Source organism: Acidobacteriota bacterium (assembly GCA_033549365.1).
Lineage (GTDB): Bacteria > Acidobacteriota > Aminicenantia > Aminicenantales > Saccharicenantaceae > JAWSUF01.
In genome coordinates this window covers 1-55,000 of the sequence record JAWSUF010000008.1, presented here as the reverse complement: position 1 = coordinate 55,000, position 55,000 = coordinate 1, and the positions used below count along the sequence as shown (strand labels likewise).

The 55,000-nt window shown below is 59.4% G+C and carries 54 protein-coding genes (1 of these 54 cut by a window edge); 25 read left to right on the top strand and 29 right to left on the bottom strand.

Features of this window, described 5'->3' with window-relative positions; all coding sequences use genetic code 11:
* Both SCM96_11620 and SCM96_11615 read left to right on the top strand, forming a co-directional pair.
* Positions 1–1,286: the 3' portion of a hypothetical protein gene (locus SCM96_11620; protein ID MDW7761270.1), read on the top strand. 313 nt of this gene lie to the left of the window's left edge; the window shows 1,286 of its 1,599 coding nt (coding positions 314–1,599); the start codon falls outside the window, past its left edge; its stop codon occupies positions 1,284–1,286.
* On the top strand, positions 1,283–1,708 hold the full coding sequence (locus SCM96_11615) for a GspH/FimT family pseudopilin (protein ID MDW7761269.1): 426 nt from the start codon (positions 1,283–1,285) through the stop codon (positions 1,706–1,708). The genes SCM96_11620 and SCM96_11615 overlap by 4 nt, the downstream gene beginning before the upstream one ends.
* A 217-nt stretch (positions 1,709–1,925) precedes the next feature.
* Here SCM96_11615 and SCM96_11610 read toward each other — a convergent pair whose 3' ends face one another.
* Together SCM96_11610 and SCM96_11605 are read right to left on the bottom strand one after the other, a co-directional pair.
* On the bottom strand, positions 1,926–2,168 hold the full coding sequence (locus tag SCM96_11610) for a hypothetical protein (GenBank protein MDW7761268.1): 243 nt from the start codon (positions 2,166–2,168) through the stop codon (positions 1,926–1,928).
* A 343-nt stretch (positions 2,169–2,511) separates the two neighbouring features.
* Positions 2,512–3,021: a ferritin family protein gene (locus SCM96_11605; protein MDW7761267.1), complete on the bottom strand. Its 510-nt coding sequence runs from the start codon at positions 3,019–3,021 to the stop codon at positions 2,512–2,514.
* 153 nt (positions 3,022–3,174) lie between these two features.
* Between SCM96_11605 and SCM96_11600 the strand changes: the two genes are divergently transcribed.
* Positions 3,175–4,200 (top strand): peptidylprolyl isomerase, encoded by a 1,026-nt coding sequence (locus tag SCM96_11600; GenBank protein MDW7761266.1) that lies wholly within the window; start codon positions 3,175–3,177, stop codon positions 4,198–4,200.
* Between the two features lie 21 nt (positions 4,201–4,221).
* On the opposite strand, the gene SCM96_11595 is transcribed toward SCM96_11600, so the two are convergent.
* Positions 4,222–6,000: an amidohydrolase gene (locus SCM96_11595; GenBank protein MDW7761265.1), complete on the bottom strand. Its 1,779-nt coding sequence runs from the start codon at positions 5,998–6,000 to the stop codon at positions 4,222–4,224.
* Between the two features lie 256 nt (positions 6,001–6,256).
* On the opposite strand from SCM96_11595, the gene SCM96_11590 reads away from it, so the two are divergent.
* Both SCM96_11590 and SCM96_11585 read left to right on the top strand, forming a co-directional pair.
* Positions 6,257–8,653 (top strand): prolyl oligopeptidase family serine peptidase, encoded by a 2,397-nt coding sequence (locus SCM96_11590; protein MDW7761264.1) that lies wholly within the window; start codon positions 6,257–6,259, stop codon positions 8,651–8,653.
* Positions 8,654–8,809: 156 nt separating this feature from the next.
* Positions 8,810–9,364 (top strand): GyrI-like domain-containing protein, encoded by a 555-nt coding sequence (locus tag SCM96_11585; GenBank protein ID MDW7761263.1) that lies wholly within the window; start codon positions 8,810–8,812, stop codon positions 9,362–9,364.
* Positions 9,365–9,367: 3 nt separating this feature from the next.
* Here the strand turns inward: SCM96_11585 and SCM96_11580 are convergent, their stop codons facing one another.
* The gene (locus tag SCM96_11580) at positions 9,368–10,378 is read right to left on the bottom strand and encodes a histidine kinase dimerization/phosphoacceptor domain -containing protein (protein MDW7761262.1); all 1,011 of its coding nucleotides are present in this window, start codon (positions 10,376–10,378) and stop codon (positions 9,368–9,370) included.
* A 127-nt stretch (positions 10,379–10,505) separates the two neighbouring features.
* Here SCM96_11580 and ndk point away from each other — a divergent pair, with 127 nt between their 5' ends.
* From ndk to SCM96_11560, 4 genes are all read left to right on the top strand, one after another.
* A complete protein-coding gene (ndk, locus tag SCM96_11575; GenBank protein MDW7761261.1) occupies positions 10,506–10,904 on the top strand; it encodes a nucleoside-diphosphate kinase in 399 nt (132 codons plus the stop codon).
* A 120-nt stretch (positions 10,905–11,024) separates the two neighbouring features.
* The gene (locus SCM96_11570; GenBank protein MDW7761260.1) at positions 11,025–11,312 is read left to right on the top strand and encodes a hypothetical protein; all 288 of its coding nucleotides are present in this window, start codon (positions 11,025–11,027) and stop codon (positions 11,310–11,312) included.
* A 144-nt stretch (positions 11,313–11,456) separates the two neighbouring features.
* Entirely contained in the window at positions 11,457–14,468 is a 3,012-nt protein-coding gene (locus SCM96_11565) for a CHAT domain-containing protein (protein MDW7761259.1), read from the top strand.
* Positions 14,465–15,457 carry a tRNA-dihydrouridine synthase gene (locus tag SCM96_11560; GenBank protein MDW7761258.1) on the top strand — a complete coding sequence of 331 codons (993 nt, stop codon included), beginning with the start codon at positions 14,465–14,467 and terminating at the stop codon, positions 15,455–15,457. Before SCM96_11565 ends, SCM96_11560 begins: the two co-directional genes overlap by 4 nt.
* A 13-nt stretch (positions 15,458–15,470) precedes the next feature.
* On the opposite strand, the gene SCM96_11555 is transcribed toward SCM96_11560, so the two are convergent.
* From SCM96_11555 to SCM96_11530, 6 genes are all read right to left on the bottom strand, one after another.
* Entirely contained in the window at positions 15,471–16,877 is a 1,407-nt protein-coding gene (locus tag SCM96_11555) for a glycosyltransferase (protein ID MDW7761257.1), read from the bottom strand.
* Between the two features lie 121 nt (positions 16,878–16,998).
* Entirely contained in the window at positions 16,999–17,754 is a 756-nt protein-coding gene (locus SCM96_11550) for an outer membrane lipoprotein-sorting protein (GenBank protein MDW7761256.1), read from the bottom strand.
* An 11-nt stretch (positions 17,755–17,765) separates the two neighbouring features.
* Entirely contained in the window at positions 17,766–19,040 is a 1,275-nt protein-coding gene (locus tag SCM96_11545; protein MDW7761255.1) for an FtsX-like permease family protein, read from the bottom strand.
* Positions 19,037–20,212 (bottom strand): FtsX-like permease family protein, encoded by a 1,176-nt coding sequence (locus SCM96_11540; protein ID MDW7761254.1) that lies wholly within the window; start codon positions 20,210–20,212, stop codon positions 19,037–19,039. Before SCM96_11540 ends, SCM96_11545 begins: the two co-directional genes overlap by 4 nt.
* A gap of 11 nt (positions 20,213–20,223) precedes the next feature.
* Positions 20,224–20,925: an ABC transporter ATP-binding protein gene (locus SCM96_11535; protein MDW7761253.1), complete on the bottom strand. Its 702-nt coding sequence runs from the start codon at positions 20,923–20,925 to the stop codon at positions 20,224–20,226.
* Between the two features lie 93 nt (positions 20,926–21,018).
* The gene (locus SCM96_11530) at positions 21,019–22,194 is read right to left on the bottom strand and encodes a hypothetical protein (protein ID MDW7761252.1); all 1,176 of its coding nucleotides are present in this window, start codon (positions 22,192–22,194) and stop codon (positions 21,019–21,021) included.
* Between the two features lie 197 nt (positions 22,195–22,391).
* Between SCM96_11530 and SCM96_11525 the strand changes: the two genes are divergently transcribed.
* The gene (locus SCM96_11525) at positions 22,392–23,009 is read left to right on the top strand and encodes a class I SAM-dependent methyltransferase (GenBank protein ID MDW7761251.1); all 618 of its coding nucleotides are present in this window, start codon (positions 22,392–22,394) and stop codon (positions 23,007–23,009) included.
* A gap of 71 nt (positions 23,010–23,080) precedes the next feature.
* On the opposite strand, the gene SCM96_11520 is transcribed toward SCM96_11525, so the two are convergent.
* On the bottom strand, positions 23,081–24,535 hold the full coding sequence (locus SCM96_11520; GenBank protein MDW7761250.1) for a M20/M25/M40 family metallo-hydrolase: 1,455 nt from the start codon (positions 24,533–24,535) through the stop codon (positions 23,081–23,083).
* Between the two features lie 147 nt (positions 24,536–24,682).
* On the opposite strand from SCM96_11520, the gene SCM96_11515 reads away from it, so the two are divergent.
* The 3 genes from SCM96_11515 to SCM96_11505 are packed head-to-tail and all read left to right on the top strand — an operon-like array spanning position 24,683 to position 27,995.
* Positions 24,683–25,633 (top strand): ABC transporter ATP-binding protein, encoded by a 951-nt coding sequence (locus SCM96_11515; protein MDW7761249.1) that lies wholly within the window; start codon positions 24,683–24,685, stop codon positions 25,631–25,633.
* A complete protein-coding gene (locus SCM96_11510; protein ID MDW7761248.1) occupies positions 25,630–26,877 on the top strand; it encodes an ABC transporter permease in 1,248 nt (415 codons plus the stop codon). Before SCM96_11515 ends, SCM96_11510 begins: the two co-directional genes overlap by 4 nt.
* A complete protein-coding gene (locus SCM96_11505; protein MDW7761247.1) occupies positions 26,874–27,995 on the top strand; it encodes an ABC transporter permease in 1,122 nt (373 codons plus the stop codon). Before SCM96_11510 ends, SCM96_11505 begins: the two co-directional genes overlap by 4 nt.
* A gap of 15 nt (positions 27,996–28,010) precedes the next feature.
* Here the strand turns inward: SCM96_11505 and SCM96_11500 are convergent, their stop codons facing one another.
* From SCM96_11500 to SCM96_11490, 3 genes are all read right to left on the bottom strand, one after another.
* Complete coding sequence (locus SCM96_11500; protein ID MDW7761246.1) at positions 28,011–30,035, bottom strand: serine hydrolase domain-containing protein; 2,025 nt, start codon at positions 30,033–30,035, stop codon at positions 28,011–28,013.
* A 117-nt stretch (positions 30,036–30,152) separates the two neighbouring features.
* Complete coding sequence (locus SCM96_11495) at positions 30,153–30,887, bottom strand: class I SAM-dependent methyltransferase (protein ID MDW7761245.1); 735 nt, start codon at positions 30,885–30,887, stop codon at positions 30,153–30,155.
* A complete protein-coding gene (locus SCM96_11490) occupies positions 30,806–32,773 on the bottom strand; it encodes a tetratricopeptide repeat protein (GenBank protein ID MDW7761244.1) in 1,968 nt (655 codons plus the stop codon). The genes SCM96_11495 and SCM96_11490 overlap by 82 nt, the downstream gene beginning before the upstream one ends.
* Before the next feature lie 144 nt (positions 32,774–32,917).
* On the opposite strand from SCM96_11490, the gene SCM96_11485 reads away from it, so the two are divergent.
* The gene (locus SCM96_11485; protein ID MDW7761243.1) at positions 32,918–33,910 is read left to right on the top strand and encodes a 6-bladed beta-propeller; all 993 of its coding nucleotides are present in this window, start codon (positions 32,918–32,920) and stop codon (positions 33,908–33,910) included.
* 26 nt (positions 33,911–33,936) lie between these two features.
* Positions 33,937–35,364 (top strand): sialidase family protein, encoded by a 1,428-nt coding sequence (locus SCM96_11480; GenBank protein MDW7761242.1) that lies wholly within the window; start codon positions 33,937–33,939, stop codon positions 35,362–35,364.
* A gap of 25 nt (positions 35,365–35,389) precedes the next feature.
* Here the strand turns inward: SCM96_11480 and SCM96_11475 are convergent, their stop codons facing one another.
* The 3 genes from SCM96_11475 to SCM96_11465 all read right to left on the bottom strand — a co-directional run bounded on the left by SCM96_11475 (position 35,390) and on the right by SCM96_11465 (position 37,248).
* On the bottom strand, positions 35,390–36,280 hold the full coding sequence (locus tag SCM96_11475) for a sulfite exporter TauE/SafE family protein (GenBank protein ID MDW7761241.1): 891 nt from the start codon (positions 36,278–36,280) through the stop codon (positions 35,390–35,392).
* A gap of 13 nt (positions 36,281–36,293) precedes the next feature.
* On the bottom strand, positions 36,294–36,755 hold the full coding sequence (locus SCM96_11470; protein ID MDW7761240.1) for an Rrf2 family transcriptional regulator: 462 nt from the start codon (positions 36,753–36,755) through the stop codon (positions 36,294–36,296).
* 67 nt (positions 36,756–36,822) lie between these two features.
* Complete coding sequence (locus SCM96_11465; protein MDW7761239.1) at positions 36,823–37,248, bottom strand: YbaN family protein; 426 nt, start codon at positions 37,246–37,248, stop codon at positions 36,823–36,825.
* Between the two features lie 278 nt (positions 37,249–37,526).
* On the opposite strand from SCM96_11465, the gene SCM96_11460 reads away from it, so the two are divergent.
* The 3 genes from SCM96_11460 to SCM96_11450 are packed head-to-tail and all read left to right on the top strand — an operon-like array spanning position 37,527 to position 42,060.
* Positions 37,527–40,586 carry a glycoside hydrolase family 127 protein gene (locus tag SCM96_11460; protein ID MDW7761238.1) on the top strand — a complete coding sequence of 1,020 codons (3,060 nt, stop codon included), beginning with the start codon at positions 37,527–37,529 and terminating at the stop codon, positions 40,584–40,586.
* A gap of 46 nt (positions 40,587–40,632) precedes the next feature.
* A complete protein-coding gene (locus tag SCM96_11455; protein MDW7761237.1) occupies positions 40,633–41,253 on the top strand; it encodes a hypothetical protein in 621 nt (206 codons plus the stop codon).
* Positions 41,254–42,060, top strand: a complete 807-nt coding sequence (locus tag SCM96_11450) for a nucleotidyl transferase AbiEii/AbiGii toxin family protein (GenBank protein MDW7761236.1) — start codon at positions 41,254–41,256, stop codon at positions 42,058–42,060.
* A gap of 10 nt (positions 42,061–42,070) precedes the next feature.
* On the opposite strand, the gene SCM96_11445 is transcribed toward SCM96_11450, so the two are convergent.
* Together SCM96_11445 and SCM96_11440 are read right to left on the bottom strand one after the other, a co-directional pair.
* The gene (locus SCM96_11445) at positions 42,071–42,328 is read right to left on the bottom strand and encodes a type II toxin-antitoxin system RelE/ParE family toxin (protein ID MDW7761235.1); all 258 of its coding nucleotides are present in this window, start codon (positions 42,326–42,328) and stop codon (positions 42,071–42,073) included.
* 18 nt (positions 42,329–42,346) lie between these two features.
* Entirely contained in the window at positions 42,347–42,574 is a 228-nt protein-coding gene (locus tag SCM96_11440) for a hypothetical protein (protein ID MDW7761234.1), read from the bottom strand.
* A gap of 337 nt (positions 42,575–42,911) precedes the next feature.
* Here SCM96_11440 and SCM96_11435 point away from each other — a divergent pair, with 337 nt between their 5' ends.
* Both SCM96_11435 and katG read left to right on the top strand, forming a co-directional pair.
* Positions 42,912–43,382: a transcriptional repressor gene (locus SCM96_11435; protein MDW7761233.1), complete on the top strand. Its 471-nt coding sequence runs from the start codon at positions 42,912–42,914 to the stop codon at positions 43,380–43,382.
* 17 nt (positions 43,383–43,399) lie between these two features.
* Positions 43,400–45,595: a catalase/peroxidase HPI gene (gene katG, locus SCM96_11430; GenBank protein MDW7761232.1), complete on the top strand. Its 2,196-nt coding sequence runs from the start codon at positions 43,400–43,402 to the stop codon at positions 45,593–45,595.
* Positions 45,596–45,613: 18 nt separating this feature from the next.
* Here katG and SCM96_11425 read toward each other — a convergent pair whose 3' ends face one another.
* Positions 45,614–46,747 (bottom strand): hypothetical protein, encoded by a 1,134-nt coding sequence (locus SCM96_11425; GenBank protein MDW7761231.1) that lies wholly within the window; start codon positions 46,745–46,747, stop codon positions 45,614–45,616.
* A gap of 179 nt (positions 46,748–46,926) precedes the next feature.
* On the opposite strand from SCM96_11425, the gene SCM96_11420 reads away from it, so the two are divergent.
* Both SCM96_11420 and SCM96_11415 read left to right on the top strand, forming a co-directional pair.
* Positions 46,927–47,184 carry a hypothetical protein gene (locus SCM96_11420; GenBank protein MDW7761230.1) on the top strand — a complete coding sequence of 86 codons (258 nt, stop codon included), beginning with the start codon at positions 46,927–46,929 and terminating at the stop codon, positions 47,182–47,184.
* Positions 47,181–47,495, top strand: coding sequence for a type II toxin-antitoxin system PemK/MazF family toxin (locus SCM96_11415; protein MDW7761229.1), 315 nt, complete (start codon positions 47,181–47,183; stop codon positions 47,493–47,495). The genes SCM96_11420 and SCM96_11415 overlap by 4 nt, the downstream gene beginning before the upstream one ends.
* Positions 47,496–47,693: 198 nt before the next feature.
* Here the strand turns inward: SCM96_11415 and SCM96_11410 are convergent, their stop codons facing one another.
* The gene (locus SCM96_11410) at positions 47,694–48,092 is read right to left on the bottom strand and encodes a type II toxin-antitoxin system VapC family toxin (protein ID MDW7761228.1); all 399 of its coding nucleotides are present in this window, start codon (positions 48,090–48,092) and stop codon (positions 47,694–47,696) included.
* 3 nt (positions 48,093–48,095) lie between these two features.
* On the bottom strand, positions 48,096–48,323 hold the full coding sequence (vapB, locus tag SCM96_11405; protein ID MDW7761227.1) for a type II toxin-antitoxin system VapB family antitoxin: 228 nt from the start codon (positions 48,321–48,323) through the stop codon (positions 48,096–48,098).
* 275 nt (positions 48,324–48,598) lie between these two features.
* On the opposite strand from vapB, the gene SCM96_11400 reads away from it, so the two are divergent.
* On the top strand, positions 48,599–48,859 hold the full coding sequence (locus SCM96_11400; GenBank protein ID MDW7761226.1) for a CopG family transcriptional regulator: 261 nt from the start codon (positions 48,599–48,601) through the stop codon (positions 48,857–48,859).
* A gap of 49 nt (positions 48,860–48,908) precedes the next feature.
* Here the strand turns inward: SCM96_11400 and SCM96_11395 are convergent, their stop codons facing one another.
* Positions 48,909–50,261: an MATE family efflux transporter gene (locus SCM96_11395; protein ID MDW7761225.1), complete on the bottom strand. Its 1,353-nt coding sequence runs from the start codon at positions 50,259–50,261 to the stop codon at positions 48,909–48,911.
* 45 nt (positions 50,262–50,306) lie between these two features.
* The gene (locus SCM96_11390; GenBank protein MDW7761224.1) at positions 50,307–51,638 is read right to left on the bottom strand and encodes a M1 family aminopeptidase; all 1,332 of its coding nucleotides are present in this window, start codon (positions 51,636–51,638) and stop codon (positions 50,307–50,309) included.
* A gap of 150 nt (positions 51,639–51,788) precedes the next feature.
* Here SCM96_11390 and SCM96_11385 point away from each other — a divergent pair, with 150 nt between their 5' ends.
* Positions 51,789–52,112, top strand: a complete 324-nt coding sequence (locus tag SCM96_11385; GenBank protein ID MDW7761223.1) for a hypothetical protein — start codon at positions 51,789–51,791, stop codon at positions 52,110–52,112.
* 85 nt (positions 52,113–52,197) lie between these two features.
* Here the strand turns inward: SCM96_11385 and SCM96_11380 are convergent, their stop codons facing one another.
* The 3 genes from SCM96_11380 to SCM96_11370 all read right to left on the bottom strand — a co-directional run bounded on the left by SCM96_11380 (position 52,198) and on the right by SCM96_11370 (position 52,921).
* Positions 52,198–52,467: a type II toxin-antitoxin system RelE/ParE family toxin gene (locus SCM96_11380; GenBank protein ID MDW7761222.1), complete on the bottom strand. Its 270-nt coding sequence runs from the start codon at positions 52,465–52,467 to the stop codon at positions 52,198–52,200.
* Positions 52,451–52,675, bottom strand: a complete 225-nt coding sequence (locus SCM96_11375; protein MDW7761221.1) for a DUF6290 family protein — start codon at positions 52,673–52,675, stop codon at positions 52,451–52,453. The genes SCM96_11380 and SCM96_11375 overlap by 17 nt, the downstream gene beginning before the upstream one ends.
* Before the next feature lie 102 nt (positions 52,676–52,777).
* Positions 52,778–52,921 (bottom strand): hypothetical protein, encoded by a 144-nt coding sequence (locus tag SCM96_11370; protein ID MDW7761220.1) that lies wholly within the window; start codon positions 52,919–52,921, stop codon positions 52,778–52,780.
* Between SCM96_11370 and SCM96_11365 the strand changes: the two genes are divergently transcribed.
* Positions 52,902–53,189: a hypothetical protein gene (locus SCM96_11365; GenBank protein ID MDW7761219.1), complete on the top strand. Its 288-nt coding sequence runs from the start codon at positions 52,902–52,904 to the stop codon at positions 53,187–53,189. The genes SCM96_11370 and SCM96_11365 overlap by 20 nt on opposite strands.
* A 76-nt stretch (positions 53,190–53,265) precedes the next feature.
* Here SCM96_11365 and SCM96_11360 read toward each other — a convergent pair whose 3' ends face one another.
* Positions 53,266–54,285, bottom strand: a complete 1,020-nt coding sequence (locus SCM96_11360) for a 6-bladed beta-propeller (GenBank protein MDW7761218.1) — start codon at positions 54,283–54,285, stop codon at positions 53,266–53,268.
* Between the two features lie 224 nt (positions 54,286–54,509).
* Positions 54,510–55,000 (bottom strand): IS630 family transposase (locus tag SCM96_11355; GenBank protein MDW7761217.1); only part of this gene is annotated, 491 nt, incomplete at its 5' end.

Sequence of the window (55,000 nt, the reverse complement as noted above, 5' to 3'; positions counted from 1 at the left end):
CCGGCCGGCCGGTGGCACCCGAACGTCTGACCGGACTCGTTTTTCCTTCGGTTTTCCGGGAGACATGGAATAATCTGCATTGGGAAAGCCGCATCGCCTGTCATGTCACCCGCAGCGAAGACCGCGGAGGGTTCATCCTCGCGTTGCATGAGGCCCTGTTCGAGGGCCGCGGCGGAACCGGGGACACCCGGACGAAACGCACCTCGCGGGTCACCGCCGAATTGGCCGTCCGGGCCGGCCGCATTCCCCTCTCCGATCTTCCATTCTTTCTCAACCGGCCGCCCGGCGGCACCGGAGGCGAGGATCCGCTTGAACGCCTTCATGTCACGGTTCTCCCGCCGGCCTCCGGTCCGGCCCGGGCCTTTTTTCTCGAAACCGGGGAGCCCGTCATCCCTTCCTTTCCGGCCGCCCTTCTCGAAAGCGTCTTTAAAGCCCGGATCTTCAGGCCCCAGGATCTCTCTCCGGCCTTTCTCCGGCCGTTTCTGGGACTCGAATCCTCGCCCGAACCCATTCCCGACGGCGTCTACCTCATCCGGGACGACCTGGGTCTCGGCGGCGTGTTCGTCCAGGGCGACCTGGAGAGCATGATCCTGGCCGTCGACGGAGAAGATCAGCTCATCGCCTTCCGTTCGGACGATTCGGAATGGCGGCTCCGTTTCGAACCGGTCGCCGGAAAGACGACTTTTTCAGGGCCCGCCGGTGAGGACGTCTTCGACCTTGTCCCGAGGGGCATGATCATCTGCAACGGAAAAATCGGCGGCCTTTCCGGAGGTTGTCTCGATGCCTCGGGAGGACTCGTTCCGGCGCTCGATGCGACCGTTCCGGCCGTTCGATCGGGCCTCCATCTGACCATCGTCGCCTCGGACGAAATCAGGCTTTCCGGCCACCTCACGCTTTCCGGAGTCGAAATCCGGGACGGCCTCCCTTATTATAAGGAGCCTCCCGGACGTCTCGTCATTTACGCCGCGGGACAGGATTTTCTCAGCGGAGAGGATCGAACGGGAGGGATCGTCCTTGACGCCGAGCCGTCTGAAACCGTCCACATTCATGCCTCGCTCGCCGCGGGAGGAGCCGGGTTTACCATCCGGGGACAGGATCAAAAACTGGAAATCTTCGGCGGACTTCAGGCGGCGGATCTTGCTTCCGGATCGGGCGCCGTGAAAATCGTGCCGGACGAACGGCCTGACGAACCCGGCGGCGATGCGGAAGCATGGCCCCGCTCCGCCGTCCCTCTACTCTCCCTGTCCCGGTTCCGGATTCTTCTCTGGGAGGATCTCGCGCCATGAAGAGAGCCGGTTATTCCCTGATCGAGATCCTGGCCGTTCTCGCGGTTGCGGCGTTTTTCCTGACAACCGCCGCCATATCCCTGAGCGGACTTCAGGATAAAATTCATCTCCACCGGGCGGTCTGGGAGGTCGGATCGCGCCTTAATTACGCCCGGTACAAAGCCCTGGCGGAAGGCTGTCCCATTCGGGTTCGTTTTTCATCCGGAGGATATGCCGTAGAAGTGTACGATCCGGATCGGGAAGTCTGGCGGCCGGACAGGCACGGCGTCCTTGACCGTGTCGCCGTGGCTGCGAACAATACACCGATGTTCCATCCCTCGGGCGCCGTGTCCCACATGGCGACGATCCGTCTGGAGAACGGACGGGGACGTTACCGCATCACCGTGGCCATTACCGGACGGATCAAGGTCGCCGTATTGTAAAGGCGGAAAAAGGCTGATAATATCATGGCGAGTCGACAACATGAAAGGCGCAATCCAAACCGCGAACAGGCCGAGGACTCAAGATCCCTCTTTGCCCGGGAACGCAACCCATTTCAACAAAATCGCCAAAAAATATGAGAAGGCATTTGACAACTGGGAGGCGGTCCATCGCCAATTCAAGGAGTACGTCAGCCCGCTGATAGAAGGACGGAAGATTTTAGATGTCGGCAACGGCGGATACTTTCACTATGATATCCATGACGCCGCGCAGGTTCAGGTTTTGGATATCTCCCCGGTGATGCTCGAACGGATTCAAGTCCCCAACATCATCAAAATCGTCGGCGACGCCCGAGACCTGTCCCCCATTGACGATCACTCTGTCGATATCATCCTCTATTCTCTTTGTATCCATCACATCCAAGGTAGAAATCTGAAAGAATCCAAAATGTTCCTCGATCAAATCATTTCCGCGGCCAAACAGAAGCTCACACCCGGCGGCCGTCTTCTGGTGGTCGAACCCTGTTTTTCGGGCTTCGTGTTTGTTCTCGAATCCCTGCTTTTCCCTTTGATCCGGAGGGTTCTTGCACTCAGAGACATTCCCATGATCTTTTTCTTCTCACCCTCGCACCTGCGCAAAACTATCGAGGCCCATTTTCGAAATGTGACCATGACCGAGTTCACTTATGAGGGGTGGGTTGATCCCTTGGGCGGCTCTTTCCCGGGATTAATCAAAATCCCAGCCTTTCTTAGTCCGGGACAAATCATTATGTTTGATGCCACAGCAACATAATGATGAAAAGCCCTCATCCCGCTTCGAGATTGAATTCCGCGAAATCGAACCAGAATCCCGAACCGGACACCGAATCCAGTTCGGCCTGAACGATGGCTTTGTGGCCCTCTTCGATCTGGACAAAACGCTCGAAGAGATCGCGTCCCTCGGCGGGGAGTTCGGCGACCATTCTTTTATAGAAATCGCTCGTTTCCACTTCCACCTGGAGAGCCCGCTTGAGGAGCTGGATTTCGTTTTCCCTGGATTGAACGGCGACCTTGGTCTTCAGGTTCTTGATTCCCTCGGCGATGGCCGCCCGGGACGGCACGACACTCTCCACGGGCCCCGGCGTGACGCGTCCCGTGCTCTCCCATTCCCTGCGCTTGGATTCGAGATAGGCGACGTGCTGCTTTTCCTCTTCGGCCAGGGTTTTGAAGACCTTCCGTCCCGTGGGGTCCTGAGACGCGGTCATGGCTTCCTCATAGACACCGACAACCCGGTTTTCGTATTGGAGCGCCGTCCGGATGGCTTCATCAATGGTCATGGTGTTCTCCTTTTCCGAAATCTCCCATTACTTTACCATGTTTTCCGCCATCTCCAAATCCCGGCGGCGGCGGAAATTTTCTTTTGAATTTTTTCTCGGGCTGTGGTCTACTACATGGCGGACCGCTCGCCATTGCGGGCCAAAGGAGACATCATGAAAAAATCGGCTCTGGCTGTTTTCGTCATCGCCGCGGTCATCTCGAGCTGCGGCGCCAAGTCGGAAGACGTCCGCCTCGTCAAGGGGACGCCGGCCTACGATCTGGCCAAGGATCTGGCCGCCCTGGTTCCCGCTCTCGATCCCGAAAAGGACACCGTCCTCGTCACGGCCGAAAAGTTCACCGTGACGGCCGGGGAAGTCGTTCAGTCCTTCTTCGACCAGGCCGGGGAACGGGCTCAGCAGCTCAAAAGCATCGACGCCGAACGGCTCAAAACCATTGTGTTTCAGAACGCCGTCCAAATCGGGGAGAGAAAGCTCCTTCTCGAAGCCGCGGGCGCCGCGTCCGCTACCGTGACCGACGAGGAGTTCTCCGAATCCCTGTCCCGCCAATATGACCAGGCCGGCGGCGAGGAGTCCTTTCTCCAAATGCTGACGTCGAACGGCCTCAACGTCGAGACGATCAAGAAAACGATGCGGGAAAACATGGTCATCCAAAAATATCTCGAGACCGTCGTCGAGGCCGAAAGCACGGTCGAAGAGGCGGAAATCCTCGAGGCCTACAACGCGGACATGACGGCATCCGTCCGCCACATCCTGCTTCTGACTCAGGGCAAGAGCGACGAGGACAAGGCCGAAGCCCTCAAGAACATGGAGGGCATCCTGGAAAGGGCCCGCGCCGGCGAGGACTTCGCCGCGCTGGCCGCCGAGTTCTCGGAAGATCCCGGATCGAAAGATAACGGCGGCCTCTACGAAAATTTCGGCCGCGGCCGGATGGTCAAACCGTTCGAGGACGCCGCCTTTTCCGTCCCCGTGGGCGGGATCAGCGATATCGTCGAGACGACCTACGGTTACCACATTCTGAAGGTCGAAGGCCGCGAAAAAGAAACCCGGCCTTTCGACGAGATCCGGGACGAGCTCGAAGATCAAATCCGGCAGAGAAAAGAGCAGGCCGCTTTCGACGCGCTCATCCAGCATCTCAAGGATGAGGCCGGGTTCACGACAAAAACCCTCGACCGGCCCTGAGGCAACACAAAAAGGGCCGGCTTAGTCGCGGGAGAAAACGACGCGGCCGTCAACGATCGTGTGCGTCACCTCGGCTTTGAGGATGTCCGCCGCGGGGATTTCGAGCAGGTTCCGGTCGAACACGGTGACATCGGCGTATTTCCCGGCCTTGATCGATCCCCGGACATCATCCTCGAATGTGGCATAGGCGTTGTTGATGGTATAGGCCCGGAGGGCTTCCTCCACCGTGATTCTCTGCTCGGGGAACCAACCGCCTTCGGGCGCTCCGGTGAGCGTCTGCCGCGTCACGGCGGCATAGATCAGATACTTGGGGTGCACGTGGTAGAGGGCCGCGCTCGTTCCGGGCCAGTCCGAACCGAAACTCAGGACGGCGCCGTTGTCGATAAGCGACCGGAAGGCATAGGCGCCCTTGCAGCGCTCATGGCCGATCCTCTCCTCCATCCAGCGCATGTCATCCGAGATGTGGTAGGGATTGACCTCGGCAATCACGCCGAGTTCCTTGAAGCGGGGAAAATCCTGCGGCCGGATGACCTGGGCGTGAATGACGCGGAATCCCGTGAGATCGATCCCCTCGTCCTTCAACCGCTCGTAGAAATCCAGCATTTCGGCCACGCCCCGGTCGCCGATGGCGTGGACGTTGGGGACGAAACCGGCGTCCAGACCGGCCTTGACCAGCCCGTACATTTTTTCCATGTTGCCGGCGCGGAGCTGGGGATCGTCCGAAGTGTGCGGGCGCCAGTGGCCGAAGTTGTCGGGCTGGTCGTCATAGGGCTCGAAAAACAGCGCGCCGTGCGTCCCCATGATGCCGTCGATATAGCCCTTGAGCGCGCCGTAGCGGAGCATGGAACTCGGTTGGCGGGTTTTGGGGTGAAGGCCCATGGTGAAGCCCTCGGCGCCCAAGGCGGCTCCGCGGGACAGATCCGGCCGCAGCCAGACCCGGACCGTGAGTTCGCCGTTGTCTTCCAGTTCGATGAAACGTTCGGTCTGGTCCGGCGTCGCGATGTCGTGGATCTCGACGATGCCCGCCTCGCGGAGGGCCTGGAGCGCCGCCCGGTTTTCCTCGAGCAGGCGGGCCTTGGATTTCGGAGCCCGCGCCTTGGTCACGCGGTCGAAGGCCGGAGAGGGCCGGAAAATGACGCCCGTCGGCTTGCCGTCGGGTCCGATCTCCATGCCGGCCGGGCGGGCGTTTTCGAGACCGGCCGCGGCCAGGGCGGCGCTGTTGGCCAGCCATTCCTTGTAATCGAAGCGGCAGAGAAAAGCGGGCTTGTCGGGTGTGAGGTCGTCTATCATGCGGCGGTGGGGACGCCAGGGTTCCCGCCGGTCAGCGGCGTCCGCGCCCGTGTCGCCGAGAGCCCATTGCTCGTAGGCGCCCCAGAGGCCGCCGGTGATCCATTCTCCCGCGTCCAGAGAGCGGGCCACGCGACCAATTTCCGCCCGGAGGCCGTCTTCGTCGGCGACCGTCATGAGATTGGCGTCGTTGATCAGGGCGCCGGCGTTATTGAAGTGGACGTGGCCGTCGATGATGCCCGGGACGGCCCAGCCTCCCTTGAGATCGAGGATCTCCGTTTCTGGACCGGAATAGCGCTTCGCTTCGCGATCGCTCTGCAGAACGGCCAGAATCAATCCGTTTTTGATCGCCAGGCCGGCACCCCGCGGAATATCGGACTCGGCCGTCCAGACGTCTCCGTTGATCAGCACGAGGTCGGCAGTCTCGGCCCGCTTGCAGGCGCCCGAGGCAAAGACAAGAGCCAAACCGATGAATCCCAGAATGACAATACCGGCGTTTTTATGGATGGACATCCGCTCCCTCCCGATCAGGATTTCACTGTCAGATTATAGATCCCGCCCGCTCAACCTGTCAACTTTCTATCCTGCTTTGGCTGCTGGATTTATCTGATAATAAACAATTTAGATTTTTTTCGGCCGAAAAAACGGCCTTTTAGGCTCTAATTCGAGTATTATCAATAACTTCCAGCAGCCAAAGCAGAATGGGTTGCGATCCCGCTTAAATGTTTTATAAAATAGAGAAAGATCCGCTCTGACAAGGAGGCCCTCCATGAAAAGACACATCCTGACCGTCGCCCTCGTCATTCTCTGCGCCTTTGCGCTCTCCGCACAGGAGCCCTACAAGATGCCGCCCCAGGATGTCGTCGACATCCTCGAAGCCCCTCCCCCGGCCCGCGTCTCGCTGAGTCCGGCCGGAGACCGCATGCTCCTCATCGAATACGAAACCATGCCCGGACTCGCCGATCTGGCCCGGCCTATCCTCCAACTGGCCGGCATGCGCATCACGCCCCACAACAACAGCCGCCAGACCCTGACCTTCAACACGGCCATGACCGTCAAAACCATCAGGGACGGATCGGTTCGCAAGATCGAGATCACCTCCGGAGCCCGCTTCGGCGTGCCGTCCTGGTCCCCGGACGGAAAGCGGATCGCCTTCGCCGTCTATACGGATTCCGGCGCCGAGCTCTGGACAGCCGACGTCGCGACGGGCATCGCCAAACGACTGACCGGCCCGGTCCTCAACATGGTCCTCAGCCCGGGCCTCTCCTGGATGCCCGGCGGCGCTTCGCTCCTCGTCGGTCTCATCCCCGAAAACCGCGGTCCGGCCCCCGTTCCCCCGGCCGTCCCCGACGGCCCCAACATCCAGGAGTCCAAGAAAGGCGTTTTGGCCAAGGCGGCCACCTTCCAGGACCTCCTGAGAACGCCCTTCGACGAGATTCTCTTCGACTATTACGCGACATCTCAACTGGCCGCCGTCGACGTTTCAACCGGAGATATCCGGCCCATCAGCGAACCCGGCATTTTCCCCTCGGCCGATCCCTCGCCCGACGGAAAATATCTTCTCCTTTATCGCGTCAAAAAACCCTATTCCCGAAGTCTGCCCTGGTCGGGTTTCGCCCGTTCCTACGATATCTGGGACACCACGGGCCGCATCGTCAAGATCATCGCCGATTTGCCACCGGCCGAAAATGTTCCCATTAACGGCGTCCCCACCGGGCCGCGCGCCGTATCCTGGCGTCCGCTGAAACCCGCCTCCGTTTATTGGACGGAAGCTCTCGATGACGGGGATCTGGAAAAGGACGTCCCCCACCGCGACAGAGTCATGGTCCTCGACGCTCCGTTTGAAGCCGGTCTCCGCGAAGTCATCCGGCTCAGCCAGCGCTATGCGGGAATCACATGGCTGCAGACCCCCGGCCGGTGCCTCGTCACGGAAATGGAATGGCGCAAAAGCTGGAGGACGACCTGGCTTGCCGACATCGACACCCCCGGCGCCGAGCCCCGAAAACTCTTCGACCTCAATTTCCGCGACGCCTACAACAACCCGGGTTTCCCGGTCACGACGACCACCCCGGCCGGCATGCGGGTCGTTCTCGAAGACAAAGGCTGGATCTATCTGGACGGACAGGGCGCCTCTCCCAAGGGCGATTTCCCCTTTCTTGACGGAATGAACCTGAAAACCGGGGAAAAGAAACGGCTGTTTCAATCGGCGGACGGCACCTACCAGTCCTTCGTCGGTTTCCATGGCGGCGACCGCAACTCGATTCTGATCACCCACGAAACTCCGACCGAACCTCCGAATCATTATCTTCTGGATCTGAAGTCCAAAAAGAAACGCGCCCTGACGCAATTCCAGGATCCCGCACCCCAGCTCACCGGCATCAAGAAACAACTTGTCAAATACCAGCGGGAAGACGGCCTCGAACTCTCCGGGACGCTCTACCTGCCGCCCGACTACAAAGAGGGCGAACGCCGTCCGGCCGTCGTCTGGGCCTATCCCCTGGAATACACATCGGCCGACACGGCCGGCCAGGTCCGGGGCTCCCCCAACCGGTTCACGTATTTCCGGGGCACCTCCCAGCTCTTCTTCGTCACCCAGGGCTATGTCGTCCTCGACAACGCCCAGATGCCCCTCGTCGGCGACCCGAAAACCGTGAACGACACCTTTGTGCCGCAGCTTGTCATGAACGCCAAGGCGGCGGTCGATGTTCTGGACAAACTGGGCGTCGCCGATCCCAAGCGGGTGGGAGTCGGAGGCCACAGCTACGGGGCCTTCATGACGGCCAACCTCCTGGCCCACAGCGATGTCTTTGCGGCCGGAATTGCCCGCAGCGGCGCCTACAACCGCACCCTGACGCCGTTCGGCTTTCAGAGCGAGCGGCGGACGTTCTGGGAAGCCCCCGAAACCTATCTCAACATGTCGCCGTTCATGCACGCACCCAAGATCAACGAACCGATCCTTCTTATCCACGGGGAAGTCGACAACAACTCCGGGACGTTCCCCATTCAGTCGGAGCGGCTTTTCCAGGCCCTGAAGGGCTTCGGGGCGGAGACGCGTCTGGTCATGCTCCCCTATGAAAGCCACGGCTATGCAGCCAGGGAATCCGTCTTCCATGTCCTCGCGGAAATGTTCGATTGGTTCGACACCCACGTGAAAAACAGGCGATGAAAACGGTCTTTTCCACAACTCTTGTGAATATCCCTGTGGAAATGCGGCCGTCCGCGCGAGCTATCTATTTGGAAGACGTAGGGGTTGTGGTAGTTTGCACATTATTTGTGCAACCGGGAGATCCGGTTGGAAGAATCTGACGACAAGGAGGACGCCATGAAACACAGCGTCCGGCGACGTTTTATCGGAACGGCGGTTCTGGTCGCGGCGGTTCTCTGGGCAGCCGGCGGGGCGGCCACGCCTCAGCGGATCGACGTGACCGTCAGAGAGGTCGAACCTTTCTCTTATGTCTGCATGCCCGTCCGCGGCGACTATGCGGCGATTTCCGATGCCATGGAGGAACTGATCCTGAACATGCAGACCCAGAGCGTTTTTCCCCGAGGCCCCCTGATCGCCGTCTTCTACAATGTCCCCGAGGAAACGACCATCGATGCCCTCGAGTGGGAAGTCGGGTTCCCGGTCACGGAACAGGCCTTCGTCCAGCTTCCACTCGTCAGGAAAGAGTGGATTTTCACGACCGTGGCCGCGGGCGTTCATGTCGGGCCCCTCGACGGGACGGGAAAGACCGTCGCCGCCATGCTCGATTGGATCGAGGACAACGGCTATGTCCAGAACGGGCCCATCCTCCAGCAGTATATGGAGGAGGGCGATCCGATCCGCATGGAAAGCACGGGATTCCGGGCGGAAATCTGGATTCCATGCCGGAAATAACCCTTACCTGAAAGTGATCGTGAAGACCGTCCCCCGGGAACGGTCCACGGCGGCGGTGCCGTCCAGTTGGCTGACCAGGTCGGAGACGATTTGAAGGCCGATCGTGGCCGGCCGCCGGATGTCGATTTCGGGCGGCAATCCCACGCCGTCGTCGCCGATGACGAGGCGCCGGCAGCCGTCCGCATTCCGGCTCAGGGAAAGCCGAATCGAGCCGCCGTTCCCGTTGGGAAACGCATGCTTCAGGGAATTGGTGACGATTTCGTTGACGATCAGTCCGCAGGGGATGGCCTGTTGGATGTCGAGATCCGCATCTTCCATGTCGACGGTTCCGGATATTCCGGAGGCCGCAGCCTCCGTCAGCGATAAAAGCCGATCGACCAATTCCCGGGAATACTCGCTGAAATCGATCCTGGACAGGTTTCCGGACCGGTACAACTTGTCGTGGATCAGGGCCATCGAGCGGATGCGTTGCTGGCTGGCCTGAAACACGTCCTGAAGCGCCTTGTCGGGAATTCTCCAGGACTGAAGCCGCAGGAGGCTCGATATGACCTGCATGTTGTTCTTGACCCGATGGTGGATTTCTCTCATCATAACGTCTTTTTCCTGAAGAGCTCTTCGGAGTTCCGCGTGCATGGAAAAGAGCTTGAAGGCCGTGTCCAGAACGGACGGCAGGGCGGGATCGCCGGCTCCCTTCTGCAAGCATCCGTAATGGGGAACGGTTGAGACGGTTTTCCAATCCTTCGGATCGCAGCGCGCCGATCGAAAAATGATGGGGACGGATCGGACGGCCAGGATATCCCGGACCGCCCGGATCGCCGCCTCCTCGCCTTCGCCGTCCAGGTCCATGACGACGAGATCGATCTCCCCGTCGTGATTGAATTGCCTGACGGCCCGCCGCAGGCCGGATACGGCGATCACGCGGTAACCGAAAGGCTGCAGTCTTTCCGCCAGCTTTAGAGCCTGATCCCCGTCGCTTTCAACGAGAAAAACACAGCGCTGCGCCTGACGTGTCATAACTCCCATATCAACCCGAAACATATGATATTCGGGGCGGGTTCCGATGTCAAGTGTTTCCGGCGTCGATTTGACTCGCCGCCGGGAATCGGGTATACCGGAGAAAACACGCGAGGAGACACAGATGCTGGAAAAAACACTGGGCATCATCAAGCCCGACGCAGTGAGGAAAAAGGTGGTCGGCCGGATTCTCCAGAGAATCGAGGACGAAGGGTTCCGGATTGCCGGCATGAGACTCGTCCGCCTGACCAAAGAGGAAGCCGAAGAGTTCTATGCCGTCCACAAGGACAAGCCGTTTTTCGGAAGCGTAACGGACTTCATGTCCTCCGGGGACGTCGTCGTCCTCCTGCTGGAAAAAGAGAATGCCATCGCCGACTGGCGGAAGATCATGGGGGCGACCGATCCGGCCCTTGCGGAGCCGGGAACCCTGCGTCGGGAATTCGGGTTTTCCATCGAGAGAAACGCCGTTCATGGATCGGACAGCCGCACGACCGCCGAATTCGAGACCGGCTACTTTTTTATTTAGCCCGGGAACGCTTGACATTAAAACAAGTGTGGCATAAATTGCAGTCAATGCCTTGGATGAGATTCTGTTTCTGTGGAGGTCTCTGTCCGGGGCGATTTCAAGTCCTTTAAGGAGGCCGTCATGAGGAACAAAACCATCGTCAAAGCCGTGGCCCTTTTCGTCTGTCTGGCGTTCATCGGGCTGTCGGTTCCCGGGCTTCTCGCCGCGGACAAGAAAGCCGCCAAGATCGATGCCCGGTCATTCCTTCAGAAGCCGTTCATGATGCTGGCTTCGATTTTTCCGGGCCTGATCCCGATCTTCGACATCAACCCGGATAAAACCCAGGCGCCTTCCGACAATTTCGGAAAGGGAGCCATCGTCAAGCCGACCGGCGAAATCAGACCCGGCAAACCGAGCGGAGAGGATTGATCCCGAATTTCCAGACATCACTTACAGGCCGTTTCAAACCAAACCGAAGGCTGGATTTCCACAGCCATCGGTTTCTAAAATTCACAGATCCCGCATACTTTCTGTGTGTCATGCGTTATAATACAGGCTTTAGACCTGTATAAAATGCCGAAACCACGTTTTCAACAAGCGGCTGTTCTCATTTACCTGGCCTGGTTGTTTCCGTTCACTGCCGTGGCCGCCGCGCCGCGGCCGGATAATTCCGACTCCGGCCTTCTCTCCCGGGTTCAACATGCGGAATCCATGAAATCCGGGGGTTTCTATCAGGAGGCCATTTCCGCCTTCAAAGAAGTCATTGAGCTCGCCCGCCGCCCCGGGAATAAGGATGTCGCCTGGAGCGCCCGCTTCTCTCTTGGTTTTCTCTACTGGAACATCGGCCAAATCGATGACTCCGAGACGCTCTTTCAGGCGGCCTTTGAAGCGGCGGCGGATTCCATGCGATCCGATGCCTTCGAGATATCCCGCGACGCCCTGATGACAGTCCGGACTTACCAGCAAGCCCGAACCGATTACAACCGGGATGATTTGGCTGCGGCCCGGACAGGTTTCAAGGAAGGCATTCGCATGGCCGAAGCCCTGAATTTCCCCGAATTCCAGGTCAAGTTTCTCCGGCAGCTCGGCATGGTGTCCTGGGCCGAAAGCCGATATCCCGAATTCCATGATTTGAACCAACGGGCTCTCGCCGTCGCCAGGGCGCTCAATCACAACCTGGAGATCAGCCGATGCCTCAACAACATCGGTCTCTATTTCTGGAAGATCGACGAATACGAACAAGCGCTGGCCGCCTACGAAGAGTCGCTTCGCCTGGCCCAGGATACATCGAACATGCGGACCGAAGCCGACGGCCTTCACAACATCAGCATGATATACATCGAATTGGGCTATTTCGACAGGGCCATCGATTACGCGACGCGGTCCCTGGAACTGGAGATCGCCCTGGGCAATACCGGCAACCTGGCCATCGAATACAGCAATATCGGAACCATATACAGGCGGCTCTCGCAATGGACCGAAAACCCCGACGATTCCGATAAAGCGCTGGCTTACTTCGCGAAGGGGCTGGACTTCGCCAGGGCTTCCGGATCCCAAATCCAGGAAACCATTCTCCTCAACAATATCGCGACAGTGCTCTCCGACCTGAAGAAATTCGGCGAGGCCAAAGCCCGCCTTCTCGAGGCTCTGGCCATTGCCGAAGAGCTCCGGGATAGGGAGAATCTGGGGACAATCCACACCAACCTGGGCATCGTTCACTATCACCTCGGTCGCCTGGAGGAGTCCACGCGCTTCTACCAGAAGGCCATCGACATCGCTCTCGAATTTCAGTCCGGGAAAATCCTCTGGGAGGCTTACCTTGAGCTGGGCAACGCTCTGGCCGGACAAGACAAATTCGAGGAGGCCGCCGAAAACTACCGCCGCTCAATCGCCGTCATCGAGGATATCCGCTCGTCTATCAACATCGAGGAACATAAAGCCGGGTTCATCGGCACGGACAAGAGACTCGACGCCTATCACCGCCTCATCGCCCTGCTGGCCCGCCTTCACAACACCCATCCGAACGGAACCCACGCCGGCGAAGCTTTCCAGATCCTGGAAAGGGCAAAAGCACGGGCTTTTCTCGACAGCCTGGAAGTCTCCGACGTGACCCTCAGCCACGGGCCCAGCATTCAGCAGGCCAACCGCGAGAAGGAGCTGGCCCGGGAGATCTCAGCCGTCTACACGGCGATGTTGGCACCTGAACTATCCTGGGAGCACAGCCAACAGCTCATCAACCGCCTGGATGAACTCGAGGACGATCTCAAGGCCTTAATGCGGGAAATTCGGGAGCAAAACCCGGCCTATGCCGACCTCAAGTATCCCAAGACCCTGACGATCAAGGAGGCCCGAAGATTTCTGCCTCGCCGGAACACCGTCTACCTGTCCTTTTCCATCGGGCGGGAGGAATCCTGGGCCTTCGCCCTCGGCCCGTCCTCCCTGAAAATCTATCCCCTGCCGTCACGCCAGGTCCTCCAGAATCTCGTCTTTGAGCATCGGAAAGCCGTTTCCGACAGGGATAACCGGGATTTTTCAGCCGGCGCCCGATTGTACCGGGAGCTTGTCGAACCCGGTCTCCCGGCCGGAGTCGCGAACATCGTCGTCGTCCCTGACGATGTGCTTCACCTCCTGCCCTTCGAAACCCTGCGGACGGGCGACAATCCAGAGGCCTGGCTGATCGAAAAAGCCGCCGTTTCCTACGTTCCGTCTCTCTCCGTCCTCCACCAAATTCGGGAACGCCGGCGGGCGAACAGCCGCTTCAACAAGGACCTCCTGGCCGTCGGCGACCCGGATTACGGGGAAAACTCCGAAGTCGAAGACTCCGATATCCTCGATGACGCCAGAGCCATCCTGCCCTTCCCTTCCTCCTTCGCCCGCCTGCGCTACAGCCGCCGGGAAACGGAGCGGATTTCGGCCCTGTTCAGGCCGGACCGAACGGACACCGTCCTGGGCCCGGACGCCACGGAAAGCGCCGTCAAATCCGCCCCCCTCTCCGAATACCGGATCATCCATTTCGCCGCCCACGGCGTCATCGACGACAAGAAGCCGGGCCGCTCCTCCATCATTCTGACCATCAACGACGACGCCTCTGAAGACGGATTTCTTCAAATGCGGGAGATCTTCAACCTGAGAATGAACGCCGAGCTGGTCGTTCTTTCGGCCTGCAAGACCGGTCTGGGCCGATTCATCCGGGGCGAAGGCATCGAGGGACTGGCCCGGGCCTTTTTCTATTCCGGCGCATCTTCCGTGGTCATGAGTCTCTGGGCGGTCAACGACGAAGCGACCTCTCTGCTCATGGAGCGTTTTTACCTCCACCTCCGGTCGTCGCGCACCCTGGCCGGTGCCTTGAGAACGGCCAAACTGGAGATGATCCGGTCCGAGACCGCCAATCATCCCTACTACTGGGCGGGATTCATCCTCACCGGCAAATCCGACACCACGCCTTTTGCAAACCCCTGGCGCCTCTCCGCCGTCATCCTGGTTTCTCTTCTCGCAGGCGTTATTGCACTCGTCGTCCTGGGAAAACGCGCCCGACGGCACACACTCCGGACCGTACCGCATCGCCCCTCCGCCCCCCACACATGAACGTCCCTCTGAGACCTCTCCGCATCGGCCGGATTCTGATCGACTTCCCCGTCATCCTGGCATCTTTGGCCGGATACAGCGATCTCGCCTATCGGACGATCTGTCGATCCTGTTCCGCACCCTACGCCGCGACCGAGGCCCTCCTCGACCGCTTCCTCATCGCCGACGGCAAACTGCGCCGCAGAAACCTGATGACGGATGCCGGCGACCGGCCCGTCGCCGCACAACTCATGGGCATCGATCCCGAAGTCATGGCCGCCGCGGCGGCCGTTGTAACCGACACCGGGTTCGACGTCGTCGACCTCAACTTCGCCTGCCCCGTGCGCAAGGTGACGGGCCGGGGTCGCGGCGGTGCCTTCATGAACCGCCCGGAGCAGGCCTTGGCCGTCATCCGCGAGGTCGTTCGGGCCGTCCCGAAAAACCCCGTGACGGTCAAGCTGCGCCGTTCCTTCCTCGAGGACGACACCGAGTCCTCCGCCTTCTGGACAATCGCCCGGGGTGCCTTCGACGCCGGCGTCGCGGCCGTCTGTGTTCACGCCCGGTCGGTCGAAGCCAAGTATCGCGGCCGGGCCGACTGGAGCTTTCTGGCCCGTGTCAAAAGCGCATTTCCCGACGGCACTGTGATCGGCTCGGGAGACGTCCATACGGCGGCCGACGCCCTGGACATGATCCGGCAAACAGGTGTCGACGGCGTCGCCTGCGCCCGTGGTTCGATTGGCAATCCCTGGATCTTCCGCCAGGCCCGGGACCTTGCGGCCGGGTTTGAGCCCCACACGCCCTCCCTCACCGAACAGCGCACCCTCATCGAGCGCCATTATGCCCTTCTGATCGACCACTACGGCCCGGAGTTCGCTCTGCGCCGCATCCGCAATCTCGGCATCCGCTATTCCCGGCTCCATCCCGATTCGGTCCGGCTTCGGGATGCCGTGATCGCCGTCCGGACGGAGTCCGACCGCTTGCGGGTGATGGAGACGTTTTACGGCGTTTGAAGGCGGCGCGGCGTCAGCGGGTCATCCAGGATTGATCCCGGATGGTCAGCGCGGCCACCGGGACGATCCACCACAGCATGAAAGCCGTCATCAGGGCATAGGGAATCCCGTAAAGAAAGGCGACGCTCCTCTGCGTCCTCAGGTAATAGAGCGACAGGAGGAAGGCGGCGACGACCAGGAAGGCCATATGCCGGACGATGAACAGAGGGCTGATATAGAACGAATAGACAATGAGCGCCAGCGAGAAAAGATGGAAGGGATGGAGAATATTGAGAAAGATGAAGTCGAGAACAGGCAGAACGCGGTTCTTTTTCCGGTAAGGAAGGAACATGAAGCGGGCGAAAACCACGGATTCCCGGAGGTAGCTTCTCGTCCAGCGCAGATACATCCGGTTCATTTCGCCGACCCGGGTCGGAACCCGGGTATAGACCAGGGCGTTCGACTGATAGCGAACCATATGGCCGGACCTCAGGACCAGCGTCGTCAGGGCCCGGTCTTCGCCGTGGCGGCAGGGGGCATTGAGGAAGCGCTGATTGAGCCACTCGTGGATAAAGGACATGAGGAGCGTCCGGCGGTAGGCCGTGAGCGCTCCGGGACAGCAGAAGACGGCGCCGTAGACGCTCTGATAGGCACGCCCGAAATCGAAGGAGATCGCATAGCGGATGGCCAGCATCCGGGTCAGAAGATTTTCCTTTTCGTTGAGCACGGCCACCCGCCCGGCCACGCAGCCGGTCTCGGGCTCTCGGATGAGAGGCAGAACGATGTTGCGGAGAGCGCTCCGGCCGATCTTGCTGTCCGTATCCATGGTGAGCACGATCCCGCCCGTTGACTTCTTGAGACCGGAATAAAAGGCCTTGCGCTTGCCGAGATTCTTTTTGAAATCAATGACGGTCAACCGCTTCCCGTATTTCTCCCGGGCCCGCAGCATGTGGCTCAGGGTGCCGTCGGTCGAGCCGTCGTTGATGCAGACGACTTCGATTTTGCCGGCCGGGTAGTCGGATTCGAAGATCGAATCGATGGATCGCGAGATGAGTTTCTCCTCGTTGAGGGCCGGCATGATGACGGACACCGTGGGCCAGTCGATCTTTTCGCCGGGCGCCGCGGTCATGGGCCGATAACGCACCCAGATGATCGTCCGGAAGATGATTCCCGAAAAAATGATCAGGGCCGAAACGATGAGAGGATAGGTGGCCAGGCGGAGAAGTGTCGTGGACCGGAGGAACTCGGCCCAAAACTGAAAGATTTCGATTTTGACGGCCATGAAGATGATCCCAGCGCTGGCCAGCAGAATGAGAAAGACGGCCAGGGGATCGCTTGTGACCTTGAGGAAAGGCAGATCGATGGTCAGCTTTTTCCGGGACCGCGATAAAGACGCCTCCCCGGTATACTCATTCAAAGAATCGACTCCTGCCTGTTTCATGATGTGAACCGATGATCCCGATTTTTTTGAACTTCTTTTTTCCTGCGGGGATTAAGTTTATTAAACCCGGCTCTCGATGTCAACACCCCCCGCTGAACCCCTCCGCTTTGGCTGCCGGAAGTTACCTCAGCGAGGCTTTGCTGAAAATATGATCCGGGATATCCTGGTCGAACTTGATGTCGGTCATCCGAAACTCGGTGCCGTCGCCCTGTTTCAGCATATCCTTGAAAAGCACGACGGTCGGAAACCAGCGCCCCTCGATCTTTTTGACCTCGGAGAATTCCGTGCGTTTCAGCAATTGTCCGCTCTTGGCGAAAAGCTCCTCCCGCAAAGGCGCATAGCGCTCGGCGTCGATCCAGATCCGGCGCACGTCATAGGCGACATCGGCGACTCGGGCCTTGAGGTGCAGCACATGGGCCGCGCGGCCATCGACGGTTTCCTCTCCGACAAGTTCGGCGTCATAGACGTCGGTGAGCTTGCGGTCCTCCATCATGTCTTCGTATGAAAGATCAGAGCCCATGACGGACTGGCGGAGCATATGGCCGGAGATCTGGATGATGCGATCGGTGGACGGTGAGTAGATCCAGAGCCGGTCCTCCAGCTTCAGCATCTTGGTTCCGGCCTCGCGGGGAGGCGAGAGATACTCGGTGAACGACTGCCGATCCCCCACGGAATAAGTGCGCATGGTCATCGTGCGGCTCCCCCGCCGCCCGTGAACGGTCATGCTCGACTCCACGATGCGGTTCTCGGAAAACATGTTGCGGTCGACGCGCTCCAGGATGGCGTCGGCGTCAAGCCCTCCGCCCGCCTGGGCAAACGCCGCGGCGGCCATCGCCGTCAACCCCAATAATAAAAGATATGTTTTTACCTTATTCATGTCACCACCCGTCACGTCTCCAGCTCCTTGAAGAGCCGCGCCGTCTGCCTCTTGAAGATTCCGATGCCCGAAAGCGCCGTCCCGATCACGGTTGCGGCCAACCCGGGAATGAAGCCGATATAATAGGACACCGGCGTAATGCGGGTGCGGATGACGGTGGGGAACATCAGGGATGCCCCTTCCATCAGCCCCTCGATGTTGATGCCGTATTTCTGGATGACGCCCGCGATGAAAAGCCCCAGGGCCGTTCCGATCACAGAGCCGGCGATCCCGATGAAGACGGACTCGACGATCATGGCGCCGTAAACGTGTCCCTTTTCCTCTCCCATGGCCAGGCGGACGCCCACCTCGCCGTACCTGCGCAGCCCGCCCAGGAGACCGGCGTTCCACAAGACGAGACCCATGACTCCGACGAACACCAGCGAGATATAGTTCGCCCAGACGTCGGCGAATTGAACGTAGGTTCCCAAAGTGCCCTGGCCGCTCAAGGACTTCATCACCGGCGCGAATTCGTCGGAATCCCCGGCATAAGCCGCATTGAATACATCCGCCGTCTTTCGGGCTTCGGCATCATCGTAAAAACTTCCGGGAAGAAACCCGAGGATTTCGCCGGCGGCGTCGGCCATGTTCAGGGCCAGCCGGGCATCCTCGATGTCCAGAATGATCGTTCCCCGGTCCATGATCTCGACACCGAACGACAGCGTTCCGGCAACCTCGAAATTACGCATCGCCAAGCCGCCGCCCATGTCGGATGCAATGAGGGTGAAGGAATCACCGGGCTCAATGTTCAGTCTCCGGGAAAAAACCTCACTCAGGAGCGCCTGACCCCGAACCTCCGGCAGACTTCCCCTGACGACGGCGCGCCCGAGATCGAGCCGCTCGATTTCACGGGAATCTCCCGACAGAAGGTCCAGGCCGAGTCCCATGGCCGGCCCCTGGGCTCGGGTTTCCCCCTGTTCGTCGGGCACGTCGACCAGCCCGGCGAACCGAATGCGCGGAGCCCAAACCATGCCCGGGAATTTTTCCGCAAGCTCTTCCTTCAGGGCGGCCGTTCCGACCAGGGCCAGGTCGTTGGGGATCAGGTCGGCCTCCTCGGCGTAAGCCCGGGTCATGACCTTCACGTGACCGTAGGAGAACTTGGCGTTCAACTCGATGGAATCCCCCATGAAGCCTTTGATATAGGCATGCATCGCCACCGTCAACATGACTCCGGCGGTCACCACGATGACCGGCAGGAGGCTGCGGCTTCTGTCGCGGATGAGCCCTTTAATCAGGAACCTGATCATTGGAGCTTCCCTCTCAGGGCGTCCGTGGGATTCATCTTGGCGATCTTTCGCGAAGGCAGGTAGCTGACAACGGCCGTGGTCACGGTCACCAGGAGCGTCGTCGACACCACAAGGCCGGCCGTGTAGACGGGATAGAGGGTCTGTGCGATCGACATGCCGAATTCGCTCACATCCATGGGCATGGTCCAGCCGACCTTGGCCTGCCATGCAAGGAAGGGAAGTCCGTAGAGCGCGGCGACGAATGCCGCCAGCACGGAGTGCATGGCGCCTTCCACGGTGAACAACCCGACCACTTCGCCGCGCGTATAACCCAGGGCAATATACGTGCCGATCTCCTTCTGGCGCCGGAATATGGAAAACACCTGAGTGTCGAAAACGGCCAGCATGGCCAGCAGCAGCAACATGGCATAGAAAATCGACTGCCCGACGGACTTGGCCCGGATCATGTCATCGACCTGGCGGGTGAGTTCCGTCCAGGTTTTCAGGGTCCAGCTCGGGATTTCAGGCCGGGGCGCCTCTCTGTCGCGGAAGGTGAGAATCGTCGCCCGCTTTTCGAGACCGGTCATCCGGCGCAGGCGTTCAAGCGGAACATAGATCTGCCCGGCCTCGGCCGACGGCACATTGGAGGAGAAGATGGCCATGATATCGATTTCCGCGGCATCGAAGGTCCCTTGAGCATCGCGCCAGCGGACGGTGACGCGGTCGCCTACGTCGAGACGGGCGCTCTCGGCCGTGGCCATGCCGATAAAGGCGGGGACGGCATCCGTCGGCGATTCGAGGCTGTCCGTCGGCAGCTTCCAGATGGTCTGACCCGGGTTGATGCCTTTGATCATAATCGAGAGCATGCGGCCCTGAGGGAAAATATGTCCCGGCACGACCAGGACGGGCTCCATGCCGCCGGCCTGAATTTCCTCCTCGAATTCGGCGGGAACGGGAGCGTGGCTGATGTCGAGCGTCAGCGGATCGTAGGGATCGTAGGTTTCCTGCCAGTACTGCCCGCCGCCGATCTCATAGTGCGTCATGTCCATCTTGGCCTGGTGGTCCCACCCGACCAGGATGCCCTTGACCCAGATGATCGACACGAAGGCCAAGGACAGGATGAAGACATTGAGCCATGTGCGCAGCCCGGCGCCGATCAGGTTGCGAAAGGCCAGTTTGAATGCGAGTTTCACGGCGCCTCTCCCTAGTCCTTCCGGACGATTTCGTCCTTGTCGACCCGGCCGTCGAACAGATGGATCTTGCGGCGCAGGTAGCCGATGACCTTATCGTCGTGCGTGGCAAACAGGAGAGTCGTTTGGAGTTCCCTATTGAGGGTTTCCATGGTTTTCAGGATATTGTGCGAGTTGGCCGCGTCCAGGTTGGCCGTCGGTTCGTCGGCCAGCACCAACGCGGGCCGCTTGACCATGGCCCGGGCGATGGCCACCCGCTGGCTCTCGCCCCCCGAGAGTTGGGGCGGCTTGGACTTCACCTTGTCCGTGAGCCCCACCCATTCCAGGGCATCCATGACCATCTTCCGGCGTTCAGAACCGTTGAGCTTCAGGAGAAGCAGAGGGAATTCCACGTTTTCGAAGACCGTGTGTACCTGCAGCAGGTTGTAGCTCTGGAAGATGAATCCGATGCTCTCCTTGCGGAGCCGGGCGGCTTCTCTTGGATTGAGGTCGCCGACCGATTGACCCAGTACGGTCACTTGCCCCTCGGTCGGGACATCGAGCGAGCCGACGATATTAAGCAGGGTTGTCTTGCCGGATCCGCTGGGACCGATCAGGCCGGCAAACTCGCCCTTGCCGAAATCGAGGTCGATGTCCCGGAGAGCCGTAAATTCCCCCTTTCCCATGGGAAAGCGTTTGACGAGGCCGCGGATTTGAATGATGGGCATGTGTTCCATATTAATTAATACGCATGCGTAAGTCAAAAGTTGACGGATCCCCCCGAGCCCGAAAAGCGGAAGCCTGAGACAGGACGAGGGCGCGGGGCGCGGTCAATGGTTGAGCACGACCATGACCTGGAACCCTTTCCCGGCAAACATCCGGGCACCTTCCGACTGCTGGGGCAGTTGAAAGACCTTTGGATTCCAGAAGGCCATGATGTAAAAAGCAACGCGGTCGCGCTGCCGCTTCCAGTTGACGAACGCATAGGTATTTCCATGGGTCCAGTCGCGATAGACAATCCCACCGAGACTGTCGAGAATGCTCAGGGGATAGGACAGGGATACGGCGGAAAAATGAGTCATGTTGCCGAACGCAAAAGGCTCCCGGTCTTGGGAAAACAGCAATTGCTCGCCTATCGCGTGTAGGCCGTTACCCAGTCCGAAAGTATAGTCCAGGCCCAGGTTCCAAATCTGCTGGTTGGCGAATTGTCCAACCTCTCCCCGCTTATTGATCCAAGCCCCTTCGAGCCATAGCCCCACCCCGACATCAACCTTGACGTCGAAGCCGTAGCGGTTTTCGGGCATCCGGAGCGGCTCGGATCCCGAAAAACCAAGGGATGACAGATCGGCCGTTCGGCGGTGGAAGGACAGCGCCGCCTCGCCGCGCGGCACGGGGACCTGGGCCCGCCCGCCGAACTCCGGCGTCCTCGCGGCCGACCCGCCGATCTCCCAAGTTTTCGGCCCTTCGTTCCCGTAAAGCCCCCACAGCCAGATATTGGCGTTGTTGAGGAAGGTGTATCGGCCCAGCAATCCCCAGACGCCGTCGGTGAGCTGCAGCGGATCGCGGGGGTCGACCTGGTCGAACCACATGAGCGGCCGGAGCATGGCGGCCGATCCGAAATTGATCTTCTGCAGGCCCAGCCGCAACTCCAGTTGGGGCGTTGCGAAGCGCGCCCAGGCCCGATAGGGTTTGACGCCGCCGTCCGTATCCCACGTATTGAAAGCCTTCGCGCCGCCGCTTCCGTAAACATTGGCCGAAAGCTCGAAATCGATCTGACGGCTTTTCTCCGAAATCGCCCGGAAATTGATCTGGGGAATGTAGCGCGCCCCCAGCCACAAGGGAAAATCATTCCCGGGATTGACGTTGGTCCAGGCCGAGGCCTGCCCCCGGAAGGTCAAGGCCGTCCCGGCCTGCAGCGCGCCGGCAAACAGCATCAGGCTTACGCTTAGCCAGGCCCGACCCATTTCCAGGGCCACAAGATTTCGACAACATCTCGTTTTCGACATTTCTGATTTTTTGTATATCACAGGGTTTCAAAGGTATCAAATGCAGCGGCCCAACGCCCGTCGGAGGAGGCGGAACACATTCCGAATTTCCCCTTCATCATGGCACGCGATGGATAGCCGCAGGTATTCCGACGCCCCGTCGCAGGCGGCCGGCCGTTCTTGACTCCGTCCGGACCGCCGCCTATGATGGTCGCGGCATGAACTGTCCGCTCTGCAAACACCCCGGAAAACTTTTTTTCAGAAACGATTTCTTTGCCTGTGACGGCTGCTCGGGCCTCTATAGAAACAAAACGTTCTATCCGACTCCGGAAGAGGAGCGGAAAAGATACGAAGAGCACAACAACGATGTCCATGACGAAAATTTCCGGAAATTCGTCTCCCCCGTCACCCGGCATGTGCTCGCCCATTTCCGGCCCGATCATCGCGGCCTCGATTTCGGCTCGGGAACCGGGCCCGTGGTCTCCGAGGTCCTCAAAGGGAAGGGCTATGACATCCGCCAATACGACCCGTTTTTCGCCGACGACCCGGCGCTTCTCAGGGAAAACTATGACTACATCGTGTGCTGTGAAGTCATGGAGCATTTTCACGATCCGGACGCGGAATTCCGGATGTTGCACAGGCTTCTGAAGTCAACCGGTCATTTGATCTGCATGACGCATTTGTATGGCGAGCGGATCGAATTCAAGCGCTGGTATTACAAAGAGGACAAGACCCACGTTTTCATCTATCACCGCGATACGATCCGGCACATCGCCGGGAATTATGCGTTCAAGGATTATTCCATCGACGACAGACTGATCGTCTTTCAAAAATAGAAAAAACCCGGACGCGCTGACAGCCAGGCGGCGGAGCCGGTTTTCCAGACGGGGCCGCACGGGGCGAGAGATCAGCGGTCGGCGAAGAGATAGGCCGCGCGCAGGGTCAACCGGGCGAGGTCGGCCATGATTTCGGGGTTGACCCGGTAAATCGAGTCGCCGGGGCGATGGTAATCGGGAAAAGGCCCGTTGGTCATGAAGTAAACGCAGGGCACACCCTTGTTGAAGAAAGCCGTGACATCGCCGCCGCGAACGCCCGGTGGCGTCATCGGCCGGGTTGCGGCCATCAAGGCCGAGGATTCATCTGCCTTGAGAAGGGCCTCTTTCAACCCCGCCGGTTCGACTGAGACGGATGCGAAGGCTCGGTCGCCCGCCCCGACCATGTCGTAGTTGAACATGGCCGCCATCTTTTCAAACTGCGGCGGCAGGTTGTCGGCGAAATAGTCGGATCCCTGCATGCCTTTCTCCTCCCCGCCGAACAGCACGACCAGGATTGAGCGTTTGGGCCGGATTGACGGATCGGCCAGAGCTTTGGCAACGCCCATCAGCACCGCGCTGCCGCTGGCGTTGTCGTTGGCCGCCGGGCAGAAGAAGCCCATGTGCTCGCCCACGCCGTCGAAATGTCCCCCCAGAATGACGACCTCGCGGCGCAGCCGTGGATCCCGGCCCTCGATCCAGCCGACGATATTATAAGATTCGGCAGCGGGATCAAAATGGGTTTTCACCCGGTACTTGAGACGGGCCTGGACGGGGAAACTGATCGGACGCCGATAAGTCTGGAGATCGCGTCGAATCCGGGCGCTGGTGATGCCCTGTTCTTTGAAAAGCTGATCAGCGAAGTCTTCGCTGATCATCATCGGGGTGAAGCCGGGCGTAAAATCCCCATTGGGATGGATGCTGACTTCGGGATAAATATAAACCAAACCCACAGCCCCTTTGTCCTTGGCCACTTTCATGCGGGTGCGGTGCTCGTCATGATACTGGAAGCGGGGATCCCGGGTGGGCGTACCCCGGAAACACATGGCGAATTTGCCGCGCACATCGACGCCCGCGAAATCGTCGTAACCCAGCTCGGGGGCGCTGATACCCCAGCCGACGAAGACGAGATCGGACGTCGTTTCTCCGCTGTCACTGAAAACCAGGGGCAAGAAATCCTTCATCGCTTCCGCGGTCAAAACCGCGGTGACGCTTTCCTTGTCTCCCTCGGACTTCCAAACCTCGGCTTCGAGAGCAGCCGATTCGACGACCGACAAGGGCGAGGGAAAAGATTGAAGATATCCCTGTTTTTCATCGATTGGACGCAATCCCCAGGATTCGAACTTTGCCGCCGCCCATCGGGCGGCTTTGTCATATCCGGGATGACCGCTCAGGCGGCCGCCGAACTCCTTACCGGTCAACACTTTGACCCAATCGTATAACTCGATGGCGGAAATCCGGGTTTCGGCTTTGCTCCAGGCCGGCGCCGCGACGGCAAACGAAACGGCTGAGGCGGAGATGAGAATCCAGGCCGCAAGATGTTTCTTCATGAACGTCTCCTTGTTCTCCTTATATGGCTTTGTCATGTTTTTGATTATAAACCATCCGCCTTGTTATCCCAACTGAACGGAATCCTTTGGAATTATAAAGCCGTTCGGGTGATTCTCAAGAGTCGATTTTTCTGGTAGGATCGGGCGATGGAAAAACCAACCCTCGATATCCGGAAACTCGGCAAGTCCTACGGCGAAACCGTCGCCCTCGACAATTTCAGCCTGACCGTCGACGGAGGTGAAGTGCTGGGTCTTCTCGGCCCCAACGGCGCCGGGAAAACCACGCTCATTTCCATCCTGTCCGGAACCCTCGGCGGCTTCAGCGGCACGGTGCTTTTCCAGGGCCGCGATCTCTTCTCCGACCGCCGCCTGAAGAACCGGATCGGCATCGTCCCCCAGGACATGGCCTTTTACGCGGAACTCAGCGCCCGCGACAACCTGCTCTTCTGGGGCGGTCTCTATGACATCCCCCGCCCGCGCCTCAAGCGCCGCATCGAGGAGCTTCTGGAGCTCGTCGAATTGAAGGAGCGCAGCCGGGAGCCCGTCAAGCGCTTTTCAGGGGGCATGAAGAGACGCCTGAATACGGCCATCGGCCTGATTCACGAACCCGAGCTTCTGCTCCTCGACGAACCCACCGTCGGCATCGACGTCCAGGCCAAGGTCGGCATCCTGGAGATCATCCGCCGGGCCGGAGAGGCCGGAACGGCCGTGATTTTCACCACGCATCAGTTGGCCGAAGTCGAGGACACCTGCTCGCGGATCGCCATCATGGACCGCGGCGCAGTCCTGGCCCAGGGCAGCCTGGCCGAGCTCGTCCGCATCGTCGGAGAGCGGGAACTCGTCGATGTCAGCGGCGAATTCACGGCCGACGCCTTTTCGCGCGCCCTGAGCAACTCGCCGGCCCTGGCCCAAGACGGCGTCGAGCTTCTTTCCGTCGCCGACAACCTGGCCCACCTGTCTTTCGCCGCCACCGACAAGATCCCCCTTCTGCTTGAGGTTCTCTTCGAAAACGGCATCCGGGTCGCCGATCTGAAGATCAAGTCGCCCAACCTGGAAAGCGTCTTTCTGAAACTCACCGGCCGGAGCCTGCGCGAGTGAAGCGGACGCTCCTGATCATCGTCAACGACCTTAAGCGAAGGCTGAAGTCTCCCCTCTCCGTGATCGTCCTTCTGGCCGTTCCGGTGGTCATGACCGCTCTCATCGGCTCGATCTTCGCTCCCCGGGAGGGCGAGAGCATCCTGCCGCGGATCAAGATCCTGGCGGTCGACAACGACAAGACTCCGGTCTCTAAGATCCTTCTGGCCGCCTTCGACAACTCGAATCTGAAGGACATGTTCCAGGTCACTCTGGTGACCGGAGACGAAGGCGAAAAGCTGATGTCCGACGGCAAGGCCTCCGCCCTGCTGGTCATCCCGGAGGGATTCGGCGCCAGGCTCCTGAAAGCCGAAGAGGTGGAGCTCGATCTCATCAAAAATCCCTCCGAACAGTTCCTGCCCGAAGTCGTCGAGGAGTTCCTGCGCACTCTGGCCGTCATCGTCTCCGGATTCGTCCAGGTCTTCGAAACGGAACTGAAGGCGATCGACGCCCTGCTGGCCGCCGACCTCAAGGACATCTCGATCACCGAGGTGACGCCTTATCTGGAGGCCGGAAAAGCGAAGATCGAAGCCCTGGCCGCCTACCTCGACCCCCTCCTTCTGGAGTTGAAGACCGAACAGGAGAAGGCCGCGGATGCCGAAACGACAGCCGGGCCGGATCTCAACGTCTTCGCCTACATCATGCCCGGGATGGCCATCCTCTTCCTTCTTTTCATCGTTGAAATTTTCATGCGCGACCTCCTGGCCGAACGGGAAGACGGAAAAATCCGGCGCATGATGTTCTCGCCGCTTTCCGGCGGCGAGCTCATTCTGGCCCGGATTGCGAGCGGGACGGCGGCCGGACTTCTGGCCTTTTTTGTCATGACGGCTTTCGGGTCCGCCGTTTTCTCCATCCAGTGGGGCCCCTTTCCTTCGCTTCTTCTATTGGCCGCCGTGACCTGCTTCTGGACGGCGGCCTTTTTCGGGCTCCTCACCGGATTCTTCCGCAACCGCAACCAGGCCGCGGCCTTCACCGCCCCGATCATCCTCGTTTTCGGCGTCTTCGGCGGCAGCATCATTCCCGTTGAGGTCATCCCCGCCGGACTTCGCTGGGTCAGCTTGATCACCATCAACCACTGGTTCATCTCGGCGGCCGGAGATATCCGGGCCGGGCTGTTCCCGGCGACGCCTCTTCTCGTGATCGGCTGTTCGGCCGCGCTTCTCTTCGTTCTGGCCGTGCCTGTTCTGAATCGAAGGATCGTCCGGTGAAACACATCCTCCATATCGCCGTCAACGATCTGAAGCTTATGGTCAGGGACAAGACCTTCTTCTTTTGGGCCCTGGCTTTCCCCCTGCTCTTCATCCTGGTTTTCGGCAACATCTATCGCGAGGACAGCACCCGGCCGACAGCGGCTCTCGTTGTTCTCAACCAGGACGAGGGGCCCTGGGGCGCCGCCTTCATCGAAAGCCTGGACTCTCCGGGACTGGAAATCACGGTCGTCGACACCGAACCGGAAGATTACATCCGCATGCTTGTCCTGCCGCCGGATTTTTCCAGGAAAATCGAGGACCGCAAAGCCCAACAGCTGATCCTGAAAAAGAGCCCGGGCATGAACGTCCGGGCCGCCGCCCAGGCGGAGACCCGCATCATCCAGGGCATCGCCCGCCTGATCTCGGAATTGATCCTTTACGGAGACCGCGACCCGGCGGACTTTTTCCGGGACCGGCCTGAGTTCCGCGACATCCTGGACATCCGCTCGCGGTTTCCCGATGAGACAGCGACCCGGACCCCCTCAGGGTTCGACCACGTCATCCCCGGCATCCTGGTCCACTTCATCATGATGATGGTCCTGATCTACGGCGGAGTCTCCGTTCAGGAGGATCGCAGAAACGGCGTCCTGACGCGGCTGCTCTACGGCCCGCTGTCCCGGTCCCATATCTTCGGGGGAAAATTCCTGGGCCGCCTGATGATGGGTCTTTTGCAGGCGCTGATTCTCATCGGCATCGGCATCCTGTTCTTCTCCCTGAACCTCGGCAATTTTCTCTTATCGAGCCTCAACGTGATCGTCTTCGCCATGACCATGGCCGGTCTGAGCATCCTTCTGGGCTCGCTCATCGCCAAGGAAGACCTGATGATCGGCCTGTCCATTCTCCTGGCCAATCTGTTCGCGGGTCTCGGCGGCTGCTGGTGGCCGATCGAGGTCGTCCCTCCGACCGTCCGCGCCCTGGGCGTCATTTCGCCGGCCTACTGGGCTATGGACGCTTTTCACAAGGTCATCTTTTTCAACAAGGGCGCAGCCGACGTGCTTGTCAACTTCGCCGTGCTGCTCTCGTTCACCGCGGTTTTCGCCGCCATGGCCGGACGCGGGTTCCGCCTCCGCGACTGAACCCGCTGAGAAGACTCAATACACACCGGCGCCGATGATGCGCCAGAGCCACAATTGGACGGTCAGAAACGCAAGGGCCCCGGCGAACAGCGTGAAGTGCAGCCGCCTAAAAATCCCCCATCCCGAGCGTGCCCAAACCGCCCAGAGGGCGACGATCATGGTCAAAGCCGCCGCGGCAACGATCCAGCCGGCATAGTGAACGAGATACATGCCCGCATTGGGGTAGTTCCCCGTCATTTTGCTCAGGTCGAAATCCGCCATTCCGGCCGAAAGCCCGACGATCGCTGCGATGAGGAGCACAACGGCCAGGACCGCCGCGAGGGCCACTCCGCCGATCAGGCGGGAGGCCTGGCCCGGGGCGTCGCGCCGGCCGAACCTCTTCCAGGCACCGAGCGTGGTGGTCAGGGCCAGAAGCACGGCCAACCCGAAGGCCGCAAAGAGCGAACCGGGAGTCCGGAACTGTCCCGCCTTTTCCAGGATTCCCCAGGGATAGGCCATTGCGCGCACCTTGCCTTTCTCGTTGCGAATGACCGCAAGGCGATCGCCGAAGGCGTTTTCGAAAAGCTCCCCGGCGCCGGGCATGCGATGGAAATAATCGCTCCTTCCCTGGGCGCTCAAAACCAGGCTCCGGTCGGAGACCGGTTCGACCGTCGCAGCCGTCGCCAGGGCGAGAATCGCTGAAAACGATGTGAACACCCGGCGACTTTCGTAATAAGTCCCGGCCAGTTCGGCCAGGACTTTCCCGTCGTCCTTTTCGACCAGGGACGGCCGGTAGGAATAGTTGAGGAAACGGTCCAGCACCAGATCCGGAATCTCGACCATGGGAGAAAACTCGCGGGCGTTGTTCTGGGACATGAAAATCCCCAGCCTCAGTTCAGGGACCAGAACCATGTTGGTCAGAAAGGCCGCGGTGCCACCGCTGTGGCCCAGGGTCCTCAGGCCGCGATGGGGCCGGTCGATGAACCCATGGGCGATGTCCGTGGCTCCACTCGGCAGATCCGTGAAAGCGCGGGTCCACATCGCGGCATGGGTTTCGGCCGAGAGCAGACGGACGCCCTCGAGCTCCCCGCCGTTCAGGTGAAAGCGCATCCAGCGCGACATGTCGACAGCCGTCGACGCCATCCCGCCCGCGGGCCAATAGGCACCGATTTGCATGAATCCCTGCGGCCCCAGGGCGCCCTTTTCCGGCCGGTATCCCGAAACCTGGCGCTCGCGCAGGGCGGCGTCCATGGCGGACGGCGGCGTCCATGTGGTGTCGCGCATCTTCAGAGGATCCAGAATCCCGCGCTGCAGGAAATCGCCGTAGGGCATTCCGATGACATCCTCAACGATTTGAGCGGCGAGGGCCGCACCCCAGTTGGAATAGGCGAACTGCATCCCCGGCGGAAAGACCCGCGCGGGCTGGTGCGCCGCCAGGATTTCGGCCAGAGTGCGGGGATCGTCGTCGGAGACGGCGAACAGCCGGAACGAATCCTCGAAGCCCGCCCGGTGATGCATGAGATGCCGCATGGTAACGGGGCGACCGAACGCCTCGCGCACCTTGACCGCCTTGAGATAGGTGTTAACGTCCGCGTCGAGATCGATGAGGCCGCGCTCGGCAAGCATCATGACCGCAGTCCAGGTGAAGGTCTTTGAGACCGAGCCGATCCTGAAGAGAGTCCGATCGGCGGACACCGGATTTCCGCTTTCGAGATCGACCGCGCCGTAGCCCCGGGCCAGCCACAGGGCGTCGTCCTTGACGACGGACAGGGTCAGGGCCGCCAGTTTATGACCGGTCCGATGCGCCGCAACGAGGCCGTCGATAAACTCCGCGAGGGTTTCGGGGGAATCCTCGACAGGCTGTCCCGTTTCTTGAGCATCCGGCACTTCGACTTTTTTCTCGGCCGGGTCCTGTTCAGGCGGCTTAATCTCCTGGGCAAACCGTGCGGAAGCTTCAATCTCTCCGCCTGCGGCCGCCGCTGCGGCAACCGGTACGGCGGCCAGGACCGCAACCACAAGACAAATATTCAAAGCTTTCGGCCATGTTTCTTTCCGATTCACGGCACAACCTGTAAGAATTATTTTCAGGAGGCGGGTTTGAGGCCGACGAATATGCGCTGACGATAATCCCCCTCGCCGAGGAGGAAGCGGTCGTAGGCGTGATCCAGGCTTGCGGTTTCAACCTCGAGCCCGAATTCCGCGAAGAGCGCCGTCCAGGCTTCCAGTGGAAATACGCCCAGAATGTAACGTTCGGTCTCGATCGCCAGGGCGGATGAGATAGACGAGGGTCGCCTCGTATTGATCCGGTCTCTTCATAAGGCGCCGGTTGTTTTCGAAGATCGTGATGTCCACACTCTCTCTTGAGCCTGAGTATGCGAAATTGTTTTCCCGGAAGTCCTCGGCAACCAGAGCCGTGATCAGAAGCGCGCCGCCGGGTTTCAGATGACGGAAGGCCGTATCGACCGCCTTGCGCAGGTCGGCCGGGGTCGCCATGTAGCCGATGGAATCGGGAATGGCGACGGCATCGAACAGTTCTTTCAGCCTGACATCCCGCATGTCGCCGAGGATGTAGACGGCCTCGGGGTTCCGGCCGCGGGCGATCTCCAGCATGCCCTCACTGATGTCGACTCCGGTGATCTCGAAGTGCCGCTTGAGAGTGTGGTCGTGGCCGCCGGCACCGCAGCCGAGGTGAAGCAGCGTTTTGACCGGGATTCGGGCCCTCCCGGAGATCAGTTTCGCGAGAAATTCCGCCTCTTCTTCATATTCCTCCGGCGGAGCGATGGTCGTTTCCGTCCAGGCCAGCTTATTGTAGGCCGTCCATTTTTTTAAGCCTATTTCCCGTCGGCGATGAGGGCGATGAAGTCCTTGGCCTTCTCCTTGAAATACGGGTGTTCGCCGGCACGTCGGACCCACTCCAGAGCTTGGCGGAGTGATCCGGCATTGAAATATCCGGCCGCGGCATTGAAAGAGGCCGTTGCCCCGCTCAGACGCGTTTTCTCCGCCTGGAACGCCTTCCGGACCAGGAGCCTCCCCTTTCGATCCTCGGGCAGGTCCGATTCCTTGATTTGCGCGATTTTTTCCCGTATCGCCTTCTCGTCGAATTCGAAACCCCGGGCCGCAATCATATAGTTCAAGGCGGATTCCGTCCAGGCGGACCTCATCGCACAAAGCTTGCCGAGGTGGAAGAACGCTTCGGACTCGCCGGCGTCGATTTCGACGGCCGTCTTGAAGTCCGTTTCGGCGGCCTCGAAAAGGCCGCGTTCGAAGGCGATCGTTCCGGCCAGCGTGAAAACCCGGGCGGCGGGCAGAATCATCTTGGCCTTTTCGACGGCCGCCGCCGCTCTCTCTCTTTCGCCCAACGCATGACGGTTGAACGCCAGCCAGAAAAAGGCCTCACCCGAAAGCGCGGGACCGCGAACCGGGAGGTCCTCCAGGATGGGGACAGCCTCGGCCGGACGCCCCAGAAGACTCAGGCTGACGGCCATTCCGAGCCGGGCTTCCTTGTAATCCGGCGCCTGTTCCAGCGTCTTTTCGTAGAACACGAGACCGCGATCGAACTCTTCCGTTCCCATGTTGACGCTGGCCAGAAGAATGGCGATGAGCGGCGATTCCGGAATGCCCTCCCAGGCCCGAAGAAGATGTTTTTCAGCCGTGAGCAGAAATCCGCCGGAGACCGCGGCCCGGCCCAAAGCGAGAAAAGATTCGTGGAATTCGGAATCCTCCGCGGCGATCTCTTCCAGAAGCGGGACGTCGGAAGGCGCCATCGCCGCCCGCTTGAATTTCAGAAGGCGCGAACCGGGAAACATCGCCCGGGCCTTGTCCAGATCCGCGATCGCCTCATCGGTTTTGCCGGAGTATTCCTGAAACAGCGCATTGAAAAACGCGAAAAACGGTCCGTCCGCAGCTTTCACCGCGAACAGCTCTCCCGCCGCGGCCGCCGCCAGATTCATCGCTTCGCGGCCGGGTTCCGCGTAAGGGTTGTCATCCCAGATGCCGAGGGTCATGACAGGCACGAAATCCGCGATCGCGGCGGCCGCCGCCGGCACGGCGGGGTTCTCCGCGGTTCGGATGAGCTCGCGGGCTTTCGCCAGGTAGGCCGGGTTTCGAATCCCCATCTCCCTGGCCCTGGCGGCCAGAAGGAGCGCCGCATCGGCATAGAAAGCCGCAAACCGTCCGCTGTCGGGAACGGCGGTTTCAATATCCTGATAAAGGGCGAAAGCCCGGCGCAGATGGACATAACCGCCCCGTTCAACCAGAGTTTCGGCTTCGGCGATCTTCTCTTCGATCCGGGCGACCTCCGCCGGGTCCAGAGCGAGGGGGGGAGCCTCCCCTCCCGCGGGCGGCGGAGAAACGGCCGGGCGCACAGCGCAACCGACGAAAACCACCGCAGCAAAAAAAAGAAACAAGATCCGTTTATTCATGCCGATTCTCCTTTTCTCTCTTCTCCGGGACCTCCTGCAGATGAAGACATAATCGTAGGTCCCCAGAAAGACGATGGCAACCAGTTCGTAGATCAAAAGGGGCGTCCGGAGCTTGTATCGGTCGGATGTCACTTTCTCCGTGCGATAAAGCGCATAGCGGAAATCCCGGCCGGCGACATCCGCCGGTCGTTCCCGGGAGCGCTGAAGGTATCGGAACAGGAACATATAGCCGCCGCGCCGGGCCTCCTGTTTCCAGACAAGATTCGTCAGTGCGTCCCTCTCATACGAAACGCGGGTCAGGCGGTAAGGCACGAAAAGCGTCGCGGCGAGAAAAAGCCCGCCGAAAATGAAGAGGATCCTGCGCCGGCACCGTCTCATGGTCTATCCTCATGGATGATTTCGCCTGACCTCTCCCAAATGTTTACATGTAGCTTCATTATTTCGGCTAAACATTCGGTTAGAGCGCAGCGTATACATTTTGATTGTGATATAATCCCAACACATCTTTCATGGGGGTGAAACATGAAAAGAGGCCTCCTTATCCTGGCCGCCTTCCTTTTAATTTTCCCGATCCCGGGCACTCCGGCGACCGGGCCGGAACCGGGCGTCGCGCAGACCTCGCCCTATACCCTGAAGCCCGACCTGTCCATCGGCGTCGAAGAGGGCGAGGACGACCTGATGTTCGGGTCGATCTCCCGGATCGACCTCGACGGCAACGGCAACATCTACATTCTCGACTACAAGATGCGCCGGGTCGTCGTCTGCGATCCCGACGGTCGCCATATGAGAACGATCGCCGTGCCCGCCGGACAGGGACCCCGCGAAGCCACGAACATCAGCGGCATCGCCGTGACGCCGGGAGGAACGCTCTTCATCAACGACGGCCGCAAGGTCATCGTCTACGGCCCGGACGGCGAGTTCACCCGATCGTTCAAGACGGACTTCATGATCTCCTCGATCGGCTGTCCGGGAACGGAGGAGCTCATCGCCATCGGCCCGAAAGACGGCCGCATCCTCCATGTCTTAGACAAGGACGGAAAACTCCTGGAGTCCTTCGGCGAAACCTTCGCACCGCCGTCCGATCTCCTGCCCATGAAGGACATGCCCATGATCGGCGCACCCCTCCTGTTCAACAGCTCCAAGGACGGGCGGATGTTCGTCCTCAATCCCCACAAGTACGAAGTCTCCGTTTTCCGGAATCGGCATCTCGAAAGCGTCCTCACAGGAAAAAACGAGCATTTTCACCCCATTCAGAGGAAGGGCAATGCCTTTTTATCCACAGCCGTCCATATCGTCGCCCTCGGAGAGACCGTCTTTGTCTGCTTCCAGGCTCACCCCGTCTTACATCAGTCACCCCCGATCGCCTGGCACAAAGCCGACATTTTCCTGCTCGGCAAACAGGTCGGGTCGATCGATTTTCCGGGGACGCCCCACGTCGCCGATGACCGGGGCCGGATCTATTTCGCGGAGGAGGAGGAATTCCCGCGCGTCGTCCGCTACACATTGATCAACTGACAAGATATAATCAGAAGGCGAGCATCATGATGCACGGGCATTGGATCGGGATCAGGCATCTTCTCCTGCTGACCGTCCTGACTCCGGGCTTGTTTCAATCGCGCGGCTGTGACCTCCGGGACTTCACTGAAATCACGATTTCTCCCCGGACCATCGTGGCCGGCCTCGGGGATGTCGAACTTCAGGTGAGCGCCGGCTTCATTCTGGAGGGGACTTCGATCCGGGTTGACGGCGTGGTTTATCCGTCCTCAACCGTGAGCATGAGCACGTTGTCCTGCATTCTGCCCAGGGAGGCCACGCTTCCCTCCGATATCGCCATGCCGCAACGAACGGCCGTCGTCGAACTCGTCGACGCCGCCGGACGGCCTCTTTCGGATCCGGCCGAGCTGACTATCCTGCGCGATTACCGATGGAGCCCGCCGATTTGGATTGCGGACCTCCCTCACCCGGACCGAATGACCGTTTATCGGACCGCGACCGGCAGCCTAATTCTGCTCTTTCGGCAGGACCGCAACCTGCATCTGGCCGTCTCCCGCGACGGCGGCTCGAACTGGGAAGTCGATCGCGATTTTTTCGCGCTGGCCGACCGCTATGAACCGTATTTCTTCATCCCCCGGGATGAAGACACTTATCGCCTGTTCTTTATGGCGGACGGCGCCGTCGCCTTTACCATTCTGACCCGAATTCCGGCCGAACCCGTCATTCGTCGTCTGCCATGGACGCAGGGATGCAGCAGCTTCCGGGCCGCCCTCGACAACCGGGATCGTCTCCATCTTATCTGGGACTATCAAAATTTCTCCGGTCCCAGCCGGATTCACCATGCCTATTCCGACGATTTGGGCGATGGCTGGAGCGAACCTTCCATGGTCCTGGATGATCCGGGGTATTGGCCGTTTTATATGGGCATCAACGGCCTGGCCGCGCACAACGGCGAATCGGTCTTCGTCTCCTATGTCATCAATCAGGGCCGATACCAGTTCGACAGGGGGCGCCGGAGCCGTGACGGCGGATTGACCTGGACCGACGGCACTCCCCTTGACTGGGAAAAGACCGTCTTCTTCACCGATGATTCCATCGTCCGCCACGGCCGGACCATGTACATCCCCTACATGTACAAGCCCTTCATCAGCCGAAGCACCGATGGGGGCGACACCTGGACAACGGTCTTCTACCCTGAGAACGAGCCTTATTCGACGATCGGCTGGATCATTCCCGACTCCTGGGGCAACCTGCTGGGTGAGCTGACCGACAGTGCGGCGGGGACAAAAGTCATGATCCGTTCTTTTGACAACGGAGCCTCCTGGATCATTCCGGATGACACCGATCCCAACCTTCCGCCCGGCCATTCTCTGACGGGAGCGAGCGTCGATGAACGGGGGAATGTCCTGCTGTTCAGCAGCTCCTATCAAAGCGGAGGGTTATGGATGAGCCGGGCCCGGGACCGCGAAGATTAGCGGCCTCCGTGGCAGCTCGACCTTCTCACCCAAACAGCTTGATCAGGGTCAACGCGCCCAGAAACACCGTGGCATAGCCGATGTATTTTCTCAGAAGATTCGCCGGCAAAATCTTCACGGTCAGGGCGGCCAGGGGCACGGAGAGAAGAGCGCCGATTGTGAGCGGAATGGCGAGATTCCAGAACGGCATGCCGTTCATGACCACATAGAGAGTCAGTCCGACAAGACACACCAACCCCTCGGCCAGCGATGTGATGCCGATCGCGCTTTTTTCGGGAACGCCCGAGATGACCTGGCCTCCCGTGACGAGCGGGCCGTATCCCCCTCCAGAGATGCCTTTGTTGAACGCGGCGATCGTTCCCAGGGTGATGATTTTCCTGATCGAAAACGAGACGCGGCTGATGATCCGCCCGCCGAATAGAATAAAAAAGCCGATCAGAAGAATCATGATCCCGATGTATCCCTTGACGATTTGAGCCGGCAGACTGAGAGCCAGAAACACCGCGGCCACGGTCCCCACGACTGAACAGACAGCCAGGATGGACATGGTCTTGGTCGCCTGAGTGCCTTTGCGGAAATCCACATTCCCGAACCTGTGATGCAGGGCTCCGGCGGTAACACCCGATATGAATTCCGAAAGAAGAATGGCCGGGACGATCTGAATCGGACTGAATCCGAAAATGAGCAAGAGCGGCGTCAACGTCGTGCCGTAACCCATGCCCAGCGAAGAGTCGATGTATTCGGAGAAAAAGGCCAGCAGGATAATTGCGGTGATCTGCACGCCGCTGTGCAGTTGAATGATTTTGACGTCGGCAAAGGTCAGGATCAGGAGAGAAATCGCGGCGGCGAGGAGGAAAAGATTCCAGCCGATTTTGATGTGCTTTTCTTTTTTTGGAGATTGAAACGCGGTTTCCATGAGTTCTCCTCTCTTATTTTTTGAATTTATTTATCTTTTTTTTCGTGGAGTTGACGGCGACGTCCGTCATTTGGGCCAGGGTTTCCCCGTCAAGAATGTCCGAAATATTGTCGCGCACCCGGAGCATCAGGTGCCGGAGCCAGCACGAATCATACGGATAGGGGCAGTCGTCCTGCATGTAGGGGGCCGTCCGGCTGGCGCACGGAATCGGAGCCAGGGGGCCGTCGATCGCTCGGATGATATCGCCGAGGCTGATCTGATCGGGCGGCTTCCTCAGCGCATATCCGCCGTTTTTCCCGCGCATGCTGACGATCACACCGTTTTTTCTGAGCGTATTCAGCACCTGCTCGAGGTATTTCAGGGAAATGTCCTCTTTTTCCGAAAGTTCATATGCGGAAAGCGGCTGCTTGTTGTAAGCCTTGACGAGATGGGGAAGAACCCTTAAAGCGTAGATGCTCTTGGTTGAGAGCTTCATATTCCTTAATTCCTATATTATATAAAGGATATTGCGATCATAATAAAGATCAGGACCGATGTCAAGATCAATCGGAACATTTTTCAGACGGTTTTTTTTGGGGTTTTGACTCGTTTTTCACTGTCCTGATCTTGAGGATATGAATACTGACCCCACATGCTATGGCAATCAGCAGGACCCTGACCCACGTTTTTTCCACCACAAGAAAGGCGGAAACGAAAATGGCTGCCCAAAGCAACGTCACCGTCCATATCTTTAAACGGAGGGGCACCCCTTTTCCCGAAGTATAATCGCGCAGGTATTTGCCCCAGATCCGGTGAGTCATAAGCCAGACGTAAAACCGTTCGCTGCTGCGCGCATAGCACCAGGCCGCAAGCAGCAAAAAGGGCGTGGTCGGAAGAATCGGCAGGAAAATACCCAATACGGCCATCCCGACGGAAACGCTTCCCAGGGCAATCAGCAGGGCACGGATCAGGCGTGAACGGTGTAACATATGGGCAAAGAATATATCCCGGCTTCCGCGGGGGGTCAAGACTCATGGGTTGCCTCGGACATAGATGTCAGTTGCGGCAGGTTCGCTCTTGACGAAAAGGTTATCCGGGCCGTTGAGCACCTCTGGGATGAGGGCCACCGGTGTTCGACCACCCGACGATTGTGATCATAAAAAGAGAAGACCTGTCGGGCTGAAAAACCCGAAAAATGGATTTGTTTATTCGATATTCTGATATACTACATTTTTGGATTGTACCGATCAATTTGGGAGGTCTCGCCATGGGAAAACTTTTACCGGCAATCGCGATAATCCTCACGGCCGGGCTCGGCCTGTGGTTCGGCCTGACGCAACTCCCCGCCCAGACCACGGGGGACCAGATCCTGGACGGAATCGGCGAGACGGCCCTCATTGCCCGCTATGTTTTCGACGGCAATGCGCTGGACCGGTCCCGGAACAACTACCATGCCGCCGTAATCGGAGGCGAACCGGCCTTTCCCGAAGACAGTCCGTTCGACAGGGTCCTTTCGCTTCGGGGCGGCACGCTCCAAATCCCCGGCCGCGCCCTGGCCGGGGTCGACAGCCTGACCGTCACCTGCTGGGTCCATCTCATCTCCACGCATCCCGGCCAAAGACTCTTCGATTTCGGGGGAAAGAACGGACGCGGCCTGTTTGGCGAGTTGACCGCCCCGGACATCGACAACGGTTTTCGTGTCCGCATCACAGACGGCGGTCCGGAGGACGGACGCGGATTTTCAACCCGATTCACTTCCCCCGGACGCTGGTTCCATGTCGCCGTCGTCCTGGATGCCGCCCGCCGCACCCTGACCGGCTATGTCATGGGCCGCGAAGTCGGCCGAGTGGAAAATCTGAATATCCGCCTCGAGGACGTTCTTGACCCGAATCGTCCGGATGACAACCGGCTTTTCGTCGGAGGATCGTCAACCGCAGATAACCCTGTCATGAATGCCAATCTTCGCGACCTCCGCCTCTACAATATCGCTCTCAGCGAAGACCAGGTGAGAGCCGTGGCTTACGGCGATTCCGGAGGCGCTGGCGCCGGACGTCAGAGAGCCGTGGAGCCGACGCCTCCAACGCTTCGCTCCCCGGCCCTCAGCCTGGGCTTGCGCGACGTTCCCGACATCGCCGTTGAAACGACGGCGGGCGTCCTGCCCCGCCTTCCCGTTCACATCCCCGGCGTCTATGAAAACGGCGCCGCGGGACCGACGGTCCGTGTCATCTGGCCCTCGCCGGCCGACAACAGCGCGGTCCTGAATCCCGGAACGTATACGCTGACCGGGACCGTGCCTGGGACTTTGTTCCAGCCCAAGGCCGTCGTGACCGTAAAGCCCGCGAAAGCGGCCGGCCCTTCCGCGAAACCCGAACCGGCGCTCGAACCATTCCCACTGGGTCGCGTCATCCTCAACCGCGACGCCGACGGCCGCGACACGCCGTTCATGAAGAATCGCGACAAATTCCTCTTCACCCTGGCCGAGGTCAATCCCGACAATTTCCTCTACAACTTCCGCGACGCCTTCGGCCGACCCCAACCCGAGGGCGCCGTTCAGCTGCGCGGCTGGGACAGCCAGACAACGCGGCTCCGCGGCCACGCCAGCGGTCATTATCTGACGGCCCTGGCCCAGGCTTATGCCGGATCCGCGTACAATGCCGAGCTTCAGGCAAATTTCCTGCAAAAAATGAACCGCATGATCGACACACTCCACGATCTTTCCCAAAAATCGGGCCGGCCCGCGGAAGCCGGAGGGCCGAGCAACGCCGATCCCCTCACCGTTCCGCCCGGACCGGGGAAAACCGGCTACGATTCCGATCTGAGCACGGACGGCATCCGCCGGGATTATTGGAACTGGGGCGCCGGATTCATCAGCGCCTATCCGCCGGACCAGTTCATCATGCTGGAACACGGCGCCACCTACGGGGCGACCAACGCCCAGATCTGGGCCCCCTACTACACCCTGCACAAGATCCTGGCCGGACTTCTGGACTGCTTCGAAGTCGGCGACAACCCGAAGGCCCTAGAGGTTGCTGAAGGGATGGGAACGTGGGTGCTCGCACGGCTCCGGGCGGTGCCCGACGACGTGCGCATCGCCATGTGGAGCCGGTATATCGCCGGCGAATACGGCGGCATGAACGAAGCGATGGCCCGCCTGTCCCGACTCACCGGCAACCCGGAATTTCTGGACTGTGCCCGGCTTTTCGACAACACGAATTTCTTCTTCGGCGACGCTGAACACCGCCACGGCCTGGCCAAAAACGTCGATACCCTCCGCACCCGCCACGCCAACCAGCACATCCCCCAGATCACGGGAGCCCTGGAGACGTACCGGGCGTCCGGGGATCCCGCCTACCGCGCCGTCGCCGAAAACTTCTGGACGATCGCCCGCAATCACTACATGTACAGCATCGGCGGCGTGGCCGGGGCCAAGAATCCCCGGAACGCCGAGTGCTTCACGGCCGAACCCGACACGCTCTTCGCCAACGGCTTTTCCATGGACGGGCAGAACGAAACCTGCGCGACCTACAACATGCTCAAGCTCAGCCGCGGGCTCTTTTTCTTCGATCCCGACCCCCGCTATATGGATTACTACGAACAGGGTCTCTACAACCACATCCTGGCCTCGGTGGCCGAGACGAACGCCGGAAACACTTATCACGTCCCGCTCAATCCGGGGGCGCGGAAGCGTTTCGGCAACGAAAACATGGACGGCTTCACCTGCTGCAACGGCACGGCCGTCGAAAGCCACACCAAGCTCCAGGACTCCATTTATTTCCGGAGCGCCGACAACCGGGAGCTCTACGTCAATCTCTACATCCCCTCGACACTGGACTGGACGGAACGCGGCGTGACAGTCGCACAGAGCACGAATTTCCCGTATGCCGACTCCATCCTCCTGACGATTTCCGGGGACGGAACGTTCGCGCTCAAGGTGCGCATTCCGGTCTGGGCGACGCAGGGCTTTTTCGTCGAGATCAACGGCCGGGAGGAAAAAGTCGAGGCCGAGCCCGGCTCCTACCTGACTCTGCGGCGCGACTGGAAGGACGGCGACACGGTCTCTCTGCGCATGCCCTTTTCTTTCCGCCTCGAATCGGTCATGGACATGCCGAACCTTGCGAGCATTTTCTACGGCCCGGTCCTTCTGGCCGTCCAGGAGGAAGGCCCGTTAACGTCCTGGCGGGCCGTCACGCTCGACGCTGGGGACATCTCCCGATCGATCTCCGGCGATCCAGCCGCCCTGCGCTTCACCCTCGACGGCCTCGTCCTGAAGCCCTTCTTCGAGAGTTACGGCCATCACTCCGTGTATGTGGATGTCACGCTGAAGTAGGGACTTATCCGTTGCATCAATATATCAATAATGATATATTGTGTCCATGAAGTGGGATGAGCTTCTTCAAATTGTCGACAAGGAACCCGTCTTCTCGTCTTCTCTATTAACAGCAGGATCCATCGACCCCGTTAAAATCGGGACACAGCTTTCGCGCTGGGTCGAATCCGGAAAGCTCATTCAGATTCGGCGGGGACTCTATGCCTTGTCCGAACGATATCGCAAAACGGATCCCCATCCTTTTCATATCGCCAACCGGATCAAAAGAGCCTCCTATGTCAGCCTCCAGTCCGCCCTTGAACATCACGGACTCATCCCCGAATACGTCCCGGCGATCACAAGTGTCACCACCGGGCGACCTCAAACGCTCGAAACGTCTCTGGGAACCTATATTTACAGGCATATCAAAACAGATCTTTTTTTCGATTACACACGGGAAGAATCCGCACCGGCCCGCTCCTTCTTCATCGCCTCTCCGGAAAAAGCGCTGCTGGATCTCCTTTATCTTACGCCGGGATCGGATGATCCGGCCTATCTTGAAGAACTGCGGCTGCAGAATCGGGATCGGCTGGATCGAGAACATCTCCGGGACATCTTCCGGCGGACGGGAAGCCCCAAGCTCGCCCGGGCCCTGGATATTCTGGGGACTCGCGCAAAGGAGTTCTAAATGAAAGAACAGCTCCGTCAGATCATCTCGGATGCGGCAGACCCGCTTCAGGCCCGGAACCGAATCCGCGAATATCTCCAGGCACGGATCCTGCAATATCTCCAGGAGCACCGACTCTTTCGAAACTGGATCTTTCACGGGGGTACGGCGCTCCGTTTCCTCCATCGGCTTCCCCGGTATTCCGAAGATCTCGACTTTGCCTTGAGCCGACCAAGCGAGGGAATGGATTTCCATGACGCCGTTTCCCAAATCCCTTCCTGGTTTGCGGCCGAGACGTATTCCACCGACCTGACGATCAAGTCCGCCAAAACCGTCAAATCCGCATGGGTCGGTTTTCCCGGCCTTCTCCATGAATTGGATCTATCCCCGCACCGGGCGCAGGCCCTGACCGTTAAGATCGAGCTGGACAGCCGCCCACCCTCGGGTGGGAATACGGAGACGACCGTTGTCCGCCGCATCATCATGCTGAATCTTTTCCACTACGACAAGCCGTCGCTTCTCAGCGGGAAATTGCACGCCCTGCTGACCCGCCCCTATACCAAAGGCCGGGATCTTTATGACATCTTTTGGTATCTCTCGGATCCATCCTGGCCGGCGCCCAATATCCCGTTTCTCAACAATGCCTTGCGGCAAACCGGATGGTCCGGCCCCAGCATCGATCAATCCGATTGGGGCGATGCTCTGGTCCAAAAGCTGAAAGCCATGGACTGGAACCGGGCCGTGGAAGACGTCCGCCCGTTTTTGGAAAGACCAGCGGATATCGAAATGATGACCCTCGACAATGTCTTGAAATTGCTCAAAAAGTAAAAAGGGCGGGCTATTGATAGATGCCGCCTCGCGGACCGAACGAATAGAAAACGATCAGGTCTTTTTCCCATCTGTAGATCAGCCTCCGGGACTGTCCCCTTGCAGAGTAGGGATAGGATCTCAAAAACGCGAATTCGCCCTTCAGTTTTTTCCCTGTCTCCGGGTTTTCCAGAATGTCCAGGAGGGCGGCTTTGAGGGCTTGTTTTTCCGCCTCCTCCCTGATCTTTTTTCTCAGTCTCTGAAACTTTGAAGTCTCGAGAATTTTCATTTCCGCCGCCGGATCGGATCAGACGTCTTGCGGATTGAACGCGGCGACCTTGCCCATCTCTTCGTCCACCCGGGCCTCGATGATGTCCTTGATTTCTTCCACAGTCAATTCCGGATTCTCAAGCGACAGAAGGCCGATTCTCAGCGCATACCGCAGGGCGCCGGAAAAATCCCTTCTTTCTCTCTTGGCGAAGTGATCGAGTTCATTGACCAGGTCTTCGTCCATAGCGACCGTCTTTCTTACCATTTCATACTCCTGCATTATTTATATGCTCCTTTCTTATTAAAGTCAAGGCCGTTTGTTTACGTCTATCACTCCAGAAGACGAATTTTCTAGAACAAATCTCTCAGGAACATACCCCTTCCCGATCCGCAGCCCCGGAATCCTCAGAAAATCCCCGCATCGGGATGATGTTGCGGGTTTGGGATCGTTTTTCCGCTCAGGACCGCGCCGCCGTCCTGGAACAGGCCGAGCGGTATTTGGAGCGGATCGAAGACTTATGAGTTCGAACGAATTGACAACCCCCGTCTATTAGGATAATATCTTATTTAAGATTTTTTCCTGATAAGGAGAGCGGAGAGTCATGATCAAGAAACAGTTGCCGGCGGACATTGGCCCCATCGAGGAGGCCTGCCGCAAAGCAGGCTTCAGGCTCACGCACCAGCGCCTGGAGATTCTCCGCGAACTGGCCCGTTCGAAGGACCATCCCTCAGCCGAAACCCTGCATCGCCGCCTGGCGAGGCGGATTCCGACGCTGTCCCTCGACACCGTTTACCGAACCCTGGCCACGTTCAATCAATGCGGTCTCGTGCAGAAGGTGGAGACGGCGGACAGCCAGGCCCGGTTCGAAGCCGTTCGCGAACGCCACCATCACCTGATCTGCCGGCGCTGCCATGCGATTGTCGACTTTGCCTGGCCGTCAATCGACAAGATCGTTCTCCCCGAAGGAGCCAGGGACTGGGGCCGGATCGAAAGCCGCAATATCGTGATCTCCGGCGTGTGCCGGACATGTTCCTCTGAAAACAATCCGGAAACGGAATTTAAAGAGAAATAACAAAAGGAGAAAGTTTGATGACCGAAGAAAGCAAATGCCCCGTGACGGGCAGGACGAAGAAACCCATTTCCGGCGCCGGCACGTCGAACCGGGACTGGTGGCCCAATCAGTTGAACCTCAGAATCCTGCGCCAGCACACGGCCAAGAGCAACCCGATGGGCGAGGCCTTCGACTACGCCGAGGAATTCAAGACGCTCGACCTCGAGGCCGTTAAAAAGGATCTCCATGCCCTGATGACCGACTCGAAGGACTGGTGGCCGGCCGACTGGGGCCACTACGGGCCGCTCTTTATCCGGATGGCCTGGCACAGCGCCGGCACCTACCGCATGGGCGACGGACGCGGCGGCGCGGGCTCCGGCTCCCAGCGCCTGGCGCCTCTCAACAGCTGGCCCGACAACATCAACCTCGACAAGGCGCGCCGTCTGCTCTGGCCAATCAAGCGGAAATACGGCAAAAAAATCTCCTGGGCCGACCTGATGATCCTGACCGGAAACGTCGCTTTGGAGTCAATGGGCTTCAAGACCTTCGGCTTCGCCGGCGGACGCATCGACGTCTGGGAACCCGAAGAAGACATCTACTGGGGCAGCGAAGATAAATGGCTGGGCGACAACCGCTATTCGGGTGAGCGAGACCTCGAAAACCCGCTCGCCGCCGTCCAGATGGGCCTGATCTATGTCAATCCCGAAGGGCCCAACGCCAACCCCGATCCGGTCGCCTCCGGACATGACGTTCGGGAAACCTTCGCCCGGATGGCCATGAACGACGAAGAGACCGTCGCGCTCGTCGCCGGCGGCCACACCTTCGGCAAATGCCACGGCGCAGGACCCGCGACCCACGTGGGCCCCGAGCCCGAAGCGGCCGGCCTCGAAGAACAGGGCCTCGGCTGGAAGAGCGGCTTCAAAAGCGGCAAAGCCGGCGACACGATCAGCAGCGGCATCGAAGGCGCCTGGAAGCCGAACCCGATCCAATGGGACATGGGCTATCTCAAGGTGCTGTTCAAATACGAGTGGGAGCTCGTCAAGAGCCCGGCCGGCGCGCATCAGTGGCTGGCCAAGGACGTTGAAGACGAGGACATGGTGGTCGACGCGCACGATCCATCGAAAAAACGAAGGCCGATGATGACCACGGCCGACCTCTCCCTCCGCTTCGATCCGATCTACGAGAAGATCGCACGCCGCTACCTGGAGAATCCCGAGGAATTCGCCGATGCCTTCGCCCGCGCCTGGTTCAAGCTGACGCACCGCGACATGGGCCCCCGCTCGCGCTATCTCGGTCCGGAAGTCCCGGCCGAGGAGCTCATCTGGCAGGATCCCGTCCCCGCCGTCGATCACAAGCTCGTCGATGACCGGGACATCGCCGGGCTCAAGGCCGAGATCCTGGCTTCCGGCCTGTCCGTCGCGGATCTGGTATCGACCGCCTGGGCTTCGGCCTTCACGTTCCGCGGCTCCGACATGCGCGGCGGCGCCAACGGCGCCCGCATCCGTCTTGCGCCGCAGAAGGATTGGGAGGTCAACGAGCCCGCCCGTCTGGCGAAAGTCCTCAAGACCCTGGAGCGCATTCAGAGCACGTTCAACGGCGCGCAGTCCGGCGGCAAGAAGATTTCGCTGGCCGACCTCATCGTTCTGGGCGGATGCGCGGCCGTCGAGCAGGCGGCGAAAAACGCCGGCCACGACTTGACGGTTCCCTTCGCGCCGGGACGCACGGACGCCTCACAGGAACAGACCGACGCGGACGCCTTCGCCGTACTCGAGCCCAAGGCCGACAGTTTCCGCAACTATCAGAAGGAAAAATACGCGGTATCGGCCGGGGAAATGCTGGTCGACAAGGCTCAGCTCCTGACGCTCACGGCGCCGGAGATGACCGTTCTCATCGGCGGCCTGCGCGTCCTGGGCGCGAACTTCAAGGGATCCCAAAACGGCGTCTTCACCGCGCGGCCGGGGACGCTGACTAACGACTTCTTTGTCAACCTGCTTGACATGGGCACGGAGTGGAAGGCGACCTCGGAAGACGGCGATCTGTTCGAGGGACGCGACCGGAAGACGGGCGAACTCAAGTGGACCGCCACCGATGTCGACCTGATCCTCGGTTCGAACTCGGAGCTCCGGGCCGTTGCGGAAGTCTACGGCTGTCAGGACTCCCGGGAGAAGTTCGTGAGCGATTTCGTCGCGGCCTGGAACAAGGTCATGAATCTCGACCGGTTCGATCTCGTCTGATCGCGGTCCCGGCTAAGGCTATTTCCAATTCATGGCGTAGCGTTTGACCAGGGGGTAGCCCGACTCGGATTCCTGGATGTAGCAATAAAGCTTGCCGTTGCGGACGGTGACGGTCACCTCGTTCCAGGGGACGAAGAAGCGGGCGACGTAGAGGCCCTCCGGGCTGAAGACGTCCACGGCCTCGCCGCCGCGGCCGTCCGCGTCGTAGGTCCGGACGTAGATGCGGCCCGTCTCGTCGGCCATGAACGCCGCGGCTGCCGGGAAGACGTTGGGAAACACGAGCTCCTCGCCGGGAAGGGGTTTGAAGCCTTTGGGGAAGCGCCTCCGGAGATGTTCCTCCCGGTCCTTGGCCGTGAGACGCCGGGGCGCGTGGTCCTTGAGGATCTTCATGAGCGTCCGGCCCGAGGCGTCGACGACCCGGATCTCGTAGCTGTCCGAGACCATCCAGGCCAGGCGATCGCCGCCGGCGACGTCGTAAAAGAGCCGGAGGCTGAATATCTCGGTGGTCCGCGGCTTGGAGTCAATGCTTAGAGTGTGGATCGTCAGGAGAGGCTTCAAGTCGGGATCGAGCTTGATCAGTTCCATAGCTAATTTCTCCCCGCGCACAAAGTGGATGGCGTAGAGGTTCTTATGGGCGTCGATCACGAGTCCCGCGAGGCGGAGGGTGACGAGCGGGGTGTCTTTCAGATACTCTCCCTTGGCGTTGAAATGGGAGACGCGGCGTGTGAGGGCGTCGCCGATGAGGACCGTCCCGTCGGGAACAGCGACGATGCCTCCCGGGCCGCTGAACTCACCCGGCCCCTGGCCGGCGCGGCCGAAGGCCCGCAGGAGCGAGCCGTCGGGGCCAAAGACCCGGATGCGGATGGCCTTGGGGTCCACCGTGTAGATGTTCCCCTCATCGTCGACGGCCAGGCTGTTCAGGAAGGAGAACCAATGGTCGTCCCGTTCAGAGTCGTCCCCGATGACCAGGTCCTCGACCAGGGTCACGACGGCCGGCGCGCCGCCGGGGCCCGCCACGGGCGTTTTAGGGTTGCGGACGACCCGCACGCCGTCTTCGGTCGTAACGGCCGCCTTCTGGCCCGGCTCCGCGGCCGCGGGGAGCGGAAGGGCAGAGGCGGCAAAGGCCAAAACCAATAATGACAGGAACAGCATGGTTACCCCCTATCGATCATGTTCGATCTTGATCCATTATAGGCCCGCGCACCCGCCGATTCAAGGTCCGGTGGCCGGCAACCCCGTCACCCGCGGCACGACCGGCACCGGTCGACCCTCTTGACAAAAGAATACTTTGGTATTACCTTGGTATTACCGATTCCTCTTGAGGGTTTATTATGAGAAAATCCGCCAAATTCGCCGTCAGTCTTCCATGGGAGGAGTTTAAGGAATTGGAAGCTTTACGCCGAAATGCAGGCTTAAGCCGTAGCGGCTTTCTCCTGGCTACATTCCGTGCCTGGAAAGAAGAGCGCGAAAAAGAACGGATGGTCAAAGCCTATGTCAACGGGTATCGCCGAAAGCCCGAGGACGCAGTCGCGGCCGAAGCGATGGCCGCCGCGGCCGCCGACGCTCTTCCTGAAGAAGATTGGACATGAGAAAGGGCGAGATCTGGTGGGCCAGGCTTAAGCCTCCGGCCGGACGACGGCCCGTTGTTCTCCTCAGCCGGGACGAAGCCTATACTGTGAGGACGGCCGTCACCGTAGCGCCGGTGACGACGACCGTCCGCGGAATTCCCGTGGAGGTTTCGCTTGGCCCGGAACACGGCCTGCCCAAACTCTGCGTCGTCAACTGCGATTCGATCTTGACGATTCCCAAAACCTGCCTCGAGTCGAAAATCGGCGGATTGTCGGAACGGAAAATCGAGGAACTCCATCGAGCCATCCGCTTCGCCTTGAGTTTGCCTTAATAGATTCCTTTCCTGCTTCATCCTGGGAAACTCGCCTCGTTCCGCATGCCATTCCGCAAAGAATGATGACGAAACCAGGAACAACCTTGAAACCGCAAGCGCCCGAAGGTATTCATGACGGGCGTTCGATGATCGGCCGGGCCACCGCCCCGATCGCGAGATAGCTGATGCCGCAGGCCTTGCGTTTGCGCGAAAAATCTATCCTTTCCAATCCTCAATGTTCAGGTTTTCGATTCTGTCGAATTCATCCGTATTGTTCGTAACCAGGATGAGATCCCTGGCAAGAGCCTGAGCGGCGATCAGCATATCATACGGTCCGATGAGTTTTTTTTCTTTTTTCAGCTTGGACCTGATTCTGCCGAACCATTCCGCATCTTGATCGTCGAAATCCAGGATGTCGAACGGTGCGAGAAATTCCGTCAGGGACATTCTGTTTTGTTCCACGTTCCGGCTGTTGTAGACGCCGAATTGCAATTCCGCAAGCGTAATGGCGGAGAGATGAACTTTCTCTTCCAGCGCGCGCCTCAATTTCTCAAGAACCTGGATGGGTTTTTTGTTTTTGATGAATATGCAGATGTTTGTGTCCAGCAAATACACGGATCACTCTTCTCTGTCCTGCATGGAGGGCTGTTCCCGTCCATCGGCCATGAAATCCCCGGTGAAACCGTGAAGGCCGTGGAGAAATGTTTCCCAAACGCGGCTATTCGGAAACAGAATGACGGAATCCCCCACCTTTTGTATGAGAACATCCGATCCTTCAAACTGGTATTCCTTGGGCAGGCGGACAGCCTGACTCCGTCCGTTCTTAAACAATTTGGCGGTTTTCATGTCGCACCTCGCCATTAATATATATCGTGGTATATATCTTGTCAACCTAAGAAAGCCAGTTTTCTATCTTCGTATTGATGAGACGCTCGACGAGGGCCGAGATTCTCGCTTTCGCCTCGCTCAGCGGGATCGATATCATCGCGGCCTCCATGAGCGATTCACGCGATATCGCCATCTCGTGCCCACTCTGATACCGTTTCGTCCACACCGCCGGGATCTTGACTTGGGCGGAATCGCATATAATATTTTGTGAAATTTTTTAAGGGAGTACTGAAATGCACAAGACGCAAGTAAGAAGAATCAACCTGGACCTGTCGTCTCTTCAATATGAGAAGATGACAAAGATCATGACGGAAAAGGGCATCAAAATGAGCCAATTCATTAGGGATGCCGTGGACGGCCATATCGAGAAAATCGAGCGCCAAAAGCTGGAGGAACAGCTCAGGGAGGGATACCTGGCCAAGGCAAAACTGAACATCGAGACCTGCCGGGAATTCGAATCCATCGACGGAGAAAACGCCTATGAGGGATGTTGATCAGGCGCTTAAGATAAGCCTGGCTTTGGATTGACGAGCGCGATGCCCTTCACGCGCCGTGCTTATCCAGCACCCGTTCGATGACCCACCAGGCCGCCGCTCCGGTCACGAAATAGCTGATGCCGATGGCCCCGAAGATTCCGGGGATTCCGAAGAGCCGCGAGCCCAGAAGCACCAGCGGAACGGCGAGACCGAACATCTCCAGAAGGCTCAGACCGGCGGCATGAAGGGGGCGCCTGAGCACGTTGAGGCCGGCGTTCACCACGAAAAAGAAGCCCTGCGCGGCGTAGGTCAGCGAGACCATGCGGATATACAGGGCGGCCGTGGAAACAACCGCCGGATCTTCGTTGAAGAGGGACGCGACATGTCCCGCAAGAAAGAGGAAGCCGAAAAACGCGCCCAACCCGACGATGAGCGAAAAGCGCCGGCTCACGGCGAAACCGGCCCGCACCCGGTCCGGCTTTCCGGCGCCGATGTTCTGCCCGACAAACGGACCGATCACCGCGGAGAGGGCGATGATCGCGGCCAGGGAGAAAAATTCCACACGTGTGGCCACGCCGAATCCGGCAACTGCGGCCGGGCCGTAAGATGCGACAACCCGCGTAATGACCCCTTGCCCCAGGGGGATAATCATCCTGGCTCCGGCGTCCGGGAGGCCGACATGAAGGATCTCCCGCCACGATTCCCACACCTCCCGCGGGCGTGGAATCTCGACCGTCAGCAACCGCTCCCGACGGACGAGGACGGACATCGAGATGACGAACGTGATCCCCCGGCCGATGAGGGTGGCCCATGCGGCCCCCCGGATCCCCAGCGCGGGAATGGGACCGAATCCGAAGATCAGAAGCGGATCGAACACAAGATTGGCCGCGGCGCCGAGCACCATGATCAGTCCCGGCGTTTTCGTATCCCCCGTGGCCCGGAGGACGCTGTTTCCGATCATCGGAACGACGACAAAGATGATTCCGATATACCAGATCCTCATGTAGCCGACGATATGGTCGAGGACCGCGTCCCGTGCGCCGAGAAGCGTGAAGAGCGGCTCGATCGTCAGGAGCCCGGCGACGACGCCCACGGCGATGATCAGCAGGCCGAGAACCAGACTGTCGGTGGAGAGCCGCCTGGCCCGGCGGTCATCCCCGGCGCCGAGAGCACGGGACACCACCGCGGCGGTGCCCATGCCGATTCCCTGGGCCAGACTGCCGATCATCAGCACCACGGGAAAAGTGAAGCTCAGCGCGGCGAGATGTTCCCTGCCGAGTTTTCCGACAAAGAAGGCGTCGGTCAGGTTGTAGACAACCATGCTGAGGATCCCGAAGATCATGGGAACGGTCAGCTTGGCGAGAGTCGGTCCGATGGGCCCCTCCAGGAGGAGGGTCCGGTTGGCTTCCGTTCTGCTCATGAGGGTTGAATCTAATCCCCGGGGCGGGGGTTGTCAAGAATCCGGTCAGTCGACGGATGTCAGGCGGCCCTCGAAACGTTCCCTTTCCGCCTCGCCGGCGTGCCGGACCAGGGTTTCCAGGAAACCGTCCGTCGTCGAGATCGCATCGCGGACGAGGAGACGGCAGAACTCCTGCATGCCGTCGACACCCAACCTGTCTTCCAGTTCGAACAGGAGGACGGGAGCCTTGGAGTAAAGCAGGATTTCGGATGTCCTGCGGGCTTCCGGGCTGGACAGGTCGGCCCGATCGAAGCCCGGGATCGCCCCCTCCCTTGCGGCAGCCTCTTTCTTCCGAGCCAATCGTTTTTCGAAAGCTTCGACGCCGAACATGTCCCGGACGACCGCCAGCGCGGAAAATTCGGCCAGGCCTTCGTTCAGCCAGTCCTCCCAGGTATCGACGGGGGCCCGCCACCACCAGTTGTGAGCCGCCTCGTGGGCCAGATAACGGATGTAGCCTTCCCGCTGTTCGGCGTAATCGCGGTCCTGAAGACCGCCCAGAACGACAAGATTGTTGCGGGCGTAACCGCCGCCCTTGGCGCGCGGGGACTGGATGACGGTGAGGGCCGCGGATTCCAGATCGCCGAACCAGTTGCGGAAAAGGCCGAGAATCGCCGAGAGATCCTCACCCATCATCGCGATCGTCTCATCGGACAGGGACACCGCATGGATATGGATGTCCGCGCCGTCCAGGTCGAAGTTCCGGGTTTTCAGATGCGGAGAGACGACAAGCACAATATCCCGGCTCGGCCGCCGCTCGTCGAAGATCCGGCGGCCGCCCTCGTTCCGCACGGGAACGGCGGCTCTCGCTTCGTGGTTTTCCGGGCAACCGATGTCCAGCCGGTAGGTGAACATCCCCATCTCCTCGCGATGGGGAAACCAGGGAAAATAGAGTCCGAGCTCGACCCATTCCCCGGTCATGACATTGGCCGACCACTCCGGCCAGCTCTTGATCTCTCCGGCATACTCGAAGGCGATCCGCAGGGTGTCGCCCTCCCGGGGAGGCGTCTCGAAATCCACGTGCAATTCAAAGGCTTCGGGGGAATACAGGCTCGGCCTGTCCGGCGGAGGCTCGAACCGGTGGCCGGCAACCCCGTCACCCGCGACCCGGCGGACCTCAAACTCCCGGTGCAACAGGAAAGTCAGCGAGCGCGGCTCTCCGGCCGGAGCCTCGAGCGTCAATTCGACGGCGGCCTCCAGAAACCCGGATGCCGGATCGATGTCGGCACGAATTTCGTAGTGGGCCAAGGGGACATGGGGCTGCGGCACGACCGGCGCCTGTCGACAGGCGGCCGGGACGGCGACGAGAAAACAAAGGGCGGCGATGTTTCTTTTTAACATTGGAGCCCATTATCGCCCAATCCATTTGCCGGTGTATAGTGAAAATTGCAATTTTTCCGCCCCGGCCATTTGGCTTTCTTTGACAATCCGGTTTCGGCAACCTAAAATTGCCCATGAGACAAATTGATTGCGAATGGAGGGATCTGTTTGTTGTCCACGCCCATTGCGGCACAACAGGATGGAAACGTTGTCGAGAGCGAGATCGCCATGGGACCAAGATTATCCTATAACGTGAGCGGGGTGAACTTGGGAACGCGGACAACGGATGCGAAGAGCTATCACGCCTACGACAGAGGTCAGTTCAGTCCGGGGGCAACGATTGAAGTCTGGGGAACACTCCACAATCGCACTTCTGCAAAGGGTGATGTCCTCCTGCGGGTATACATGAAGTATTGGAGCCGGGAAAAGCCGCAAGGGGAATACGCGGCGGAGAAATGTCTTTTCGCCCGAGTGGACGATGTCCAGGCTCCTTGAAAATCTGGTCCTCTCAACCGTTTTTTCAAGGTATTCATGATGAGGTGTCGGTCACAGGATCGCTGATACCGATGAATCCCGACGTCTATTTATAGACGTTTTTTCGGTGGCCCACACGAACAACGAGAATGAGGAGTTCCGCATCCTCAATGCGGGCGATGATGCGGATATCGCCGACGCGGTATTTCCAGAATTCGCCGTATGTCTTGCCGTGAAGGGCCTGGCCGAGCGAACGCGGATCCTCGCGTGTTCCCAGCTTTTCTCTTAAGAAGGAAAGGACCCGCTTGGCCACGGGTCGATCAAGACCGGCAATATCTTTTTTCGCTCCGGTCTCGACTTCAATCCGCCAGGCCAAGCTCGCGCTCCAAATCGTCCAGCGAAGATGCCCCGCTTTTGCCCGCGTAATAGCGGCCCAGTCGTTTTTCAGCCAGATAGATATCTTCCAGGTCGTCCAGGTATTCCACGACGGCCTCGCGGACATAATAGGTTTTGGTCCGGCCGGTGGCCGCGGCCAAAGCATTCAGCCTTTTTTCGATTTCCGCCGGAAGTCTGACAGCAATCATATGACTCTTCCTTTGCTATACATGTATATCATACGTAATCAATCTAATGCCTAAAACAGTTCTTGTCAAGAAGATTTGCCTCGTCCATCAGGCGGGCGCCCGTCACGCTGAGGCAAGCTCCCGGCAGAAGCGTTCGATCTCGTCCTCGGTGTTGTAATAGTGGACGGAGGCGCGCACCAGCTCCTTGAGACCGCGCGGCTCCATATCCAGAAGAGCCGAGCTTGATTTGACGACGGAGACGTTCATCCTCCCGGGCGTTCAGCCGCCGCTTGACCGCATCCGCCGATTCGCCGTTCTTGACGAAGGTCACGATCCCGCTTTTCTCGACGCCCAGGTCGCAGACCGCAACGCCGGGGATCTCCGCCAGACGTTTGCGGAGCGAGCGCGCCAGGGCCTTGACCTGCCGGCAAATGTTCCCGATCCCGACCGCCATGGCATAGTCGACCGCCGCGGCCAGCCCGACGCGCCCGATGCAGAAAGGCCAGGTAATTTGAAGCCCATGCCGGCTTCATGAAGCTGAATGGCCTTGATCCGACCCCAGCGATGATCAAATCACATATCGATCTGCTTACGGAACCCCATTAATGATGCTAGTTCGCTCGGACAATCCTGTCCCAGTTGAGGATCCGGTACCGCTTGACGTACTCCATTCCTTCCTCTTCATTCAATTCCCAACAGTAGAGGAGGCCGTCGCGGATAGCCCGGGTGTTGGCCGGGAGTCGTGTCCTGTACAGGAACCGACCCGTCCGGTCAAAAACGTCGACCTCCTTTTCCCTGATCTCGACCATGATCCTGCCGTAGGCCATGTTGCGCTGGACATAGATCCGGTCGAGGGAATCCGTTAGAAGCTCAAAGAAATACGGTTTCTTTTCCCCGGGCGCTTTAAGCCTCCGCCGTTCCTCGGCCGTGAAACGCGGCGAAGGTTCCTCCTTGCGGAAGCGGTGGACGACCTTCCCATCGCCCTCGATGAGAGTCAGCTCATATGCCCCGGAATGGCCGAACACAAAAGTCTCGTTCGCCATTTTTGCCAGCCTCAGGCCGAGCTCGTAATGTGTAGTCTGGCCATAGGTCGCGCCGCTACTAAGCCTTTCAACAAAAAGAGAGAATGGGTGCTCGGCGATTTTGGAGATGATCGATCCGCTGGAATCGATCCGACAAAGAGCTTGAGTGTAGGCCAAATAGTCCTCGGATGCCGTCTGGAGGATCGCAAGAAAATGACCGTTTCGGCAGGGGAATATCTTTTTCATAACTCCGACCACGAAGGAGTTATGGAAACGTCCATTCAGGTCGAAGATCTTCAAAGTGACCCATCGGTCAATGACCAGCATGCGGCCGGCCTCCTCGTCCAGCCGGATAAAAAATGGGTACTCGAACTCCCCGGGACCCTGTCCTTTTCTTCCGACTGTCCGGACGTATTGCCCCGAGGAATTGAAAATCTGGATCCTGATGTTTCTCGCGTCGACGACGTAAATGTTGCCTGATGCATCGGCGTCGACATCAAGCACGGTATGGAAAAGTTGCTGCGGGTCGGATTCGGATCCTATCCGCAGGTCTTCTCTCAATTCATACTTCAGATCGCCATAAAGAGGCTCTTTCGATGAGACGAACACGGGCACATCGCCGCCGGTAGGATTGCTTTTCCCGCCGATCCGGGACTGCTCTGCGGAAGGAGAGACATCAAGAGAGAGGGATAAGAGCGCAATGATAAAGAGGGCAGGAAATAATCCGCTCCTTCTCCGGCGCACAATACAATGGCTGTTTTTTCGTGATACGGGGCTAGGAAGAATGATCACGGTTGACTTCATTTATTAATCTTCTCATTATTGTATAGACATCATGCTGCGTAGGCTGTCGTTGGAGATTGGAAAAACGATTTGATTAGATTTGGTGATCTTTGAAGAGACCGCATATGAGCCAGAACATCTCTCCTCATCTGGTTCGGCTCGAGGATGATCTTCCGACCAATTCCGTTGTTTTTAAGGTCGTTCCACACATATTCATCCGGATTCAGTTCCGGCGAATACGGAGGAAGGAAATACAATCTCAGTCGTTTCGACTCCGAGGCGACGAACTTCTGAACTTTCTTCGCCTTATGCGTCGGATGTCCGTCAACGATCAAGAAAATCATCCGCTCCGCCTTTACCAGCAAGCGCTTCAGGAACTGAATGAAGACGCCGGCATTGACCCGGCCCCGGACTCCCATGAACCGAAACAAGCCCTGGCCATTCACCGCCGAAATCAAGTTCAGGCCAAAACGGGCGCCCGTCGTCGATACGATCGGCGTCCGGCCGCGCGGCGCCCATGTCGTCCCCGCATGGGCATCCG

What these genes read in the sequence shown, in the direction of transcription:
- SCM96_11390 (MDW7761224.1), bottom strand. Translation starts at nt 51,638, where the DNA reads ATGTTAAAAAGAAACATCGCCGCCCTTTGTTTTCTCGTCGCCGTCCCG.
- SCM96_11465 (MDW7761239.1), bottom strand. Translation starts at nt 37,248, where the DNA reads ATGTTACACCGTTCACGCCTGATCCGTGCCCTGCTGATTGCCCTGGGA.
- SCM96_11560 (MDW7761258.1), top strand. Translation starts at nt 14,465, where the DNA reads ATGAACGTCCCTCTGAGACCTCTCCGCATCGGCCGGATTCTGATCGAC.
- SCM96_11440 (MDW7761234.1), bottom strand. Translation starts at nt 42,574, where the DNA reads ATGGTAAGAAAGACGGTCGCTATGGACGAAGACCTGGTCAATGAACTC.
- vapB (MDW7761227.1), bottom strand. Translation starts at nt 48,323, where the DNA reads ATGAAAACCGCCAAATTGTTTAAGAACGGACGGAGTCAGGCTGTCCGC.
- SCM96_11520 (MDW7761250.1), bottom strand. Translation starts at nt 24,535, where the DNA reads ATGAAGAAACATCTTGCGGCCTGGATTCTCATCTCCGCCTCAGCCGTT.
- SCM96_11420 (MDW7761230.1), top strand. Translation starts at nt 46,927, where the DNA reads ATGAGAAAATCCGCCAAATTCGCCGTCAGTCTTCCATGGGAGGAGTTT.
- SCM96_11445 (MDW7761235.1), bottom strand. Translation starts at nt 42,328, where the DNA reads ATGAAAATTCTCGAGACTTCAAAGTTTCAGAGACTGAGAAAAAAGATC.
- SCM96_11595 (MDW7761265.1), bottom strand. Translation starts at nt 6,000, where the DNA reads ATGTCCATCCATAAAAACGCCGGTATTGTCATTCTGGGATTCATCGGT.
- SCM96_11535 (MDW7761253.1), bottom strand. Translation starts at nt 20,925, where the DNA reads ATGGAACACATGCCCATCATTCAAATCCGCGGCCTCGTCAAACGCTTT.
- SCM96_11400 (MDW7761226.1), top strand. Translation starts at nt 48,599, where the DNA reads ATGCACAAGACGCAAGTAAGAAGAATCAACCTGGACCTGTCGTCTCTT.
- SCM96_11460 (MDW7761238.1), top strand. Translation starts at nt 37,527, where the DNA reads ATGGGAAAACTTTTACCGGCAATCGCGATAATCCTCACGGCCGGGCTC.
- SCM96_11475 (MDW7761241.1), bottom strand. Translation starts at nt 36,280, where the DNA reads ATGGAAACCGCGTTTCAATCTCCAAAAAAAGAAAAGCACATCAAAATC.
- SCM96_11550 (MDW7761256.1), bottom strand. Translation starts at nt 17,754, where the DNA reads ATGAATAAGGTAAAAACATATCTTTTATTATTGGGGTTGACGGCGATG.
- SCM96_11375 (MDW7761221.1), bottom strand. Translation starts at nt 52,675, where the DNA reads ATGATTGCTGTCAGACTTCCGGCGGAAATCGAAAAAAGGCTGAATGCT.
- SCM96_11370 (MDW7761220.1), bottom strand. Translation starts at nt 52,921, where the DNA reads ATGAACGTCTCCGTCGTCAAATCAAGCTCGGCTCTTCTGGATATGGAG.
- SCM96_11395 (MDW7761225.1), bottom strand. Translation starts at nt 50,261, where the DNA reads ATGAGCAGAACGGAAGCCAACCGGACCCTCCTCCTGGAGGGGCCCATC.
- SCM96_11580 (MDW7761262.1), bottom strand. Translation starts at nt 10,378, where the DNA reads ATGACACGTCAGGCGCAGCGCTGTGTTTTTCTCGTTGAAAGCGACGGG.
- SCM96_11585 (MDW7761263.1), top strand. Translation starts at nt 8,810, where the DNA reads ATGAAACACAGCGTCCGGCGACGTTTTATCGGAACGGCGGTTCTGGTC.
- SCM96_11565 (MDW7761259.1), top strand. Translation starts at nt 11,457, where the DNA reads ATGCCGAAACCACGTTTTCAACAAGCGGCTGTTCTCATTTACCTGGCC.
- SCM96_11570 (MDW7761260.1), top strand. Translation starts at nt 11,025, where the DNA reads ATGAGGAACAAAACCATCGTCAAAGCCGTGGCCCTTTTCGTCTGTCTG.
- SCM96_11525 (MDW7761251.1), top strand. Translation starts at nt 22,392, where the DNA reads ATGAACTGTCCGCTCTGCAAACACCCCGGAAAACTTTTTTTCAGAAAC.
- SCM96_11490 (MDW7761244.1), bottom strand. Translation starts at nt 32,773, where the DNA reads ATGAGACGGTGCCGGCGCAGGATCCTCTTCATTTTCGGCGGGCTTTTT.
- SCM96_11455 (MDW7761237.1), top strand. Translation starts at nt 40,633, where the DNA reads ATGAAGTGGGATGAGCTTCTTCAAATTGTCGACAAGGAACCCGTCTTC.
- SCM96_11555 (MDW7761257.1), bottom strand. Translation starts at nt 16,877, where the DNA reads ATGAAACAGGCAGGAGTCGATTCTTTGAATGAGTATACCGGGGAGGCG.
- SCM96_11480 (MDW7761242.1), top strand. Translation starts at nt 33,937, where the DNA reads ATGATGCACGGGCATTGGATCGGGATCAGGCATCTTCTCCTGCTGACC.
- SCM96_11470 (MDW7761240.1), bottom strand. Translation starts at nt 36,755, where the DNA reads ATGAAGCTCTCAACCAAGAGCATCTACGCTTTAAGGGTTCTTCCCCAT.
- SCM96_11425 (MDW7761231.1), bottom strand. Translation starts at nt 46,747, where the DNA reads ATGCTGTTCCTGTCATTATTGGTTTTGGCCTTTGCCGCCTCTGCCCTT.
- SCM96_11435 (MDW7761233.1), top strand. Translation starts at nt 42,912, where the DNA reads ATGATCAAGAAACAGTTGCCGGCGGACATTGGCCCCATCGAGGAGGCC.
- SCM96_11615 (MDW7761269.1), top strand. Translation starts at nt 1,283, where the DNA reads ATGAAGAGAGCCGGTTATTCCCTGATCGAGATCCTGGCCGTTCTCGCG.
- SCM96_11545 (MDW7761255.1), bottom strand. Translation starts at nt 19,040, where the DNA reads ATGATCAGGTTCCTGATTAAAGGGCTCATCCGCGACAGAAGCCGCAGC.
- SCM96_11485 (MDW7761243.1), top strand. Translation starts at nt 32,918, where the DNA reads ATGAAAAGAGGCCTCCTTATCCTGGCCGCCTTCCTTTTAATTTTCCCG.
- SCM96_11600 (MDW7761266.1), top strand. Translation starts at nt 3,175, where the DNA reads ATGAAAAAATCGGCTCTGGCTGTTTTCGTCATCGCCGCGGTCATCTCG.
- SCM96_11590 (MDW7761264.1), top strand. Translation starts at nt 6,257, where the DNA reads ATGAAAAGACACATCCTGACCGTCGCCCTCGTCATTCTCTGCGCCTTT.
- SCM96_11605 (MDW7761267.1), bottom strand. Translation starts at nt 3,021, where the DNA reads ATGACCATTGATGAAGCCATCCGGACGGCGCTCCAATACGAAAACCGG.
- SCM96_11530 (MDW7761252.1), bottom strand. Translation starts at nt 22,194, where the DNA reads ATGTCGAAAACGAGATGTTGTCGAAATCTTGTGGCCCTGGAAATGGGT.
- katG (MDW7761232.1), top strand. Translation starts at nt 43,400, where the DNA reads ATGACCGAAGAAAGCAAATGCCCCGTGACGGGCAGGACGAAGAAACCC.
- SCM96_11515 (MDW7761249.1), top strand. Translation starts at nt 24,683, where the DNA reads ATGGAAAAACCAACCCTCGATATCCGGAAACTCGGCAAGTCCTACGGC.
- SCM96_11415 (MDW7761229.1), top strand. Translation starts at nt 47,181, where the DNA reads ATGAGAAAGGGCGAGATCTGGTGGGCCAGGCTTAAGCCTCCGGCCGGA.
- SCM96_11450 (MDW7761236.1), top strand. Translation starts at nt 41,254, where the DNA reads ATGAAAGAACAGCTCCGTCAGATCATCTCGGATGCGGCAGACCCGCTT.